The organism is Leeuwenhoekiella marinoflava DSM 3653, from assembly GCF_900129005.1.
GTDB lineage: Bacteria > Bacteroidota > Bacteroidia > Flavobacteriales > Flavobacteriaceae > Leeuwenhoekiella > Leeuwenhoekiella marinoflava.
This window is the reverse complement of the sequence record NZ_FQUN01000028.1, coordinates 1-50,215: the sequence shown is the minus strand read 5'-3', so window position 1 is coordinate 50,215 and position 50,215 is coordinate 1. Positions and strand designations below refer to the sequence as shown.

The 50,215-nt window shown below is 36.8% G+C and carries 32 protein-coding genes; 16 read left to right on the top strand and 16 right to left on the bottom strand.

Annotated elements, in window-relative coordinates:
- Nucleotides 1-316, bottom strand: a 316-nt coding sequence (locus tag BUB91_RS19695) for a DUF4372 domain-containing protein (RefSeq protein WP_139250548.1), incomplete at its 3' end; no start/stop codon positions are given.
- 173 nt (nucleotides 317-489) lie between these two features.
- On the opposite strand from BUB91_RS19695, the gene BUB91_RS19690 reads away from it, so the two are divergent.
- From BUB91_RS19690 to BUB91_RS19625, 14 genes are all read left to right on the top strand, one after another.
- Nucleotides 490-1,218 (top strand): GntR family transcriptional regulator, encoded by a 729-nt coding sequence (locus tag BUB91_RS19690; protein ID WP_073101008.1) that lies wholly within the window; start codon nucleotides 490-492, stop codon nucleotides 1,216-1,218.
- A gap of 114 nt (nucleotides 1,219-1,332) precedes the next feature.
- The gene (locus BUB91_RS19685; protein WP_073101006.1) at nucleotides 1,333-3,135 is read left to right on the top strand and encodes a class I mannose-6-phosphate isomerase; all 1,803 of its coding nucleotides are present in this window, start codon (nucleotides 1,333-1,335) and stop codon (nucleotides 3,133-3,135) included.
- An 80-nt stretch (nucleotides 3,136-3,215) separates the two neighbouring features.
- Entirely contained in the window at nucleotides 3,216-4,127 is a 912-nt protein-coding gene (locus BUB91_RS19680; protein WP_083558066.1) for an ROK family protein, read from the top strand.
- Nucleotides 4,127-5,287: an MFS transporter gene (locus BUB91_RS19675; protein WP_073101002.1), complete on the top strand. Its 1,161-nt coding sequence runs from the start codon at nucleotides 4,127-4,129 to the stop codon at nucleotides 5,285-5,287. The genes BUB91_RS19680 and BUB91_RS19675 overlap by 1 nt, the downstream gene beginning before the upstream one ends.
- Nucleotides 5,280-7,628 carry a GH92 family glycosyl hydrolase gene (locus tag BUB91_RS19670; RefSeq protein ID WP_073101000.1) on the top strand — a complete coding sequence of 783 codons (2,349 nt, stop codon included), beginning with the start codon at nucleotides 5,280-5,282 and terminating at the stop codon, nucleotides 7,626-7,628. The genes BUB91_RS19675 and BUB91_RS19670 overlap by 8 nt, the downstream gene beginning before the upstream one ends.
- 321 nt (nucleotides 7,629-7,949) lie before the next feature.
- Nucleotides 7,950-11,051: a SusC/RagA family TonB-linked outer membrane protein gene (locus BUB91_RS19665; protein WP_073100998.1), complete on the top strand. Its 3,102-nt coding sequence runs from the start codon at nucleotides 7,950-7,952 to the stop codon at nucleotides 11,049-11,051.
- A 13-nt stretch (nucleotides 11,052-11,064) separates the two neighbouring features.
- A complete protein-coding gene (locus BUB91_RS19660; RefSeq protein ID WP_206635283.1) occupies nucleotides 11,065-12,687 on the top strand; it encodes a RagB/SusD family nutrient uptake outer membrane protein in 1,623 nt (540 codons plus the stop codon).
- Nucleotides 12,688-12,724: 37 nt separating this feature from the next.
- The gene (locus BUB91_RS19655) at nucleotides 12,725-13,861 is read left to right on the top strand and encodes a SusE domain-containing protein (protein WP_073100993.1); all 1,137 of its coding nucleotides are present in this window, start codon (nucleotides 12,725-12,727) and stop codon (nucleotides 13,859-13,861) included.
- 12 nt (nucleotides 13,862-13,873) lie between these two features.
- A complete protein-coding gene (locus tag BUB91_RS19650) occupies nucleotides 13,874-15,046 on the top strand; it encodes a glycoside hydrolase family 76 protein (protein ID WP_073100991.1) in 1,173 nt (390 codons plus the stop codon).
- Nucleotides 15,047-15,262: 216 nt separating this feature from the next.
- Nucleotides 15,263-16,687, top strand: a complete 1,425-nt coding sequence (locus BUB91_RS19645; RefSeq protein WP_073100989.1) for a glycoside hydrolase family 125 protein — start codon at nucleotides 15,263-15,265, stop codon at nucleotides 16,685-16,687.
- A 24-nt stretch (nucleotides 16,688-16,711) separates the two neighbouring features.
- Complete coding sequence (locus BUB91_RS19640; RefSeq protein ID WP_073100987.1) at nucleotides 16,712-18,901, top strand: GH92 family glycosyl hydrolase; 2,190 nt, start codon at nucleotides 16,712-16,714, stop codon at nucleotides 18,899-18,901.
- Nucleotides 18,902-18,920: 19 nt separating this feature from the next.
- Nucleotides 18,921-20,861, top strand: coding sequence for a glycoside hydrolase family 97 protein (locus BUB91_RS19635; RefSeq protein ID WP_073100985.1), 1,941 nt, complete (start codon nucleotides 18,921-18,923; stop codon nucleotides 20,859-20,861).
- 69 nt (nucleotides 20,862-20,930) lie between these two features.
- The gene (locus BUB91_RS19630; RefSeq protein ID WP_073101019.1) at nucleotides 20,931-21,743 is read left to right on the top strand and encodes an alpha/beta hydrolase; all 813 of its coding nucleotides are present in this window, start codon (nucleotides 20,931-20,933) and stop codon (nucleotides 21,741-21,743) included.
- Nucleotides 21,744-21,893: 150 nt separating this feature from the next.
- The gene (locus BUB91_RS19625; RefSeq protein WP_241652669.1) at nucleotides 21,894-23,036 is read left to right on the top strand and encodes an ROK family protein; all 1,143 of its coding nucleotides are present in this window, start codon (nucleotides 21,894-21,896) and stop codon (nucleotides 23,034-23,036) included.
- Between the two features lie 95 nt (nucleotides 23,037-23,131).
- On the opposite strand, the gene BUB91_RS19620 is transcribed toward BUB91_RS19625, so the two are convergent.
- The 14 genes from BUB91_RS19620 to BUB91_RS19555 all read right to left on the bottom strand — a co-directional run bounded on the left by BUB91_RS19620 (nucleotide 23,132) and on the right by BUB91_RS19555 (nucleotide 48,498).
- On the bottom strand, nucleotides 23,132-23,824 hold the full coding sequence (locus BUB91_RS19620) for an SGNH/GDSL hydrolase family protein (RefSeq protein ID WP_073100983.1): 693 nt from the start codon (nucleotides 23,822-23,824) through the stop codon (nucleotides 23,132-23,134).
- A 3-nt stretch (nucleotides 23,825-23,827) separates the two neighbouring features.
- Complete coding sequence (locus tag BUB91_RS19615) at nucleotides 23,828-26,143, bottom strand: GH92 family glycosyl hydrolase (RefSeq protein WP_073100977.1); 2,316 nt, start codon at nucleotides 26,141-26,143, stop codon at nucleotides 23,828-23,830.
- A 25-nt stretch (nucleotides 26,144-26,168) separates the two neighbouring features.
- A complete protein-coding gene (locus BUB91_RS19610) occupies nucleotides 26,169-28,460 on the bottom strand; it encodes a GH92 family glycosyl hydrolase (protein WP_073100975.1) in 2,292 nt (763 codons plus the stop codon).
- A gap of 33 nt (nucleotides 28,461-28,493) precedes the next feature.
- Nucleotides 28,494-30,665: a beta-L-arabinofuranosidase domain-containing protein gene (locus BUB91_RS19605; protein ID WP_073100973.1), complete on the bottom strand. Its 2,172-nt coding sequence runs from the start codon at nucleotides 30,663-30,665 to the stop codon at nucleotides 28,494-28,496.
- 18 nt (nucleotides 30,666-30,683) lie between these two features.
- On the bottom strand, nucleotides 30,684-31,643 hold the full coding sequence (locus BUB91_RS19600) for a glycoside hydrolase family 43 protein (RefSeq protein ID WP_073101014.1): 960 nt from the start codon (nucleotides 31,641-31,643) through the stop codon (nucleotides 30,684-30,686).
- A 201-nt stretch (nucleotides 31,644-31,844) separates the two neighbouring features.
- Nucleotides 31,845-32,963 (bottom strand): alkaline phosphatase, encoded by a 1,119-nt coding sequence (locus BUB91_RS19595; protein WP_073100971.1) that lies wholly within the window; start codon nucleotides 32,961-32,963, stop codon nucleotides 31,845-31,847.
- Between the two features lie 150 nt (nucleotides 32,964-33,113).
- Entirely contained in the window at nucleotides 33,114-34,562 is a 1,449-nt protein-coding gene (locus BUB91_RS19590; protein ID WP_073100969.1) for a Gfo/Idh/MocA family protein, read from the bottom strand.
- 11 nt (nucleotides 34,563-34,573) lie between these two features.
- Nucleotides 34,574-36,847, bottom strand: a complete 2,274-nt coding sequence (locus BUB91_RS19585; RefSeq protein WP_073101012.1) for a GH92 family glycosyl hydrolase — start codon at nucleotides 36,845-36,847, stop codon at nucleotides 34,574-34,576.
- Nucleotides 36,848-37,005: 158 nt separating this feature from the next.
- A complete protein-coding gene (locus BUB91_RS19580) occupies nucleotides 37,006-38,085 on the bottom strand; it encodes a Gfo/Idh/MocA family protein (RefSeq protein ID WP_073100967.1) in 1,080 nt (359 codons plus the stop codon).
- Nucleotides 38,085-40,274: a hypothetical protein gene (locus tag BUB91_RS19575; protein ID WP_073100965.1), complete on the bottom strand. Its 2,190-nt coding sequence runs from the start codon at nucleotides 40,272-40,274 to the stop codon at nucleotides 38,085-38,087. Before BUB91_RS19575 ends, BUB91_RS19580 begins: the two co-directional genes overlap by 1 nt.
- A gap of 44 nt (nucleotides 40,275-40,318) precedes the next feature.
- On the bottom strand, nucleotides 40,319-43,903 hold the full coding sequence (locus BUB91_RS19570) for a glycoside hydrolase family 2 TIM barrel-domain containing protein (protein WP_241652670.1): 3,585 nt from the start codon (nucleotides 43,901-43,903) through the stop codon (nucleotides 40,319-40,321).
- 6 nt (nucleotides 43,904-43,909) lie between these two features.
- Nucleotides 43,910-46,408: a glutaminase family protein gene (locus BUB91_RS19565; RefSeq protein WP_073100962.1), complete on the bottom strand. Its 2,499-nt coding sequence runs from the start codon at nucleotides 46,406-46,408 to the stop codon at nucleotides 43,910-43,912.
- 145 nt (nucleotides 46,409-46,553) lie between these two features.
- Nucleotides 46,554-47,216, bottom strand: coding sequence for a basic secretory protein-like protein (locus BUB91_RS19560; protein ID WP_073100960.1), 663 nt, complete (start codon nucleotides 47,214-47,216; stop codon nucleotides 46,554-46,556).
- 250 nt (nucleotides 47,217-47,466) lie between these two features.
- Complete coding sequence (locus BUB91_RS19555) at nucleotides 47,467-48,498, bottom strand: LacI family DNA-binding transcriptional regulator (protein ID WP_073100958.1); 1,032 nt, start codon at nucleotides 48,496-48,498, stop codon at nucleotides 47,467-47,469.
- A gap of 374 nt (nucleotides 48,499-48,872) precedes the next feature.
- Between BUB91_RS19555 and BUB91_RS19550 the strand changes: the two genes are divergently transcribed.
- Nucleotides 48,873-49,517 (top strand): bile acid:sodium symporter, encoded by a 645-nt coding sequence (locus BUB91_RS19550; RefSeq protein WP_083558064.1) that lies wholly within the window; start codon nucleotides 48,873-48,875, stop codon nucleotides 49,515-49,517.
- Nucleotides 49,518-49,539: 22 nt separating this feature from the next.
- Here the strand turns inward: BUB91_RS19550 and BUB91_RS19545 are convergent, their stop codons facing one another.
- Nucleotides 49,540-49,938, bottom strand: coding sequence for a hypothetical protein (locus tag BUB91_RS19545; RefSeq protein WP_175551016.1), 399 nt, complete (start codon nucleotides 49,936-49,938; stop codon nucleotides 49,540-49,542).
- A 32-nt stretch (nucleotides 49,939-49,970) separates the two neighbouring features.
- On the opposite strand from BUB91_RS19545, the gene BUB91_RS21420 reads away from it, so the two are divergent.
- A complete protein-coding gene (locus BUB91_RS21420) occupies nucleotides 49,971-50,108 on the top strand; it encodes a transposase (protein ID WP_317041340.1) in 138 nt (45 codons plus the stop codon).
- Nucleotides 50,109-50,215: the final 107 nt, after the last annotated feature.

Sequence of the window (50,215 nt, the reverse complement as noted above, 5' to 3'; positions counted from 1 at the left end):
GATAGATATCGCCAAAGACCGCTGCGCTCCTTCGCTTGTTCGCATCGGACAAGGTACTGCGCTTGGGGAAATCATTAAGGCCCAAATGGTTGATCTTGCCCTCGCAGGCCAGCATGATACTGGATACCTCCCGAAGCGAGCTGCAACCACTGAGAACCGTGAAGATCATAGTGACAAGGTGCTCATAGGTAGTAAACTTTTTTGTGTACCTGTCGCTGTTATGCTTTTTAGCTGTCCGGTAAATATCATTGGGTTCGATGAAATTTAAAACCTGTTTGATTATGGGGTGTCCGCTAAAGTTTCTACTTTTATTCATATCTTGAATGTGTGGTAACTTCAAGATATAAAATAAGCGGGATATCCATTTCTGGAAATCCCGCTTTTAAAATGTTTTATCGGACACTAATGATAAATTATAATGATCCTATTCAAATAATTTCCTTTTATTTATGTTTACACATTAAAACAAATAAGTTGTAATCAAAGCTTATGAAATTTACTATAGACCATAAAAGCCCTGTGCCACTTCATGCTCAGGTTGAAGAGTTGTTGAGAGAATTAATTGAGCAGGATGAATATCAGAAAGGCAAAGTTTTACCTAGCGAAGTTGAGATTAGTAACAGATTGGCTATTTCACGATCTACAGTGAGACAGGCTATCAAAAAGCTTGTTTTTGAAGGGCTATTGATAAGAAAGAAAAAGGCAGGAACAAAAGTAGCTCCAAAGCCCGTTAGCTCAAAGTCAAATAATTGGTTGAGTTTTTCACAGGAGATGAAACTTAGAGGAATACCTATCAAAAATTTTGAATTGCATTTGAGTTGGGTAAAACCTCTAGATGATGTAGCTCGTTTTTTTGAAATTTCTAATGATAAAAATGTTCTGAAAATGGAACGGGTGCGAGGTAAGCCTGATGAGCCTTTCGTTTATTTTGTGTCTTATTTTCATCCACGTATCGGCTTGACTGGTGAGGAAGATTTTAAATTGCCTTTATATGAAATGCTAGAACAGGAGCATTCAATCATAGCGTCTCTTTCTAAAGAAGAAATTAGCGCAACAGCATCAGATGAATTTATTTCAAAAAAGTTAGAAATAAAAAAGGGAACTCCAGTTTTATTCAGAAAACGCTTTGTATTTGATCAAGGAGAAAGATCTATTGAGTATAATTTGGGGTATTATAAATCAGATAGTTTTATTTATTCGGTAGAGAGTAGCAGATAATCTTAATGATATCACATTTTTCTTAAGATTGATGTTGGAAATGTTTGTAAAAAATAACATTTTCATTTATTAATTATTATGTTTGTACATAAGAACAATAAATAAATTTCTTTTATGCAGGAATTGGAAAAAAATTATCACCTAGAACCCTCAGTTCTAAAAAGAAAAACAGAACAGTTTTTAATCCCCGAGGTAAGAGAAACTCAGAATAAGTACTCAAATTTTGATTTGTATCCTTCTCATGATTTGGGCACAGAAAAAATATTTAGAGGGTTTGATAGTCTTGCAAATTACATAGCAACTAAAAAAACTGTTTGTTTAGATGGTTTTTCAGGTGTTAATTGGAGCCAGATACTAGAGCAGGTTGCCACTCATTTAAACACTAAAGGTTTAAAATTTAATCTCATTGATATTTCAGAAAGTTTAAAGCCAGAAAACGAAATTCAAGCAATGATTCAACCCTTTCTTGGGGAGGAAGAATCAGTTTGGGGAACTAAATGTGATCTTGAAATCAAAGACTTTTTTGATGAGCAAAAATTGAACTTATTAAAAACTGATGAGGAAGCTGATGTAAATGTTGTTTTTGGATGTGGTGCTTCTTTAGTGAATTTTGAACATACACTTTTCTATTTTGATTTGCCTAAGAATGAGCTTCAATACCGTATGCGCGCAGGGGAGGCTTATAATTTAGGAGTTTTTGGTAAAAGGGAAAATTTTAAAATGTACAAACAGTACTACTTTGTGGATTGGGTAGTATTGAATGCAGAAAAACGCAGATTATCAAAATATATAGATATACTAATTGATTCTCAAAACCAACTTGAGCCAAGCTGGGCATTTATGAAAGATGTCAGAGCTGCTCTTAAACAAATGAGTACTACATCTTTTAGAGTAAGACCCTGGTTTGAGCCAGGAGCCTGGGGAGGAGAATGGATTAAGGAACATATTGAAGGTTTAAATAAAGATGTCATTAATTATGCATGGGCTTTTTCTTTGATAGTCCCGGAAAATGGATTAATCCTTGAGAGTGATAATCACCTTCTGGAATTTTCTTTTGATTTTCTAATGCATCAGGAGGCAGAAAATATTCTCGGAAAACATCATAAAAAATTTGGTAATGAGTTTCCTATTCGCTTTAATTTTTTAGACACCTATAAAGGGGGAAATCTCTCTGTACAGTGCCATCCTAGTTTAAAATATATTCAAGAAAAATTTGGTGAAAATATAACGCAGGACGAGTGTTACTACATTTTAGATTGCGATGAAAATGCAAGTGTATATTTAGGTTTTCAGGAAGATATTGATGCTGAAAAGTTCAGATCTGAACTTGTGAAAAGTCAAGAAGAGAACGTTGAACTTACTATTACAGATTATGTACAACAGCACCCCTCTAAGAAGCACGACTTGTATTTAATACCTAACGGAACAGTGCATAGTGCAGGAGCTGGTAATATGGTTCTTGAGATTAGTGCTACGCCTTATATTTTTACATTTAAGATGTATGATTGGTTAAGGTTAGATCTTGATGGTAACCCAAGACCTATTAATATTGATCACGCTTTCAATAATTTAAGGTTTGATTTTAAGGGAGATAAAGTAGAAAAAGAACTTTTTTCTCATACACAGCAGATTGAAAAAGGTAAAGATTTTGAAATTATTTATTATCCCACACATCAAGAACACTTTTACGATGTGAGAAGATTTGATTTTGAAACAACAATGAATATTGAAACCTTAGGGTCATGTCATGTTATGATGTTGGTTGAGGGAGAGCAAATTGAACTGGAAACAGAAACTGGTAAAAGCCAAAAGCTAAGCTATGCAGAAACTTTTGTAGTACCGGCTGCAGCCAAAACATTTAAGCTTAAAAATTTAGGAAGTGGCAGAGCTAAAGTTATTAATGCATACTTAAAATAGAAAAATATCAAATGTGGTTCTAATTCTGTTGGAGCTATAACGATTGAAAAGTGTAACAAATTTACCAAAGTATAATTCACATGTTAAGTTTAGGGGTAGATATAGGGGGGAGTCATATTGCTTGCTGTGTTTTTGATCACACCAGTAAAGAATTACTGAAAGAGACTTTTTCATATAAAAAAGTAAATCCTCATGGTACAAAAGATGAGATTTTAAAAACGTGGTTACTCGCACTAAATGAATCGATAGCGCATTTAAATAGAAATATAGCTGGTGTTGGTTTAGCGATGCCCGGACCTTTTGATTATTACAGGGGTATTAGCAAAATAAAGGAAGTAGCTAAATTACAAGCATTATATAACGTGAGCTTACGATTAGAAATAGCTCAAGGTCTTAATATGCTTCCTTCGCAGATACGTTTTATAAATGATGCTTCAGCATTCTCTATTGCAGAAGCTTCTTTAGGTAAAGCTTCTGCATATAAAAGAATTGTTGCTATTACATTAGGTACCGGACTGGGAGCAAGTTTTGCTGTAAATGGAATGCCAGTTTTAAAAGATAAAAGAGTTCCGGATAGTGGTTATCTCTATAATCAATATTATAAGAATATTCTTGCAGATGAATTGTTCTCAACACGCGGTATAATTGAAGTTTACAGGGAAGTTACCGGAGAACAAATCACAAATGTTAAAGAATTGTATGATGAAGTAGCTATAGACAATCAGGCTAAACTTGTTTTTGAAAATTTTGGTAATCGATTAGGAGATTTTATAAAGCCTTATCTGGAAGAGTTTGGAGCAGAAGCTCTTGTATTGGGAGGAAACATATCTAAAGCTTTTGATGTTTTTGGAGAATCGTTAAAAACTCAGCTTCCTAATCTTGATGAATTATATGTTTCTGAATTTGGAGAAGAAGCTGCTATAATAGGAGGCGCGCTTTTGTTAGACGAGATGTTTTATAAAAAAATTGAAGATACTTTAAAGTTGATGTGATGAATGACAAAAAAGTAAATTTTAGAGTTATGCTTCCTGTTCTGTTGTGCTATATAGTAATGGGTTTTGTTGATATTGTAGGGGTTTCTACGGGGTTTGCAAAGCGAGATTTTGACCTTTCACCGGAGATGGCACAGTTATTACCTTCAATGGTGTTTATATGGTTTTTTATTCTTTCTATTCCTATTGGTGTGGTGCAGCACAATATTGGTAAAAGAAAGGTCTTACTGTTTGGAATACTATTTACATCGCTCGGCATGTTTTTACCTTTTCTACAATATTCTTACCCTGTATTGTTAGTTTGTTTTGTGTTTTTAGGCATAGGGAATACCATAATACAGGTCTCTTCAAATCCACTGTTGCAAGATGTGGTGCTCAAGGAAAAGTTTTCGAGCTACATGAGTTTATCTCAATTTATAAAAGCTATAAGTTCACTTTTTGGGCCTGTAATTGTTACCTTTTTTGTGGCTCAATATGATGATTGGAAGCTTGTTTTTTTAGTATACGGCTTTACCTCAGTGTTTGTGGGTTTATGGCTTATGCTTACATCTGTTGAAGAATCATCGTCAGCATTTAAAGCTACTTTTGGATCTACGTTAAGCCTGTTAAAAGAACCTTTTATAGCAGCAATGGTTTTAGCTATTTTTCTAATAGTAGGGCTTGATGTAGGTATAAATACAAATATTCAGAATTTACTAACCCAGAGATTTGATATTAGTCTGGAGGAAGCTTCATTAGGTATCAGTTTGTATTTTACAGCATTGATGATCACTCGATTTTTAGGAGCAATCCTTTTTTCTAAAATCGATAACCTTAAATTTTTATACTGGTCCTCTGCTTTAACTGCAGTATTGCTCATAGGACTAATTTTAGCACCCTCCAGTACAACAGCATATATACTTCTCTTCTTGTTAGGTATCACTTCAGGTAATCTATTTCCATTAATTTTTTCGCTTACGGTAAATAGAATACCGCAACGGGCTAATGAGATATCAGGTTTAATGATTATGGCAGTAGTGGGAGGAGCAGTAATACCGCCTCTTATGGGCTTAGTAAATAAATTCTTTAGTGTTCAACTTAGTTTTGTAGTACTTGTTATAGCCGCTGGTTATGTGTTTGCTACTTACTTCATAATAAAAAAAAATATTAATAATGTATAAGTTAGTCATAGTTGCTGTTGCCATTTTATTGGTTTCTTGTGAAACTTCAAACAAGGAAAAACAAGGGGTTGTTGATAAGGAATCCCCTTTAAACTGGGTAGATCCTAATATAGGAACAGCTCATAGTCGCTGGTTTTTTTATACTCCAGCTTCCATGCCATTTGGTATGGCAAAATTAGGACCTTCAACAAACGGAAGTTTGGGTAATGAACAAGGTTGGGAAGCTACAGGCTATGACTCCAGAGATAATACTATTGAGGGGTTTGCTAATCTTCACGAATTTCAGATAGGTGCTTTTATGTTCACCGGTACTACAGGAAATTTACAAACCGTTCCCGGCGAAATAGATAAACCAGAAACAGGATATCGCTCGCGATTTGACAGAGAAGAAGAAGTTGCTCGTCCAGGATATTATAAAGTTAACCTTAAAGATTATGAGGTTACTGCAGAATTAACGGCAACTAAACGTGTAGGCTTTCATAAATATACCTATCCAAAAAGTGATAGTTCGTATGTAATACTTGATATAGGTAATGAATTGGGAGAGAGTGGAGATGTTAAGGATGCTGCTGTTGAATATGATGCAGAAAACCAGACATTTAATGGCTGGGTTACAACTTACCCTAAATATGTACAGAAGTATCAGGAAGGTGCTGAGGTAAAAATGTTTGTATCTGGAGAGGTGAATAAAAAACCTGTTGAAGCCGGTACTTTTTTACACGAGAAGCAATTTAAAAATGAGCTTAAGAATAAGGGAGAGGGTGTAGGGCTTTATCTGCGCTTTGAAACCGAAGAAAATGAAGAGGTTGAAATTAAAGCCGGATTCTCTTTTACTTCAATAGAAAATGCACAAGAAAACCTGAAAGCTGAAGCAAAGGATATGACATTTGAGGATGCATTATCACAGGCTACATCAACTTGGGAGAATGAACTGTCAAAAATTAAGATTACTGATTCTTCTTCAACTAATAAAACCAAGTTTTATACGGGTCTTTTTCATGCATTATTAGGAAGAGGACTTGCAAGTGATGTAAACGGGCAGTTTCCTGAAAATGACGGAAGCATTGGTCAGATTCCTCTTGATGAGAATGGAAATCCAGAGTTCAACTTTTACAATACTGATGCAATTTGGGGAGCTTTTTGGAATCTAACACAATTGTGGACGTTGGTCTGGCCGGAATATTACAATGATTTGGTTCAAACCCATTTGGCAGTGTATAAAAACTCAGGCTGGTTAGGAGACGGTTTGGCAAACTCCCGTTTTGTTTCTGGAGTAGGAACAAACTTTGTTAGTCTAATCATTGCTTCAGCATATCAGGCAGGAATTAGAGATTATGATGTAGAGCTTGCTTTTAAAGCTGTTTATGAGAATGAGGTACGTTATAAAGATCGTATTGAAGGTGCTGGTAAAACCGATTTAAAGGGTTTTGTTGAGGATGGTTACATAACGTATGTTGAGGGGAGGGGTACTTCTCCTGAGGGTTCAGCTTTTTCTGTTTCCCATACGCTAGAATACTGCTATAGCTCTTATGCAGTAGCCCAATTTGCGAAGGCATTAGGTAAAGAAAAGGAGTATGAAGAATTGATGAAGCTTTCTGAAAACTGGAAAAATTTATATGATGAAGAGACTGATTTTATAAGACCTAAAGATGCTAATGGAAACTTTTTATCAAATTTTGATCCTTTTGCTCCATGGATAGGTTATCAGGAAGGGAATGCCTGGCAATATACTTTTTACGTACCCCATCAGCCTGAAGAGCTCGTAGAGAAAATGGGAGAAGAGAAATTTGTTAAAAGACTTGATTCCATATTTACGGTTTCAGAAAAGACAAAATTTGGAGGAGAGAATATAGATGCATTTGCCGGACTGAATTATTTATACAATCAGGGTAATCAGCCCAATTTGCATATCGCATACCTGTTTAATTATACAGACTCACCTTGGCTAACCCAAAAATGGATTCGAAAAATTTGTGATGGATTTTATGGTGTTGAACCTATACACGGGTATGGTTATGGGCAAGATGAAGACCAGGGGCAATTAGGCGCTTGGTATAATATGGCAGCAATAGGTCTGTTTGATGTTAAGGGGCTTGTTGAGATCAATCCTTCCTTTCAGCTAACCAGTCCGATATTTGATAAAATTGAAATTACTACAGGATGGGGAAGCACAGTTAATATTGAAGCTAAAAATAATCTAGAAGATAATTATTATATACAATCGGTTATGGTTGATGGGGAAGCCTATCATACAAATAGTATAAGTCTAGAAAAGCTGAAAGAAGGAACTGATATTGAGTATAGCTTGGGTTCAGAAGCTAATAAAGAATGGTTTAAATAAAACTATTAAAATTCCATAGTTATGTCCAGCATCATCCAGCTTTACAAACGATTAATTCTTAAAATTCATGATATGAGTTCTAGAATTGATTATGGGTAATAACCTCGATCTAAAAGAGAAAATTAATTTTTAACAATTCTAAGTAATCAAAAATATAACAAGATTATTGCGTAAGTAAAACGTTTTATTATATTTGTTGTAATGTTAGAACATTATAGTTTAAAACTACTTTATTATTAACATTTTATAAAAAACAACAGATATCGTTTTATCATATTTGCTACAACGATGTAATAAGATTTAATTAACAAATAATAATTCATGAAAAAACAACTATTCTACCAGATCTTTGGGCAAAAGAGAGTTGCTCGGCAGCTTTTGACCAAGAGCTTTAACTGGATTTTTCTTGTATTTCTATTTCTGAATACTGTTGCTCAAGCTCAGGAAATAACGGTTTCAGGGATGGTGAGTGATTCGAACGGTTTGCCTTTACCGGGTGTAACCGTAATTGAAAAAGGGGTCAATAACGGAGTCCAGACAGATTTTGATGGAAATTACTCGCTTACCGTAGCAAGTGCAGAGAGTGTGCTCGTCTTTTCATATGTAGGAATGAAAACGATTGAGGAAGTAGTGGGGGCTAGAAACTCAATCGATGTATCTCTAACAGACGATGTAGCTGCTTTAGATGAAGTGGTGGTAGTGGGTTATGGTACTCAAGTGCGTTCAAAAGTTGCAGGAGCTGTAGATCAGGTTAGTGCTCAGGATTTTGAAGGACGTTCTTCAGCTAATGTCACACAATCTTTACAGGGTAAATCTCCAGGGCTTGTTATACAGCAACGTAATTCTGAACCAGGAGCAGGACTCAATATTAACATTAGGGGTATTAGTACACTAGGAAATAATAGTCCGCTTATCGTAATTGATGGTATAGTGGGTGGAGATCTTAATTCACTGAATCCATCTGATATTGAAAGTGTATCAGTTTTAAAAGATGCCGGTAGTGCAGCAATATATGGTTCGCGTGCAAATAACGGGGTGGTTTTAATTACAACTAAAAAAGGTAAAAAAGGGCGTGCTATGACTATACAATATAATGGTCTTAGCGGAATTAACAATCCACATTTCTTTACAAAACCGGTAGAAGGTTATGAAAATGCAATCTTAAGAAATGAAGCTGCTTTTAATTCTGATGGCGTAAGCAGTGCTGTTTTTTCTCCGGAACGTATCAGACAGCTTCGTGAAGATGGTTCTGAAGAATGGTTTGCAGAAGAGATCGTGCAGGAAGCTTTACAACAGAATCATAGTTTAGCAATCTCTGGTGGAAATGAGAATACAACCTATAGAGTTTCTCTGGGCTATACTGATGAAAAAAACATTTTTGTTGGTCCTTCAAAAGGGTTGAAACGTTACAATTACAGAGTAAATCTGACCAGCGAGTTTGAGAAGTTTAGAATAGAAACCACATTATCTTATGCTAAACAGAAAATCAAAGATCATTCTTTTAATACCAGTACGTTAATGGTGGATGCATTTAGAACGCCATTATATTACACACAAAAAGATGAAGAGGGCAATTATTTAACCAATGATGTTTTAGGACAGTTCAATCCTTTAGGTGTTTTAGAGCAAGGAGGATTTAGACATTATGATAACGATGATTTGTTTGGATCACTGTCCTTACAATATGCGATCACAGATAAATTTAAAATACGAGGGGTTTTTGGAGGAAGACTTTACAACAATTCTCTATACGCAAGAACTACTCGAGTAGATTTTATTCCTGGAGGAGTATATGGTGAAAACAGAAATACGCGTGATGAAATGCGTAAGAGTTTAGATTTAAGCACACAGTTTTTAGCAGAATACAATAATACGTTTGCAGACAAACATGATGTAAATGTTTTATTAGGTGTGTCTAATGAAAATCACAGCGATCGCGGGATTGGTATTTTTAGAATTAATACAGATCCTGATTTAGGAACTCCTACTAGCGAAACAACCATAGAAGAAGGTTCGTATAATTCTAACCAGAGTTCTTCAAAGAACAGTTTAAATTCAGCTTTTGGTAGAGCTTCTTACACATTTGATGACCGATATACAGCAGAGTTTAGTTTTAGATATGATGGGTCTTCAAAATTCAGAAAAGACCTAAGATGGGGTTTCTTTCCTTCTGCATCACTTATTTATAATGTGACTAATGAAGATTTCATGCAAGATTATAAAGATAAGTGGGGAGGGGTTCGATTCAGAGGTTCTTACGGTGTTTTAGGAAATCAGAATGTAGGAAATTTTCAATATCAGACGACTTATTTCACCTTCCAGAATGCTTACGCATATAATAACGCTGCAGTAAGCGGTACCGGTTTTAATTTTGCCAATCCTGATTTACAATGGGAACGCGCAGCAACATTAAACCTGGGTGTAGATCTTGACTTCTTTAATAAATCCTTGTTTGTCACTTTTGATTGGTTTAATAAAATCACATCAGATATACTTGTTGCTCCGGCAGTTCCGGGTGTATACGGTACAGGTCTTCCTGATTTCAACGCAGGGAAAGTAAGAAGCTATGGGTGGGAATTATCTGCTACCTATCGCCATACCGGAAAGCTGTTTAGTCATACCCTTACAGCAAATATTGGAGATACTCAAAATGAAGTGCTCGAGTTTCAAGGAAATGAAATTCTTACCGGAGTAGAGGAGTTACAAGTTATACTGAGAGAAGGTGTCCCTTTTAGATCTTATGTAGGGCTCAAGCGTGAAGGTATTTTTCAAAGTTTTAATGAGATTGAGAACAGTGCTGTACCGGTAGGCTTATCTCCGGTTCCGGGCGATAATAAATATGTTGACCTTAATGAAGATGGTGTTATTGATGATGATGATAAGTTCATTTTTGGTAATCCATTTCCGCGATACACTTTTGGATTGACTTATAATGTTGAGGTTAAAGGATTCGATCTGAGCGTCTTTGTTCAGGGAGTAGGTAAGCGTACAATGATGGTTCGTGGAGAACAGGTAGAACCTTTTCATTTTAATTATGGAGCGACTATGTACACACACCAACTTGATTATTGGACGCCTCAAAACACAGACGCTTATTATCCTAGGTTAGCTAATAATGGTACACAGTCTAATACCAACAATTTTAGAAGAGGATCAGATATGTACCTCTATGACGGAGCTTATGCACGTTTAAAGAACTTACAGTTGGGATACACTATCCCAAAAACAAGTACAGAGGCAATGGGTTTAAATAAAGTGCGGTTTTACGTTTCAGGTAGCAATTTGCTTACTCTGGCAAAAACAGACTGGTTAGATCCTGAACTTTCTGAGTTTGATTCGAACTTGAATAACGGAGGGGCTAATAGCGCAAGAGCATACCCAACGTTGATTTACTATGGATTAGGACTGGATATTACTTTTTAAAAAAGCAATGAAAATGAAGACAAATAACTACAGAATAATTTTTGGTCTTTGCTTGGCTTTAGTTTTTACAAATTGTGAAAAGCTAGACCTTGTACCAGAAAATACATTTACAGATGAGACCTACTGGACATCAACCCAGAAGGCACAGACATTTTTGAATACAGCGTATTCTCAGATGATGAGTAGCAGTCACTTTTTTTATAATGAAGGCTTATCAGATAATGCCTATAACGGAAGAGGTGATAACGCAGGAGCTGCATCAATAGCTTCGGGTACCTATGATTCTTCTTTAGGAAGAATGCAGTCTGAATGGGACCAGCGCTACGGAGGAATAAAGACCACCAATCTTATTTTGGCAAATATTGATCGGGTACCTGATATGGATGAAGCTATTAAAGCCAGAATGATTGCTGAAGCTCGGTTTTTAAGAGCCTGGCAGCATTTTTACTTGATGACTTGGTTTGGCGATATTCCTTTATTGGAAAGTGATCCCTCTATTGAGGAGGCGCAAACTATAACCAGAACACCTAGAGCTGAAGTTCTTCAATTTGTTATTGCAGAGCTTACAGATATTTTAGATGACCTTCCGGTAAAATCTGATTATACCGAAGGAGAGAGGGGTAAAATTAGTCGCGGGGCTGTGGCTGGCTTTTTAGCAAGAATTCATTTGTACGAAGGTAACTGGTCTCAGGCTGCATCGTATTGTGAAATGATTATGAATGGAAGCGTTGGTGATTATGGATTATTCAATTCGTATTCGGGATTATTTTCAGCTCAAAATCAATTCAGTTCAGAAGATATTTTAAGTCTACAATACGCACCAATAAATAGAACCTGGGGTGAACTTTTTGATATGATACCTATTTCAGTTGGGGGTCGGGTAAATGCTCTTGCTCCAACTCAGGAGCTGGTAGATAGTTATAAAATGATTAACGGTCAGGATATTCAAGAAACCGGTTCTGGTTTTGATGAAAATAATCCTTATGAAAATCGCGATCCGCGATTAACAGCAACAGTAGTCTATGACAATTATGAATGGCAGGATCTTGATGGTACTTCTACAATTTATATAGAACCAGGTTCAGACCCCAGTGATGATAATACAGATGAGTATGCTCCAGGAGGATCAACGACTTCTACTGGATATTATGTGCGTAAATATTTTGATCCAAACTACGAGGCGGGTATCGCTATCAGCACAAATTTAATGCTCATACGTTATGCAGATGTGTTGCTTATGTATGCTGAAGCAAAACTTGAAATGGGAGAATTTTCTGAAACGATTTGGGATGATACGATAGGTTTATTAAGGTCGCGTGCAGGCTTTACAGACCCAGCTGCATTAACCTATCCATCAGGGTTAAGTGAGCAACAGATGCGTACAGAGATCAGAAATGAAAGACGCGTAGAATTGGCAATGGAAGGTTTACGCATTTTTGATATCCGCAGATGGAAAACAGCAGAAGATGTTTTAAACGGTTATGCTCATGGTGCGCAGTTTGGACCAGATGATATAGATGATGGATATCTTCGGGTTAATTTAAGAACTTTTGATCCCTCAAGACATTATTTGTGGCCAATTCCAAGAGATGAGCGCCTTATAAACCCTAATCTAACACAGAACCCGGGTTGGTAATTAAAAAGGAAATACAGAAAAATAAAACAATATACATATGAAAAGTGCAATCGGTAAAATTTTAGTAGTATTTGCCCTGTTTTTGGGGCTTGTGAGCTGTGAAGACGATGATTCTTTAAACATAGCAGAAGTATCAGAGGTAGAGGCATTATACAGTCCAGAAAATAATGTTTTTTATAACCTGGGCGCGCAAAGCGCTGCAATTTTTGAATGGCAGGCATCAAAATCAGCAGATAATGGTGTGGTGCTGTATGATGTAGTATTTGATGAAGAGGGAGGGGATTTTTCAGAACCTTTATTTGTTACTCCTTCAGACGGACAAGGGTTTTCAAATAAATTAAACCTTTCATTTACCCGCTTAAATGAAATTGCTACTATGGCAGGTATTGCTTCTGAAAGTACTGGTAAATTACAATGGACGGTATGGAGCTCAAAAGGATTAAATGTGAAACAATCTTCAGAAATACGTACCATAGAAGTAGAAAGACCTGCCGGTTTTCCTACTCCAGATGAATTATTCTTAACAGGAGCTGCTTCGGAAGGAGGAGAGGACCTTGCTGCAGCAATGCCTTTTGTGAAAACTGGGGCTACTACTTATGAGATCTATACAAAGCTAAAACCCGGAACTTATAAAATGGTTACCCGCAATTCTGGGGAACCTGAATCATTTTATATAGATAGTGAAAGTAAATTAAAAAAGGATGGTGAAACTACTTTTAGTGGCACTGAAGCAGTATACAGAATTCGTCTTGATTTTAGTGACGGTACAACTAGCATGGCAACTATTGATAAAGTAGAACTTTGGTTTCCTCCAAACGGAGACTACCTGTTTTCATTGGATTATGCGGGTAATGGAACGTGGGAGGCTTTAGATAAATATATAGAGTTTAAAGAGGAGACTTGGGGTAGAGATGAACGTTATAAATTTAAGTTTACTGTAACAACAGAAAGTGGTACTCTGGAAGAATGGTATGGTAGCGTAAATGTAGATAACTCTCAAGCACCTACACTAGATACCGCTGATTCTTTTTATTATATGGTTCCACAATCACCGGGCGAAGACTATAATTATACCTTCAAATTTCGACAAGAAGTAGATATGGCTAATGTAGACCTAAAAATCTATTTCAATGCAGATGTACCTGAATATACACACGAAATTACTGTGCTTTAAAAAAAAATAATTATGAGATTTCAATTTAATATAACTTTTGTGCTTCTTCTTACATTGTTAGGAGGAGCACTCATATCCTGTAGTGATGACGATCCCATACCTTTGAGGGACCCCTCACTAACTGCGGGTGAGGAGGTGCCGATAGACTGGGCTGCAACGGCAGATTCTATTCAGGATGCTTCTTATAATATTTACTTAGGAAGTGAAGGGACTTACGTTACCGATAACCAGGGTAATACTACCTTTCAATATTGGCCTAATGCTCACGTACTGCATGTGTTAGTAGATGCTTATGTAAGGACACAAGATGGATCATACTTGCCAAAAATGAAGTCTTTATTACGAGGCATTAAGTCCAAAAATGGAGACACATACAGTAATGTATTTAATGACGATATGCTGTGGTTGGGTAACAGTACGATGCGTGCATACAACGCTACTGGTGATGAAGAATATTTAGATGTTGCAAAATTTCTATGGGATGATGTTCTGTTAAGTTATAGCGAAGTTCTTGGGGGAGGAATAGCATGGAAAAAGGATACGCCATTTTCTAAAAATGCAGTTTCAAACGGACCAACAATCATTCTTGGAATGCGTTTATACGATGCCACAGGAGATGAGACGTATCTCAATTGGGCAAAAGATCTTTATGAGTGGGAAAAGGCTAATCTCGTAGATCCAACAAATGGGGAAGTTTGGGATAACATACAGCTTATAGATGGTAATCCGGTAATACAAAAAGACTGGGTTTTTACTTACAATATGGGAACATGGATTGGAGCCGGACTCAGATTGTATAATGAAACCGGAGAGCAAGGTTACCTTAATGATGCTTTACAATCCGCAAGAACTACATTAACGAGTCCAAAACTTACTACCCAAGGAGTTTTAAGGGATGAAGGCCAGGGAGATGGAGGTCTTTTTAAAGGAATACTGGTTCGCTATTTTACAGAAATGATTCTGGAAGATGACATTAGTGAAGATGACTACAATGACTTCTTAGATTTCTTGATTTTTAATGGTGAAACTTTTTATAATAATGGATTGAGTCATCCCGGAATGTTATCTAGTCCAGATTGGAGAAATGCTCCACCAGACCGTGTTGATCTTAAAACACAACTGAGCGGGATTATGCTGGTAGAAGCCATGGCAAAGCTAGAGGCTGAGGGATTACTAACAGAATAGAAAATATTTGGTAATAAAATGTTGAGGTCATATTTTTTAAATATGACCTCAAAAAATCAATTATATAATCGTTTTAAAAATGTGTTTAAGTAAAATAGAATTCATAAAACTTGCCTCACTAAAACGTTTTACTTATTTTCACCAGTACGATTATATATCATTTTCGCTGCACCAGAATAAAAACAATTAAAATTTATCGCAGCTAAATTTACTACTATGCAAAGAAGAAAGTTTATTCAGAATACAGCGATGGCAGGAGGATTAACCATGGTTAATCCTACAGGTATTTTTGCCAATACAGCTTTTAAAAAATTCCCAACAGTACGTGTGCCTCAAGGGCAACGCAATTTTGAAAGTAAAGCCATTGAAAAAGCAATTAAAGAATTTTCAAAGAATGTTGATAATGATGAGCTGACCTGGTTGTTTAACAACTGTTTTCCTAACACGCTAGACACTACAGTGACTTATTCAAAACATAACGGAGCACCAGACACCTATGTGATTACCGGTGATATTGATGCCATGTGGCTGCGCGACAGCTCGGCTCAAGTTTGGCCTTATATGCAATTTGCAGATGAAGATAAAGATCTAAAACACCTCATTGCAGGTGTGATTAATCGCCAGACACGTCAAATATTAAAAGACCCGTATGCCAATGCTTTTTATAACGATCCTAATAAAAAAGGAGAGTGGACGTCTGATAATACTAAAATGCTCCCAGGAGTTCACGAACGTAAATATGAGATAGATTCTTTATGTTATCCTATACGACTGGCCTACAATTACTGGAAAACTACGGGAGATACCGCTCCTTTTGACACACAATGGCTTGCAGCTATCAAGAATATTTTAAAAACTTTTAAAGAGCAGCAAGAAAAAGACGGCACTAACCCCTATAGTTTTACTCGTAATACTACAAACGGCACAGATACACGCTTTTTAAAAGGACAAGGATACCCTGTGAAACCAGTAGGTCTTATTTGCAGCGCTTTTAGGCCAAGTGATGATTCTACAGTTTATTCTTTTTTAATTCCGTCTAACTTTTTTGCTGTAGTAAGTTTGAATCAGGCTGCAGAGATGATCGAAGAATTGAAAGATGACAAAAATCTAGTAAGTGAACTTAAAGCTTTAGCTACCGAAGTTGAGCAGGCGATTGCAAAATATGGAATCACAGAACACGAGAAATACGGTAAAATCTATGCTTTTGAAACAGACGGTTTTGGTAATCACCTGATGATGGATGATGCTAATGTACCGAGTCTACTTTCGCTTCCGTATCTTGATGCGGTTGATTTAAATGATCCTATTTATCAAAACACACGAGATTTTGTTTGGTCTTTAGATAATCCATTTTTCTTTAAAGGAACTGCGGCAGAAGGTATTGGCGGACCTCACGTGGGGATAGATATGATTTGGCCTATGGCAATCACGATGCGCGGTCTCACAAGCACTTCGGATGCTGAGATTAAAGAATGTATTAAGATGCTTAAAAATACACACGGAGGCACTGGTTTTATGCATGAGACTTTTCACAAAGATGATCCAAAAGACTTTACACGTTCTTGGTTTGCTTGGGCGAATACACTTTTTGGTGAGTTTTTATGGAAAACCTATCAAGAGAGACCAGAATTACTGGGCTAAGACACACTTTAAATCTTTGATGTTATGAAAAAAACATACAGTGCTTTCCGTTTGGCACGAATTATAAGTTGTTTTACATTGTTGATGTTAAGTGGAAAGTCGCTTGTTTTGGCACAACAATATGCTACAGAATTTGTTGAAAATCCTGTTGATTTTGTAAATCCATTTTTAGGAACAGCACCTTTAACAGATCCTGATTTTATAGGTTATACACCACCTGAAGGCTGGCGTGTTTGGGCTGGCTTAACATACCCTGGGGCAACGCTTCCTAACTCAATGGTACAATTGAGTCCTATTACAGAATACGGAAGTGGAGCAGGCTATGAGTATGAAGATTCAGAAATAATAGGGTTTACACACACTAATAAAGGTCACTGGAATTTATGTCATATTCCTGTATTACCTATTGCTGCGGAAGTAACAAAGCCTTTTAAGTCTAGTTTTGATAAAACTACAGAAAAAGCTTCCCCAGGTTATTACAGCGTGTATTTAAAAGATTATTCGGTTAAGGTTGAAGTGACAGCTACACTACGTGCTGGTTTTCATAAGTACACCTTTAAAGATAATGCAACACATACAATTCTATTTGATTTAGGTCGTGCCAATCACAATGTTGATGAATGGGAACTAAAACAAACAAGCCGCAATACGCTAGAAGGTTTTCAGCGTACGGGAGGTGACAAGGTTTATTTTTCGGTAGTGTTTAATGAGGATATCAGTGAGTTAATAACCGTAAATCCTAATGAATCTAAAGGCTATGCAACGCTATCATTACGTTCTCAAAATAAGCCGGTAACATTAAAAATTGGTTTGTCATTTGTTAGCACAGCAAACGCTAAAGAAAATCTTCAGCAAGAGATAGGTGACAAGAATTTTGATGAAATAAAGAGTTTGGGTGAAAAAATATGGCACACTGTTTTATCAAAAATTCAGATTTCTGGCGGAAGCCAAAAAGAAAAGCAGCTTTTTTATTCTTCGTTGTACCGCAGCATGCAATGGCCCGCGTTACGGAGTGATATAAATGGTGATTTTACTGATGCAGCCGGAACGGTTCAGAATAAAGGATTTGGATATTATACCAACCCGTCACTATGGGATACCTATCGGAATAAATTAGTTTTATTGAGTCTATTATCGCCCGAAGTTACAGGAGATATCATTCAGTCCTTGATTGATAAAGGCGAACATAGCGGTTTTATGCCTACTTTTTTTCACGGGGATCATGCAGCTCCTTTTGTCGCTCAGGCATATGAAAAAGGTATTACCAATTTTGATGTAAAAAAGGCCTACGAGTTGTTGTTGAATAATGCGTACAAAGAGGGCGGAACACGACCACACATAAAAGAATACATCGAAAAGGGTTTTATCTCAGACCCCGATGTTAAAAACCCGAATACTGAAACCAAAGCTAAAGCCGGAGTTTCAAAAACACTGGAGTATGCGCTTGATGATTATAGTTTAGCAGTTTTAGCGAAAGCCTTAAATGATAATAAAAATGCTGCTGTCTTGCTAAAGCGTTCCGAGAATTATAAGAATGTTTTTGACCCTAAAACTCATTTTATGCGTGGCAAGCTGGCAGACGGATCGTTTATAAATCCGTTTGATTCAGAATATCCTTATTACGAGTATATGTATCGCGAGGCTAATGCGTGGCAGCTTTCGTTTTACGTACCGCACGATATGCCAGGGCTTGTTAATTTATACGAAAGCAAAGATGCTTTTGAGGCAAAGCTTGATTCTCTTTTTACAATTCCGTGGAATCCTATGCATATCGCCAGAAATGTAAGCGGATTCTTAGGACAATATTGCCACGGAAACCAGCCTGATCACGAGGCACCTTTTGCATATTATTTCATTGATAAACCTGAAAAGTCACAACAGATTATTGATACGCTTCTTGAAGATTATTATGGTATTGGTGATGAAGAATTAGCCCTAAGTGGTATGGACGATGCTGGTGAAATGAGCGCATGGTATATTTTTGCAGCATCGGGCTTATATCCGCTGTCACCTGCAGATAATGAATATCTTATTTCACTTCCCATTTTTGATCGTGTAAAGTTTAATCTGGGAAGAAATTCTTTAGAACTATCAAAAGAGGGGACTTCAAGAAAATTAAAGCAAATTGAATTTAACGGGTTGCCGGTAGATGGTTATTTCTTAAGTCAGGAACAACTCATACAAGGTGGGACATTAACCTTGAAAACGAAATAAGTCTAACATATTTGATAAGATGAAAAAGACGATAATACTGCTAATTAGTATATTATTTCTAAATGTAGTTTCTGCTCAGAAATATAAAGTGTTTTCTCCTAAAGGTGATTTAGAACTATCCATTTCTATTGGAGATGAGATTTCATATACCGTTAAAAAAAGTGGTACTACTGTCTTAGAAAATAATACACTGGCTTTAAAGACTTCAGACCGTGCTCTTGGTGAAAAACCTAAAGTCAAAAGGAGTAAAACAATAAACGCTAATGAAGAAAGACAACCTAGAGTTCCTTTAAAATTTAGTACTCTTAAATATCAGTATAAGGGAATGCGCATAGATTTTAGAGGAGATTATTCGGTGGAATTTAGGGTTTTTAATGAAGGAGTTGCTTATCGATTCATCACAGATCTTAAGGGAGATATTGAGGTAAAAGCTGAAGATTTCACGGTGAATCTAGCCGAAGAATTTACAGCACATTTGCAGCAAACGCCTTCGTTTAAAACCTCATATGAATATCCATATTCACATATTAAAACATCAGAATTTACAGCAGGTTCTAATAGGTCTACGCTTCCGGTATTGCTTGAAAGCGATGCTGTTAAAGTCTTGATTTCAGAATCAGATTTGACAGATTATCCTGCTATGTTTTTAAATACCGAAAAGCCAAACACGCTTTCAGGAGATTTTCCTTTATATCCGTTAGAGTTTGGTGATGATGGAGATCGAAGTGTTAAGATTCTAAAAAAAGCAGATTATATTGCAAAAACTTCGGGTAAGCGATCCTTTCCGTGGCGATACTTTTTAATAACTACAGAGGATAGCGATATCTTGACCAATACGCTAACTACTAAATTGGCACAACCTAATGCTTTAGGAGATTTAGAGTGGTTAAAACCGGGGCAAGTGAGTTGGGAGTGGTGGAACGGTGCTTCTCCGTATCACGTAGATTTTAAAGCAGGTTTTAATGAAGAGACTTATGAATACTTTATTGATTTTGCTTCAAAATTTGAGATTCCATATATTATTATGGATGAAGGTTGGGCAAAGTCAACTACAGATCCCTACACACCTAATCCTAATATTGATCTTTTTGCCTTGATTGATTATGCTAAAGAGCGTGACGTAAAGATTGTTTTATGGCTTACTTGGTTAACGGTCGATAAGAATTTTGAACTCTTTGAAAAATTTAATGAATGGGGAATCGCTGGTGTGAAAATTGATTTTATGGATCGCAGTGATCAATGGATGGTGAACTATTACGAGCGCGTTGCTAAGGAAGCTGCAAAGCATGAACTTTTCGTGGATTTTCACGGCTCTTTTAAACCGGCCGGATTAGAACTTAAATACCCTAATATTATTTCCTACGAAGGAGTTTTAGGACTTGAGCAGATGGAGCGTGCTACACCAGAAAACAGTTTGTATTTACCATTTATACGCAACGCGGTTGGTCCCATGGATTTCACTCCTGGAGCGATGATTAATATGCAGCCGGAGATTTACTACAGCAGAAGGCCTAATTCTGCAGGGATGGGAACCAGAGCTTATCAGATGGCACTTTTTGTGGTTTTTGAAAGTGGATTGCAAATGCTTGCCGATAATCCTACCAACTATTACCGAGAAGAGGAGTGCACGAATTTTATTACAGATGTGCCTACAACTTGGGATGAGACTGTTGTTCTCGACGCAAAAATAGGGGAGTATGTTCTAGTTGCAAAGCGAAAAGGAGACACGTGGTACACTGGTGGAATTACAAATGGAAAGGAAAGTGAACGAGAATTTACAGTATCTCTTGATTTTTTAAATGAGGGTGAAACATATACGATGAATTCTTTTGAAGATGGTATAAATGCCGGAAGACAAGCAATGGATTATAAATTGAACCAAGCATCTGTTGATGCTAGAGATACGATTACAATTAAATTGGTAAGAAATGGAGGCTGGGCAGCATCCTTTAAGAGATAATCAGTATTGTAAAGTTTAGGATTAATCAATGTTATGGTTAATTTAAAGTTGACAAAAAGGAAAGAAAAAATGATAAAAAGAACACTGGTTTACATCCTATTTTTGCTTGTAACATCAATAAGTTTTAGTCAAGAACTAAGCTATAAAACTGTTAAAAATATTAGCTATTATCCTGATGAAACAGTTGGATTAACAGAATATCAAAGAGCACAATGTCGCTTAGATATTTATTACCCTGAAGGAAAAAAAGATGTTCCGGTTATTGTGTGGTTTCATGGTGGTGGTTTAACTGGTGGCGGTAAAGAAATTCCGCAGGCATTAAAGAATGAAGGCTATTGTATAGTGGGAGTAGGTTATAGGCTTTCTCCTAAAGTTAAAGCTGCTACGTGTATAGATGATGCTACTGCTGCAGTTGCTTGGGCTTTTAAAAATATAACAGACTACAACGGCGATCCAGACTCTATTTTTGTCAGCGGTCATTCAGCTGGTGGATACCTCGCTTTGATGGCGGTTATGGATAAAGGCCGATTAGCGAAATACGATATAGACGCCAATGATGTAGCCGGTCTTGTTCCGTTTAGTGGACATACGATAACACATTTTACGATTCGTTCTGAACGTGGTATTCCCGGAGAGCAACCTATAATAGACAAATTTGCACCTCTATATTTTGTGCGTAATGATGCGCCGCCTACATTATTAATTACAGGAGATCGCGAACTGGAGATGCTGGGCAGGTTTGAAGAAAATGCTTATTTCTATAGAATGATGAAGGTAGCTGGTCAAGAACATATTACTCAATACGAGATGCAGGGTTATGGTCATAATATGACGCATCCTGCTTTCCCACTGTTAATCAAATTTATACAAGAGCACAAGTGATTTCTTAGATATCGGACTTGCGAAAAATAAGAAAGGTCAATTTATTATTAAATATTATAGGATTAAACTTAGTAAAACCTTTTACTTGCCTTATTTTTGCAGGTTCAACGGAAGGGTATTATCAAAAGTTTTTAGAGTACCATACGAGATATGAAGAATATTTACGAAGATAAACGGATTGTAATGACGCTTGATGCGGGAGGAACAAATTTTGTTTTTTCAGCATTGCAATCTGGAGAAGAAATTATAAAGCCAATTACATTAGCTTCCAACTCAGATAATTTAGAAGTTTGTTTACATACAATAATTGAAGGTTTTAAAGAGGTTAAAAAGTCACTTGACTTCAAAGAACCAGAGGCAATAAGCTTTGCTTTCCCCGGTCCGGCAGATTACAAAAACGGTATTATAGGAGACTTGGTTAACCTGCCAGCTTTTAGAGGTGGTGTGGCTTTAGGTCCTATGCTAGAGGATATCTTTGGGATTCCTACACTTATAAATAATGACGGAGACCTTTTTGCTTACGGAGAAGCGGTTGGAGGGATGTTACCTACTATAAATAAGTCATTGGCAGAAGCTGGTCTGGGACGTACTTATAAAAATCTTATAGGTGTTACTTTGGGTACCGGTTATGGCGGAGGGATTGTTGTTAATAATCAGATTTGTTTGGGGGATAATTCCGCCGCAGGCGAAATCTGGCTTACGCGTAACTTTATTAAACCTAAAACGGTTGTTGAAGAAAGTGTGAGTATTAGAGCAATACAGCGGGTTTATACGGAGCATTCTGGTGATTATACAGTTTTTTCTCCAAGAGATATTTATCAAATTGCTTGTGGTGATGCTGATGGAAACAAAGAAGCTGCAATCGCGGCTTTTGAAGAAATGGCTGTTGCTGTTGCTGAATCTTTGGCTAACGTGATTGCCTTGATAGACGCTCCGGTTGTTATTGGTGGTGGTATTGCAGGAGCATCTCGTTTTATCATTCCTAAAATTATTGAGCATTTATCGGGGTCTATTTATGATTTGGAAGATAATGCAATGCCACGAGCTATTTCAGGTGTTTACAATACTGACGATCCTCAAGATTTAGCAGACTTTTTATCAGATTCTGAAACTGAGGTTAGCATACCGTTTAGCTCTAAAAAAGCCTTATATAATAAAGAAAAACGCATTGCAATTGGCGTGAGTAAATTAGGTACAAGCACAGCTGTTTGCTTTGGTGCTTATGCGCTGGCTCTAGATTTTCTAGACAAGACCAATTTATATGAAGAGATTGAACACACTGAATCGAACTAAAAAACCTGCTCGATAGAGCAGGTTTTTTAGTTAATATTTTTTGAAAATTACTCGATAATCGAGATTCAAAACCTCCAGGGCTTGCCCCAAGTGATTTACTTTCTAAGTGCTTTGCCGATTGCTTCAAGAGCTAAAGGCTCCATAACCTTATAACCGGCTTCGGTAGGATGAACACCATCATAAGAAAATTTTTCCGGCAAACCGTTTTCTTCATTGGCCATTTCTGAAAAATAATCAAGATATACAATGCCTTTTCCTTCACAATAATACTTAAGCATTGTATTGATTTTTAGGATAGGAGCAACAGATTCTATTTCTGGTTTCCACGGATAATTAGCTGCCGGAAGAATAGAAGAAATAATTACTTTGATTCCATTTGCTTCAGCAAGTTCTGCCATTGAAACGATGTTATCAAAAATCTGCTCTTCGGTCATTAGGCCTGTATTTCCGGCGATATCATTAGTTCCGGCAAGAATTACCACTGCAGCCGGACTTAAGTCTATTACATCTTGTCTAAAACGCAATAACATCTGCGGTGTTGTTTGCCCACTAATTCCGCGACCTATAAAATTATTTTCAGTAAAAAAATCAGCATCGCTGTTAACCCAACCTTCGGTAATAGAGTTTCCCATAAAGACCACGCGGTCCTCTTTAGCGTGTGTTGCATCTACCTGCGCATTTGCTGCTGCATAGCGCTTTAAATTAGGCCAATCTTGTGCCTTTAACTTAAAAATATTACCCCACACCATAAAAACAATACATACCGAAAGTTGAAAAAACTTGCTCATAAATTAGTTGTAAAGATTCTTGTTTGGCTTTCTGCTCATATAAAAAGTAAGCCTGCCACCATTCATAACCTGATCGTGTGTTATAAAAGGCTTGGTAAGTTCTTTACCGTTAAGTTCTACCTTGCGCACATAAACATTCTTAGAAGACTGATTTTTTGCTTCAATCTCAAAAGTATTCCCGTTATCAAGGTTTAACATTGCTTCTTTAACAGCAGGGCTTCCTAATGCATAATCTACAGATCCCGGGGCAACAGGATAAAAACCTAAACTGCTGAATAAATACCATGCACTCATTTGACCAAAATCATCATTACCACTCAATCCGTCTGAGCCGGTCATATATTTCTGATCTAAAATCATTCTGATTTTATCCTGAGCTTTGTATGCATCATCTGTCCAGTTATAAAGATAGGCAACGTGGTGAGACGGTTCGTTACCATGCACATAGTTTCCTATTATACCTTCGCGAGAAATATCTTCTGTATTTTCAAAGTATTTATCAGGTAATTCCATCGTAAATAAAGAATCTAAATGAGTGCTAAATTTTTCTTTACCTCCCATTAATTCAATCATTCCAGAAGGATCATGAGGTACATACAAACTATAATTCCAGCTGTTTCCTTCAATAAACCCTTGTCCGTGTGTATTTAATTCATCAAATTCTTTTTTGAAAGTCCCGTCACTCAATTTAGGACGCATAAAACCTATAGACTTATCGTAAACATTTTTCCAATACGTAGAACGCTCAATAAATTCGTCATAGATATCGTTGCGACCCAATTTTTTAGCTGCTTGTGCAATCGCCCAGTCGTCATACGCATATTCTAAAGTTTTAGATACTGAAGCGCCATCTTTATCTTCTGGCACATAACCACGATCTATATATTCTCCTATACCATCAAAATAGCGGGTTCTTGCTGTTTGTATACAAGCATCTAAAGCAGCATTTTGATCAAAATCAGCATTGCCTTTTACAATTGCATCAGCAATTACAGAAGCACTGTGATAACCTATCATACACCAGTTTTCATTAGCGTAATGCGACCAGATAGGAAGCATGTGATGTACACTTTGCTCCTGATGCACCATCATAGACTGCACCATATCCTGATTACGTTGTGGTTGCAATACATTAAATAAAGGGTGTAAAGCTCTGTAAGTATCCCAAAGTGAGAAACTGGTATAATTAGTAAACCCATCAGCTTCGTGAACATTGCGATCAAGACCCATATACTTACCATCAACATCCATATAAACAGTAGGGCCTAAAAAGGCATGATACATTGCAGTATAAAGGTTTACTTTATCAGATTCTTCTAAAGTTTCAACGGTAACTTTTTGTAATTCTTTATTCCAGGTTTCTTGCGCTTGTTGCTTAACAGCATCAAAATCCCAACCGGGAACTTCAGCTTCCATATTATTTAAAGCACCTGCTGTACTTACTGGTGATAAAGCCATTTTAACCTGAATAGCTTCATTCTCTTCGGTGTCAAAATCGAAGTAAAGGCGTAAGTCATTTCCAGCCATTTGCGGGAAATTATGATTCTGGTCAAAACGCCCCCAGAAACCGCGATAGACTTGTCCTTTTTGTTTTTCCTGACCGTAGCTTTTAAAGGCTTTGCTAAATGTCATCGCAAAATAAACCTTACGGGTACGAGCCCAACCGCTAGTTTGACGGTAACCGGTTATTGTAGAATCGTTTTCAACACGTACAATCGTCCAAACGTTTTTTTCATCATAATTGTAAATCCCGGCTTTGAGGTCAAGAATGATATGTGCTTCCTCACTTTCAGGAAACGTATATTGATGAACACCCACTCTGGTAGTCGCTGTCAACTCTGCTTTAACGCCGTAATCTTTTAAGTTTACAGAGTAATAACCAGCTTCAGCATTTTCCTCATCGTGAGAAAAGCGAGAGCGATAACCGCTGTCAGGATCTGTTTCGGTACCCGGATTAAGCTGTAATTTTCCAACAGTTGGCATCACTAAGAAATCACCTAGATCTGAATGGCCGGTACCGCTAAAATGTGTATGACTAAAACCTACAATGGTAGAATCTTCATATTGATAGCCTGCACAATATTTATAAACATCAGGATTGTATCTGCCGTTAACGCCATAAGGGATTGTATCTGTATCCGGACTCAACTGCACACTGCCAAAAGGAACAGTAGCACCAGGGTAGGTGTGTCCCATTTTTGCAGTGCCTATCATGGGGTCTACATATTTTACAAGGTCTTCTTGTGCCTGGGTATTAAAAACACCAGCCGCAAGTAAACTTGCGGCGGTGCATAAACTCTTTAATGTTATTCGTGTCATGTATTAAAAATCTCTAATTCTTTTATTATTCGTTTGAAAGTGAATACGGGTAAGCCGATTTTTTGGTTCCGCGTGATTTGTTAGGTTCATCACTCATTTCAAAATCTATAGTTGCCCCTTCAAGCAGTTCTTTATGGCTCAACCAGTTTTTATCATAGGTTTTGCCATCTATTTTCATAGATTCAATATAGCGATTTTCATCACTGTTTTCTGGAGCACTGATAACGACTTCTTTACCATTCTCAAGTTTTAAAGTTATTTCTTTGAAAAGCGGTGCGCCCATAACATACTCGTCTGTTGCCGGTGCAACCGGGTAGAAGCCCATCGCAGAGAATACGTACCAAGCAGAAGTTTGCCCGTTATCTTCATCACCACAATAACCATCTGGTGTAGCCATATACATGCGATCCATAGTTTCACGAGCCCAATACTGTGTTTTCCAAGGAGCACCTGCATAGTTATACAGATAGATCATATGCTGTATTGGCTGGTTGCCATGAGCATATTGACCCATATCTGCAATTTGCATTTCGCGTATTTCATGAATTACACCACCATAAACACTCTCGTCAAAAATAGGAGGCATAGAGAATACAGAGTCTAATTTCTTAACAAAATCTTTTTCTCCACCCATCAAGTCAACCAATCCTTGTACGTCGTGAAATACAGACCAGCTATAATGCCAGCTGTTACCCTCAGTAAATGGGTTACCCCATTTGAACGGATTGAAATCTTCTTGCCAGCTACCATCTTCGTTTTTACCACGCATTAGTCCGTAGCTTGGGTCAAAGAGGTTTTTATAGTTCATACTGCGTTCTTTGTATTTTTTGATCTCTTTTTTAGGCTTCCCTATCGCTTTTCCGAATTGATAAATCGCAAAGTCATCATAAGCATATTCAAGAGTTCTGGCAGCACTTTCGTTAATGCCCACGTCATAAGGAACGTAACCTAAATCATTATAATATGGAGCTCCAGCACGTCCTACAGCGGTAATAGGACCTTCATTGTTAGCACCATTAACTAAAGCATCCCAAAGTGTTTCTGTGTCATAACCTCTTAATCCTTTGATGTATGCATCTGCAACTACAGAAGCAGAGTTGTTACCTACCATAATATTAGCGTAACCAGGGCTAGACCATTCTGGTAACCAACCACCTTCTTTAAAGTCATTTGCAAGACCGGCCTGCATTTCTTTATTGATTGAAGGATATGCTAAGTTTAAGAATGGGTAAAGAGCACGGAAGGTGTCCCAAAATCCAGTTCCTGCAAACATATAACCCGGAAGAATTTTTCCGTTATACGGGCTCCAGTGTACGATTTCATCGTTTTCATTGATCTCGTATAATTTATTTGGAAAGAACAAGGTTCTGTATAAACAAGAGTAAAAAGTCCTAACTTGATCTATAGTACCACCACCTACATCAATTCGGCCTAATTTTTCATTCCATTGGTCGCGTGCATTTTGCTTGGTTTCTTCAAAGTCTTCATTGCCAATTTCTCGGGTAAGATTTAATTGTGCCTGCTCATAACTGATGAATGAAGAAGCTACTTTAGCATTTACAACAGCACCATCTTTGGTGTCAAAACCTACAATAGCACCGGCGTGGTTACCCTCCATTTCTGCCTGTCCTTTTGAAAGATTATCACCTTCCCAGGTATTTACATCGCTAAAGGGTGTATCAAACTCAATTACGAAGTAATTCTTAAAGTTGGTGTATTTACCACGTGCATATTTTGTGGTATATCCAATAATCTTATTTTCTTCAGGAATTACTTTAACGTAAGAACCTTTGTCAAAAGGATCAATAACTACATACGAGCTATCTGCCTTTGGAAAGGTCATTTTAAACTGTGCTGCACGCTCAGTAGGAGTAAGTTCTACAGTAACATCATGATCAGCTAGGTATACTTTATAGTAATACGGTGTTGATTCTTCCGCTTTATGCGAAAACCAACTTGCACGGTCATCTTGATTGAATTTCATTCCACCGGTTACAGGCATTAATGAAAACTGACCGTAATCATTCATCCAAGGTGAAGGTTGATGGGTTTGCTTGAAACCACGAATTTTATCTGCATCATATGTATATGCCCATCCATGTCCCATAGTACCAGTTTGTGGTGTCCATAGGTTCATTCCCCATGGCACAGCAACAGCAGGATAGGTATTTCCATTAGATAGGGCAGGGCTAGAATCTGTACCCATTAACGGGTTTACATAATCAACAGGATTTTGTACAGACTCTATGAGGTCGTCTTGTGCGTGTGCTGTGGTAAGCATAAGACCAGTACACAATCCTAAAATTATTTTTTTCATAAGTGTAAATTTACAATTAACAAGTTTAAAGGTTTATTTAGTGGGTTTCCACACGGTAGCGTTCTCGTTTTCTCCAATTACCGGAAATGAACTGATGCGTAAACGAGCTGCTCCCATTGGGATTAATTCTATTGATTCAGAAGGTTCTTCAGATTTTACAGGACTTGGTTGTAATTCTCCAGCAAGCCCATATTGATCTATAGTCCATTGTGTGATGCGTTTTCCTTTTGCTTTTATAACAATTGGAGCAGCATCAACTGTAAACGGATAATTATCTTTTGGCCACGGCTTTGTTTCTATAGTAAAAGAATCTTCAAGATTATTCTTGTCTAATATTAGTCCATAATTCCAAGGAGAAGTTGGGTGTATTTCAAAAGAAGGCCATTTTTTTACATCAGCGCCTTTTTGCCATTTTGAATCCCAAACCGCAGTTTTGGAGCTATTTTTTTTTGGATATTCTTCTTCAATCTTAAGCGAGAAAGTAAGCGGGCCATAATCAAGACTAACACTATTGTTATTGGCTTCCCACGTTCTTAAACCTAATTCCTTTGGAAGTGTTAGTGTTATTTTGTCACCATCATTCCATTCTCGATTAATACGTAAATAACTATTTGAAGTAGGATTAGCCTCAAGCTCTTTACCATTTAAAGCAACTGAAGCATCTTTTGCCCACGCGGGAATTCTGAAATACAACGGAAATTTAACCGATTCTGAGGTGTTTACTGTAAAATCTAAATTCTCAGTAAACGGATAATTAGAAGCATTAGTTACCGTCACTTGTTTACCGTCATTCACTTTTGCGGTAACAGATCCTGCTGCATATAATACTGCTGCTAGTCCGTTGTCTGGCGTAGCCATAAACAAGTTTTCAGTAAAATAAGCCCAGCCTTGCCCATGATTATGCTGGCAACAACGAGAACTGAAAGGATTCATCATTAAAAAAGGCCCGGAATTAGCAATTCCCGGACTGTGATTCTCATCATCATTTACAACCATATTTGGGCTAGTGATGTAGCGTAAAGACTTAAAATCTGGCATCAGAGCAGCAGTATAAGTGTTAAACGCAACTTCTTCGGCGTGATCTGCCCAGAAAATATCTCCCGTTATACGTAGTAGATGCTCATCAGAGTTCATTTGTTCTACCATTCCACAGGTTTCTACACCTTGACGCGGGTCGCTATATCCGGGGCGTGCGTTTTCGTCAGCACCAAACATTCCGCCAGGAACTTGCCCAAAATAATCTCTGATGATTTTAAAATTATCGTAAGTAGCCTGTAAATCTTCTTCGTTTTTACTCAGTTGATAGTATTGGGCCGGCTCTCTAAAACCTTGTGCGACATTCACATTATGCCAATCAACCAGTTTGCTAAACCAATCTGGAAATTCCATTTCCTTACGTGTTTCCTTATGACCATGAATTTCGTCTAAGGTGTTATCACGCTTCGTCCAGTCTGCATTAGTACGGTGAATTTTTTCAGCTAAATCTAATAAAAACTTATCACCAGTTCGATTGTATAACCAGATTACACTATACAGGTTATCACCACCTCTTAGGGTTTGCCAGTAATGAACTCCCGATAACATCTTGTCGTCAGGCACGTTATTTTGATATTTAAAATATTTTGTCATCAAATCAATCACACGTTCATCTTGTGTAACTTCATAATACGATTGCAGACAATACAACATAATCATATTTGACCAAAAATCTTGCGAGCCATCACGATCTGAAAACATTTTAGGGCCAAAATTGCCATCTTCACGCTGACTTTTTAAGGCTGCCTCAAACCAGATTTGTGATTCTTTGATCATAGAAGAATCTTGAAGAATATAGCCGGTATTTGCATAGCCTTTTAACCAATAAGGCACTTCTTCCCATCCCCAAGCACCAGTACCGTCATCAGATAGCCATGCGTTGTCCTCTTTTTGTAACCAAGCGCTTATTTCACCTAGATTACCCATAAGTCCGCCTGCTTGTCTTTGTAAACTTTCTTTAAGCCAGCTTTCTGGTTTTATAGCACCTAATGGAAGTTTGATCAGTGGACTTGGAGTGAGTGGAGCACGGTTACTCACATAATTAGTATTTGTGCTTTCAACCGAAGGAACATCAACTGTTGAAATGTCTATTTCATTTCTTTGTGAAGTATTACAGGAAATCACAAAAAGACAACTGGCAACGATAGCTAAATAATTTAGATTTTTCATTGAACGTGCTTTTTGAGATTATTTTAAAGGATCTGCAGAAACGCCTTCATTTGTAATTTTCACGGGTTTAATATGTCCGTTTTCATCAAAGTACATTTTGTCTATACATGTCTCCCGAGAGTTTTGATCAGTTTCATCAAGGGGTCTGCGGTGATAAACCATATAATAGTCATCAGAATTTTTATCGTGTATCACACTATGATGACCGGCACCAGTAGCAATATCAGGATCTTGTTGTAAAATTTTGTCTACCCGCTCAAAAGGACCAAAAGGAGAATCTGCAATAGCATAGGCAACACTATAATCTGGACCCGTCCAGCCACCTTCTGACCACATAAAATAATATTTACCATCTTTAATAAACATAAATGGTCCCTCTACATAACTTTCTGGTGTAACTTCTTTGAAAGTGCTTCCGTCTTCAAAAGGAATAAAACCGGTAAAATCATCATTTAATTTGGCGACGTTACAATGTCTCCATCCTCCATAATATAAGTAGTACGAACCGTCTTTGTCTTTAAAAACAAATTGATCTATAGGTTGTGCTCCATTATGAAATTTACCAATAAGCGGTTTTCCTAAATGATCTTTAAAAGGTCCTTCTGGCGAGTCACTAACTGCAACACCAATTCCGCCTAATTCATCATCACTTTGAATATCATTTGCACCGAAAAACAAATAATACTTATTGTCTTTTTCTATAATAGAAGGGGCCCACATTGCGCGCTTAGCCCATTTAATAGCAGAAGTATCTAGTACATGTTCATGCTTTGTCCAGTCTGTTAAATTTGAAGATGAGAAAGCGTCTAGATAGACTTGCTTATCATAAGGAGCAGAATAGGTAGGGTAAATGTAGTAAGTATCATCAAAAATAATTCCTTCTGGGTCTGCATACCAACCCGGAAAAACCGGATTATTATTTTGTGCGCAGCTGCTTGCTAATGTAAGTACAGTTATGAGGGTACAAAGTTTTTTCATAGAATTTAATTGAGGCTTTAAATATAAGCATATGTTAACGTAAAACGTTTTAGTGGCGGAAGATATTTTTGCTTTTAATGACATTTTAATTCTTTTTTGATGAATTATTAGTTTTTGTGCTTTTTTATAAAAAAAATCGCAACCTTAAAAATATAAATCCTGTTTGGGTGTTGCTATAAAAAAGTATGGGAAAAACTTATTCTACTTTCTCCAGCCAGTTACTTCTAGGATTTTATCAAAAATTGCAGTGTTTTCATAGATTCCATCAAATTGCTCTGCGCCGGGACCAAAGGCAAAAACAGGGATAAGTGTTGCAGAATGCCCGCCGGTTGAAAAAGTAGGGCCTATTTCACTATAGTCACTGTATTCGCTACCATCTTCTCTTTTCTTCTTTTTAGCTGCTAAAGTAAACCCTCCTGTCTCGTGATCTGAAGTGACAATAACAAGCGTATTTCCATCTTTTTCTGCGTAATCTAATGCAGCCCCTATCGCCTTGTCAAAGTCAAGAAGTTCTGCAATTAAATAGGGTGCGTCATTGTTGTGACCGCCCCAGTCTATTTGAGAACCTTCGGCCATCATAAAAAATGGAGAATTATCTTTACTCAAATACTGAATGCCTAAATCTATGGCCTTTACCAGAAAATCTCCACGGTCATCTTGCATTTTAGGCATTGCTCCCTCAGCTAATAGATACCCCACTTTTTTGTGAGAGCTTATTTTTTCAAAATCATCTAGAGCCGTTGTATTGATGGTATATTTATCTTCTTTAAAGCGGTTAAGCAGATTTTGATTGTCTTTTCTTTTATTAAAATACTGAAGACCTCCACCGGCAAAAAAGTCAACTTCAGAATTAACAAGATATTCTGCGATTTCTTCTTCAGAAGATCTGCTTGCGGTATGGGCATAAAAACTTGCGGGCGTAGCATGAGTGATTGAAGAAGTTGCTATCATTCCGGTTTTGATGTTTTTTTGAGAAACTATTTCTACTAAATTCTCTGCATCTGCTTTATCGTCATCTACACCTATAGCACCGTTATAGGTTTTAATTCCGCAGGCAAAAGCGGTAGCTCCCGCAGCAGAATCTGTAACATCTTCTTGAGAAGACGAAGTTTTTATAAGCCCGATGGTGTTAAACCGTGTATAATTGGGTTTTTGATCCTGATAATAAAAGGCTGAGGAGATTTGAGATAAACCTGTGCCGTCGCTAATTAATAGAATTACATTTTTTGGTGTTGAGGCTATTTTTTGTGCTTTCTGAGTTGATTTACAAGATGCCATAATAAAGACGAGGCACGTTAAAGCAATTCTGATAATTTTCATAAGTATTCGTGTTGGAGAGATTTAATATAAAAATATGAGTAATAGGTAATAACGTTTTAAAAGCGTTTAGTTATCTATTACTCATATAAAAAATTATTTAAATAAAGAGATGTAGATTAGAGCTGCATCCTTTATGAAAAATGTAGGCTACTATAATTTCCAGCCTTCCCGGTAATTACGTTTTACAAATTGATTAGCTTCTTCAAAATTTGTAACTCGCATTTTTTCAGCATCCCAAAGCATTTCTATATAACGACCAGGGTATTCAACTCTGCCGCCTTCTAGTTCTTTACGTACATCAAAACCTCTAATAGCAAGATTTGCTATCAATAAAGTTTCAGTCAATGGTCCTGCAACACTAAATGGAGAACTTACTTCTTTTTTGCCATAACCTGCAAGTGCAGCTTCTACCCATTGCGCATAATGCCCATTAGATTCGCCAGGTACGCGCTCGTATTTCTCTGAAACTTTAACCTGATCAGTTTTTGAAGTAGGTAAAAGTCGTGGGTTTTCAGAATACGTACCACACATCATTTTACCTTTGGTACCTATTATTAAAACTCCGTTTCCACCATCACCAAATACTTCATTAGGTCCCAATTCTTCTGGGCGTGCCGGTTGAATACCACCATCCATCCAGTGTAGTTTGATATCACCGTTAGTTTTATCAGTTTTAGGGAATGTCATTGTAACGTGGCTAGAAGGAGGACAGCTATCCGGGAAATATCCGCGTTTAAATTCATCTACATAAACACTTCCTACACTACACTGTACGTCTTTAGGATACTTCAGGTTAAGTACGCGTACAGGAACTTCAACAAGATGACAACCCATATCTCCTAACGCACCTGTACCATAATCCCACCAGCCACGCCAGTTAAAAGGAACCAAACCACCTACATAATCCTTATAAGGTGCTGTGCCTAACCATAGATCCCAGTCTAGCTCACTAGGTACGGTATCTGGAGTTTGAGGCCAAGGGATTCCCTGAGGCCAAACCGGTCTGTCTGTCCAGCAATAAACTTCTGTAACGTCCCCTATTAAGCCTGCATCAAACCACTCACTCATCAAACGGGTACCATTGTTTGAAGCACCCTGATTACCCATTTGTGTAACTACTTTATACTTTTCTGCTCCTTCAGTAAGTTGGCGCGCTTCATAAATATCATGAGTTAATGGTTTCTGAACGTAAACGTGTTTACCCATTTTCATAGCAGCCATTGCCTGTACCGCATGGTTATGATCTGGAGAAGAAACTGAAACTGCATCTATTTTATCGCCCTCTTTTTCTAGCATCTCGCGATAATCTTTATAATATTTTGCGCCAGGAAAGCGAGCACGAGAGTTTGCCGCTCTACGATCATCTACATCACACAAAAAAGCGATCTCAGCTTTGCCAGAATCTGCAAAACTTTTAATATCACTTTCTCCTTTTCCACCTACACCAATACCGGCAACTACTAATTTATCACTAGGTGCAGTAAAGCCTACACCACCTAATACGTGTCTAGGCACAATAGAAATACCTAGTGAAGCAATAGATGCTTTTTTAATAAAATCTCTTCTGTGACCAGAATGTGAATCTTTGTTTTCTTTCATGTTTCTGAGTTTTAATTTTCTGTAAGTGAAAAAGGTTTATCTGTTTCTTTTAATCCTCTTGTTTTGTTTGGTGTGTCAGTCATTTCTAAATTGAAAGAACCTCCAGCTATAATTTGACTATAGGTTAAATAGTTTTTAGTAAAGTTATCAGAATTAAGATTTGCGTTATTAATAAATATGTTTTTTTCTGAATTGTTTTTTGCCGAAATCACAAATTCTTTTCCATTTTCTAAAGTAATCGTTGTTTTTTCAAAAAGTGGACTTCCTAATATATATTCATCTGTACCGGGGCAAACGCTATAAAAGCCCATAGCACTCAGTACATACCATGATGAGGTTTGTCCCTGATCTTCATCTCCTGGATACCCATTCTCTGTATAGCTATATAACTTACTCATAACTTCACGGACGTGATGTTGTGCTTTCCAGGGTTGGCCAGAATAGTTGTAGAGATAAATCATATGTTGAATAGGTTGATTTCCATGAGCATATTGTCCCATATCTGCCATTTCCATCTCAGTCATTTCATGAATCTTACCGCCGTAGGTGCCTACGTGAACAGTATTTGGAACGCTAAAAACAGAATCCATCTTTGTATTAAAACGCTCTTCGCCGCCCATAAGATTAATTAGTCCTTTAGGATCCTGAAAAACAGACCATAAATAATGCCAAGCATTACCTTCTGTAAAAGGTCCGCCCCATTCATAAGAGTCAAAATCAGGAACCCAGCTACCGTCTTTCTTGCGGCCTCTCATAAAACCTACTTTTTCATCATAAACATTTTTGTAATTGTACATCTGGCGACCAAATATATTTTGATAAAAAGTATTACCTGTCATTTTAGCCAAGTTATAAGCACAAAAATCATCATAAGCATACTCTAAAGTTTTTGCTGTAGCCTCGCCATATTTTGGGTATGGAACATAACCCAGCGTGTAATATTCTTTATAGCCGTGACGTCCATTTGCCGGCCCCCAAGGCCCTTTTTCTGTAGCCTCATGATAATAAGCTTTTAGTGCTTTTTCTGGGTCAAACGTGTGAATGCCTTTTGCCCAGGCATCGGCTAAAAGCGATATTGCATGATTGCCTATCATACTGCCGGCTTCACTAGGGAAAGACCAAGAAGGTAACCAGCCGCATTGATCATAAGCATCTAAAAGAGCAGAAACATAACGCCCATGCATCTCAGGGTAGAGTAGTGCATTAAGTGGAAATTGTGCGCGAAAGGTGTCCCAAAAACCGGTATCTGTATACATATAACCATCATGCACTTTACCGTCGTAAGGACTAAAGTAATAAGGCTCGCCTGCTTCATTAATCTCGTAGAATTTTCTGGAGAATAAACTTGCTCTAAAAAAACATGAGTAGAAGGTTTTAAAATCAGTTTCAGAACCGCCTTCGACTTTAATTTTACTGAGGTGTGTATTCCAGATTTTCAATGCTGAAGATTTTGTGTCTTCTAGCTTTTTATCATTACCTAATTCATTTTTTAAAGTGACTTCAGCTTGTTTGATACTTATATATGAGGAAGCAATCTTGGCTTGTACATTTGTGCCATCTTTAAATTGAATATAAGCTCCTTTGCCTTTACCTTTAGCAATGTTATTATTTTCTTGCTTTTTTCCGTTTGTATTATCCCAGGTTCCGAAAGCTTTAAATGACTTATCAAACTGAATGATAAAGTAGTTTTTAAAATGATCAAAGCGATCCATACCACGGCCATTATGAACATAACCGGTTATGCGTTTGTTTTTCTCATCAATTTCTATATTGCTGAGACCTGTATATCCATCTAGCACTAAAAAAGCTTTTTCCTTTTTAGGGTATGAGAATCGCATATGAACTCCCCGTTCTGTAGGTGCCATTTCCGTGTTGACTCCATTCTCTAAAGCAACTTGATAGTAATGAGGTTTTGCTGTTTCATTATCGTGAGAAAATCCAGATTGTCGTTCGTTTTCATTTAGTTTTAAAGTGCCTGTTGAAGGCATCAATGAGAAAACGGCATAATCATTACTCCAGGAGCTGCATTGATGCGCTTGTTGAAACCCTCTAATTGTTTTTTTGAAATATTGGTATTTCCAGCCATCCCCATTGTTACCGGTTTGGGGTGTCCAGGTATTCATACCAAAAGGAAGTGCAGTAGTTGGGTAGGTGTTTCCTCGGGTAAGTTCGTGTTTAGAATTTGTGCCTTGTAAAGTGTTGACATAATCTGCAAGATCCTCCTGTGCCTGAAGAGAAAATCCGAAAATTAACAGGAGAAGGGTTGAATAAAAACGTGTTGTCATAAGAGAGCTAATGGCTTTTAATTTTAAATTTTCAAGGTTTTCCACGATATCGATTGATGAAATTCAGGTTTAAATATAGTAAAACGTTTTACTTAACGCTAGATTTTCTTCACATTATTTTAAGACTATAAAATCATTTTTTAATTCAAAACCTTAATTTATAGCTTAATGGTTTTCCCAGTCTTTGCAGATTTTTTTGCTGCTTCAAGAATTTCTACTACGATTAAATTATTTTCGAGCGAAGAAAGGTCATTTATTGGTTTGATTTTTCCTGATAAATAGTCGGTTAAATAATCTATATGATTGGTATAATAGTTTTCTTTTAAACTTATTTTTTCAGGTTTAAAGTGTGATGAAGATTTCAAAAGCGTATTTCCATCAACTGCATCATAGGATGTTTTTGTGGTAAATACTTCAAAATTTTTAATGCTATAAGGCCAGCTCCAGCTCGCTTCGATAATTCCGGTTGCGTTTTTATATTCCAGAATAATTGAAGCATCATCATCAACATCAGGGTATATAGACGGTTTAAGTTGTTGGGTTACCGCTTTTACAGAAACCGGCTTTTCTCCATTTTTAAAATATGTCATCAAATTAGCTCCGTAGCACCCAAAATCAAATAACGCACCTGCACCATTTTTGTCTTTATCAGTAAGCCATTCAAGAAATTCAGTACTGCATCCAATTTCTTTAGGTCCTTGATGTCCGTCACGGGCAACCATTCTTACAATTTTTTCTTTTGAGTCTTCTAATAGATCTTTTTGTTTGTGAATGCTATTATACCAAGTAGTCTCGTAATTAGTAAGCAGGGGAGTATTGAATTTTTTTGAGAGTACAGCCATTTTGTTTGCCTGTTTCATATTTATAGCTAATGGTTTTTCAACCATTAGAGGAACGTTTAGAGGCATGCATATCTGGGCTATATCTATATGTTCAGACACGGGGTTGTATGCAAGCACTACATCAGGCTTTTTTGATTTAAGAAGTGTTTCTAACGATTTATATACCAAATCTTGTGAAAATTCGTAAGTTTTGCGGTAACGCTTTACAAGCTCTTCATCATCTTCTGCAATACCCAAGAGTTCAATAGTGTTATTTTGGTACGCATTCATAATGATATGTGCGTGGTCGTGACTCAATCCTGCAACAACTACTTTAAGTTTTTTTTGAGCAAAAATTGTAGACGCTGTTAAAAGAAGTAATAGAGTTAGAATACTTATTTTCTTGAATAGAGTCATTACCATTTTATTGAAGTAGTTATAGGGGCTCCTATATTGTCAAATTTAAGTAAAAGTGTGCCAGATTCTTGATCCCATTCTTCAGTAAATGGATGTTCTGTACCGTTTAGATCAGTAAGTTCTACAATTGAAGGTTTTTTAGGTAATAAAATACGCATTGCATTTACAGTTTTAATCGGACTTCTGGAGCTGAATCTGTATGAGTTTTTAGTTATTTCCTCATTAGAAACCCTTGCGGCAGTAGCTAGAACCTGAGGTTTAGATTTTTCAACTCTGTTTAAATTTATAACCAAAGACTGTTCACCAGGAGCTACTTTTTTTGAACTAATAACTGGTAATTCAGGATCGAAAAGGTCTATGACCGGGTCATCAAAGGTGTATGGTTCATCGCTTACACTTTCTTCTAAAACACTTACAATGTCAAATTCATCACGTTTCAGGTAGAAATTATTTTTTTCAATCCATTGTTCGCCTTGTTCTGTATATGCTGATTTGATAACATTTAGAAATTGAGAATCTCCACCGGTATTTGTAATAAAATCTTTAGGGTCTTGTTTTAAAATATAGACACTACCTTTGCCGTGACTGTATTTTTGGTTTCCTGATTTAGGGTCTATTTCCATCAATTCAAATAAATGAGCTGAGGGGGTTTTGTAATTATAATCAGTATTCCACCATTCTTTTACAGTTTGAAAGGGATCTGAATCACTGCTGCAATACACTAAAGTTCCACCATTTTTAACCCATTCTTCAAGATGCTTGTGATCTTCTGCTGATGCAGGTTTGAGGTTAGAATAAGACATAATAAGCACTTTAGTATCTTCTAAAGAAGCTTTGTTTCCTAAGTTTTCAAGATGTACAGTACCTACCGGAATTCCTTTTTTTAGTAAGGGTAAGGCTAAGCCGTAAAAGTTTGAAAGTGCAGGGTCATCATAGCCTTTGTGCTGTGGAAAACGCTGAAACATCAATGAATTAGAAAGAATCACATCAATACCTTTACTGCCCGAAACAGCGTTTTTAGTGACCGGTATCTCATTTAATGCATTGATCATAATCTGCATTTGTGTAGAATATTCATTGGGTATTAAAATACGCTCATCACTTCCTGCAACCTGATATAGACTGGTATATATACGCTCTGGCCAGGGCATCACCTCAAAGTTAGCTACAGAAGGATACAGTAATTGAGCAATAAATGTTGCCTGATAATTTTGCTTGTAATCTTCCCAGGTTTTTCTACGGTCTTCAATTGGATCTGTTAAAAACAACAACTTTCTTCCAGTAGGTTTAGTCATAGAGACCATTGAGCCGTATTCTAGAAAGGCATTTTCAAAAGTTCTTTCTTTCTTAATTCCGTTATAGAATACCGGTTCTCTAGAGGTGCCCGTCCACACCTGGGCGATATAGCCATCAATCCCCGGTAATGAGGCAAGGCTTGCTTCAGGACTTACAATAGCCCACGACGAATAATTAATTAAAGAATGCGTAGGGATATATACTTTAACGTCAAGTCCTTTTGATTTACCGTATTCCTTTGCAAAGGTTGATACCTCGTCAAGCGCATCAAAATAGAGCTGGTATTTAAGTTTGTTAGCTAGCCAAGTAGCTTCAGGAGATTTATCCTGTGCCTGCCACGGACTTTTATAAAAATCCTTCCAAGCTTTTTTAAATGCAGAACTGTATCCTGACCGTGCCCAAAATTCCGGTTCTTCAAGATAAATTGAAGAAACTCCGTTATCAATAACTCTTTTAACGACCTGTTCTTTCATATAGGTTATAAAAGAAGCGGTAGGTACAATATATGGTACATTTCTACCATGCCAAATGGTGTCTCCATTCATTTGTACTTGTCCTTCGCCTAAATGATTTATGCCATCCCATTCTCCTAAAAAATAGTCTTGATACGATCCCCATGCGATTCCCGTCATAAAATGCACTTTATAACCTTCATTACTCCAGGAAGTAACGCGTTGTTCAAAAGAGCTTTTCCCGTTTGGGTCTGAAGGATTTCCATCAACTCCGTAAACGATTGCGGCATCGGCTCGAATGTCTATTTCAGGCATCCAGCCTCTGCTGGTTTGAAAAACAGTTTTCTCGTTACTTAATTGTGATTGACTCGTACAACTTTGTATCAATACCATAGTTGGTAAGACAAGAGTAAGTATTCGTTTTAGACAGAAGTGTATCATAAATTATATTAGATTTTATCAAATTATACACATGCAAAAGCCTTTTAATATAAAGGCTCTAGAATGAGTGAGTATTGATATTCTTTATCCGGTTTAATTTGGTATTTTTTAAGAGTTATAGGACCACAACTAGCGTTGCCTACTCCTTCCTGTATACGGTCAAGATTGAGAAAGGTTTGAGGTTGATATATTTGAGGAAGTTCAGCGTCATGTCTTGTTTTCCACAATTCTGAATCTTCATAATTTAAAGCACTAAAAGCCAATTCATCATTAGTGGTTATTTTAATACCTAAACCTTCGGAATTTACCAGACTTAACCACCTTACATTTTCCCGATTACCCATACTCTGAGGTTTTAAATATTCTTCGGAAGAAAAATCTTTTACAGAACTCTTATAACTGCCTACAAATGCGGCTGTTTTACGATCTGAATAATTTTCAAAAGGTCCTCTTCCGTACCATTTTAGCTCATCAAAATCAGGATTTAACTGCATTTTTAAACCTAAACGATGAATCACCTGATCTTTCGGCGGGCTTATAAAAGAGGCATCGATTTTCAATTTACCATTACTTAGAATGGTATACGTGAGGGTGTATGGAATTTCGGTTTTTGCTTCATTAGCTAAATGAGCCCGCATAGAACTGGCAATAGTGATGCTAGTGTCGTCTTTGCTCAGCGTATGCCTAAAAGATTCCTGCTCATAACTGGTAGGGTAGTAGGTGCGGTCTGCATACTGATCGTTATTGATACTGCGGTACCAGTTTAATTTAAGGCCTTCTTCATTGAAAATAAATTCTTCTTCAGCGTATTTCAGAGATCGAAGCACACCCGTTTTGGTATCAAATTTCATACTGAAATCCTGCCCGTTTACTTCTAAAATAGCATCCTGAACCTTAGTTTTTAATTTTTTAGATGCTTCGGAAATAGAAAAATCTACAGCTTTTCTTTTTGAAAGCTGAAACTGTTCTTTGGCAACGACGTGGCCTTTTTTTGCCCAGATGGTTTCATCTTTTAAACTGAAATAAAGGTTAATAAAATATTCCTTTTGAGTATTTAGCTGGGTTTGGTAGGGGATCGTTATACTGCCCGATTGATTAGGAGCTAAGCTAAGTTTAGTTAATTTACCCGATTCTCTAACTGAACCTTCTTCAATAAGCTCCCAGTTTATATCAAAATTATCAAGATTTGTAAAGTCGTATTTATTAGTCACCTTAATGATTCCTTTTTTGAGATCAACAGGTTTTAATTTGATGTATTGATATACCTTCTTAACTTCCTTCAATTTTGCAGTAACGCTTCGGTCTGGCTTAACAAGACCATTATCGCAAAAATCTGCGTCGTTAGGGGTGTCATCAAAATCTCCACCGTAGTAAAAGTCATTTTTTGATCCACCGGGTTTATTGATTCCCTGATCAACCCAATCCCAGATACAGCCTCCAATCATTCGGTTTGATTGATTTTCGATATACTCCCAATATTCAGCTAGATTACCTACAGCATTACCCATCGCATGCGCATACTCGCATAGGAAATAAGGTTTGTCTTGCCTGCTTTTATCCATTTGCTCCATATATTCTAAACTCGGATACATATTCGAATCGATATCTGCAGAGGCGTTTCGACCCTCGTAATGTACAGGTCTTGATGGATCTAATTTACGAGTGAGGTTTGCTATAGTATCAAAGTTTTTACCGTTACCTCCTTCATTACCCATTGACCAAAAGATCACCGATGCATGGTTTTTATCGCGTTCAATCATACGCGTTACCCGATCTTTATAGGCAGGAATCCATGAAGCTTTGTCACTAATAGAATGGTTACCATGGTTTTCTATATCTGCTTCATCCATCGTATAAAGACCATAATAGTCAAACAGCGCGTAGGTTCTAGGCTGATTTGGATAATGACTGGTGCGAATTGTATTAATGTTGTTTTGCTTCATCAAAACAATATCTTCAATGATCGTTTCAAGGGGTACAGTTCTACCAAATTGAGGATGCGTCTCGTGACGATTAACTCCTTTAAAGAAAACCTGTTCATTATTTATAAAAACCCTATTTTCTTTGATTTCTATTTTACGAATTCCCAGTTTTGAAGGGATGACCTCGAGTACCTTGCCTGTGTTATCTTTTAAGGTAAGCAATACACTGTATAGGTTTGGTTTTTCTGCAGACCATAATTGCGGGTTTTTAATACTTCCTTCTAAATTCAGATTTAGATTTTCTTTACCCGAGATCGAATTGATTTTTTGGGTTAGATTTAAAACTTCTTTTCCGTCAGGATCGAGAATTTGTGCAGTCCATGAGTGGTTTTCGGCTGTTTTAGAAAATGCATTTACGACATCTGTCTTGATGTTGATTATGGCATTATCCAGCTTCGGAGTGTTAAATGTGGTCGTGGTTTTAAAATCTCTTATATGAACTTTTGGTGTTGAAAATAAATAGACATCTTTGTGAATACCGCTTAGGCGGAACATATCCTGATCTTCAAGATAGCTGCCATCTGTCCATCTGAATACCTGAACCGAAACTTCATTTACTCCCGCATTGAGGTAAGGAGTTATATTAAATTCAGAAGCATTGTTAGCTCCCTGACTGTAACCGACTTTCTGACCGTTTATCCAAACAAAAAAGCCGCTGTAAACACCATCAAAGTGAATAAAAACTTCATTTCCTTCCCAAGATTTAGGTAGTGTGAAGGTTTTTTTATAAGAACCTACTGGATTGGGTTCTTTTTCATTGGTATAGCCTTCCCGTGATTTTATAAAGGGAGGTTGATTTTTAAAAGGATAGGTGATATTGGTATAAATTGGAGTGCCATAACCTTTCATTTCCCAGCAGGAGGGAACTTCAATATCAGCCCATTTTGAGAGGTCTGTATTTTTTTTATAGAAATCAGTAGGGCGTTCTGAAGGTTGCTTCACCCATTTAAATTTCCAGTTTCCATTTAAACTTTGAAAAAGTTGCGATTGAGACGCTAACCATGGTTTTTTAAAGGATTTATCCTTAAGTATACTTTCTTTATCTGTATACGGAATATAAGTAGCGTGTGGCGCTTCTTTATTTATGGCGAAAATGGTTTCATTTTCCCACTCGTTTTCCCCTCTCAATGGAGGTAGCTTTAATTGGGAAGGTTTAAATTCCCAAACATATTTAGTATTAGGAAGCTGCATGATTAAACTTCCTGAAGTGCTATTAGCTTGTTGAGAAAGGTACATTCCGCTTAAGGAATGTTTAATGTAAAAAGAATTTTTCTTAAAAGGAATCAATAACCATTGCTGATTTCTATTTTCATGATCTCCATCCCATTGCAGCACTTTATTTCCTTTTCCTTCAGTTTTGTTTCCATTGTCGAGACCTTTACCTGTAAACGGATTTATAAAAGTATAGGAGCCATTCTTGTTTTTTAAGATTTGCCATGCTTGATTTTTAGATTCTGCATTTCTTCTTAATAAAAAAAGAGGGGCGTTGTTACGAGCATCATTTTGATCGCTAATAACAAACCCCTCTTCATTTTGAATATTATAAACTAAATCTTCGCTTATATCCTGCGAGAATCCTTTTAGACTTAGCAAAATTAATGCTATATAAAGATATTTTTCAGTTAGCGAAGATTTAGTTATCATCATATTTTATTATTTAGATTGATCTTTCAACATTTTTATAAAATAACCACCTACTACAGAGCGGGCTTTAAAGCCTATTTTATCTCCATTTGTAGTTTCGTGCCAGTCAGTTAGTGGAACACGCTGTGGGGTCGTATTTGCAAAATCCCAAACCGGCTCCATCAATGCTTTAAAATCTGCATCATTATGAGCAAGTGTAGCTGTCCATAGAACCCAGTCTGATTTTGTGTAGGTTTTTCTGCTGTCTAGTGGCAGGCCGAAATCATTTTGCTTGGTTAGATAGTATGCTACCTCAGTTTCCTGAACATCTTTTGGGAATATATTAAGCTCTAAAATCTCATCCCATACCAAGTTGTATTTCTGGCTCCAGCTTCCTTCACTTTCAAAAGCTAAAGTATAGTGGTCGCCATCTGCAGCGATGTTTTTCCATTTTATAGCCATATCTTTTGCAGCTGTAGTATATTTCTCTGCAGTCTCAGTATTATCCAACATTTCAGCTAATTTGCCATAAGAAGCAATGGCCATAATCGCTTTTACAGATAAGTTAGCATTACGAGCTAAATGTCCTGCAAAATCATCTGTCGAGAGTTGGTTAGCAGGGTCAAAACCACTCTGCATTAAGTAATCTGCCCAAGTTGTAAGTGTAGCCCAGTGTTCTTTTGCATATTCAGCATTGCCTTCTGCTTGCGCGATAGCAGCAGTTAGTATAATCATATTACCCGCTTCTTCAACCGGCATATCTTCACCATACGTCTGACCTGTGGCAATAGGGTAGGTTCCTAAATCGTGAGCCGGAAACGGTTTTTTCCATTTACCACTCTCACTGTATTCAAAAATACCGTTAAGCATTCCTTTTAATAGGTCTGGATTATAAACTAGGAATAAGGGTGCTGACGGATAGGTAACATCTACTGTATTTATAGAACCGTTACTGTTATTTTCTTTTGAAAGAAAAAGAATCTCGCCTTTAGGTGATTCTACTAATATATGTGCTGCGATAGCTTGTCTGTAGGCAGCCACACAAAGATCTGCATATTTCTCACCACCAGAGTTTAGAGCATCTTTATATAATTGCTTGTCAAAGCGATGTACTTTACTGATTACGCTTTCATAATCTGTATAGGCTTGAGTCAATTCTTGATCCATTGTAGCACCATCTTTAGACCACCATGGTTTTAAGCTAGTTCCAAAATAGTTCACTGCCTCTTCCTGATCATAACCTATCATAAACAACTGCTCTGTACCTTCAGCATTTACTTCGCCCAAATCTGCAACAGTGTTTAAAACCAGGTTTTTACCGGTTTTTTTATCTTCTGAATTTAAATTTTCACCTCCAAGAAAGACATCCAGACCTTTAGCAGTCTCTGAAATGTATTGTGTGGTTTTTGCAGATGGAGAAGCTACATAAAGATGCCCCCAGTCTATGCGCAAATCATCACCTCTTTTCTCAAGAACTGGTTGTGATGTAGTTCCTGCTTTTAGTACGGTTAAATCTCCATTAGTATATTCTGAAACTTTAACTTCCTGAACCTGCTGGTTTACCGCAATTGTAGAAGATGCTCCTAAATAAACTTTAGCAGTATGACTCTCATCACCTGAAACCTTTACATTAATATAAGATATAGGTCTGCTGTAGATATCAAGATCTTCAATAAGAAGGGGAGAAGTAAATGTAATTTCTATTTGAGTCCCATCTGCATCAAAAGTGTATTCCGTTTGGTTTGCTCTAAAAGCAACATTCAGCTGCTTAGCCTTTTGAATTTCTACTTTATTTTCAGATTTAGCTTCGGTAACCAGACCTGCATCTAGAAATTGTCCGCCGGCAGTATTGCGAATGTGAATAGCTAAAACATTTCCGGTAGCTTTAAGTGTATTTAAAGCTTCTTGAGAAACCGGAAGATATTTATAACTGTTTTGCCATCCTTTAATATCTGCAACTTGCACACCATTAATCCAAGCCATAACATTATCATCATGACTTAACTTTAAATAGAGTGATTCTAGGTCTGTATTTTCTAGGTCAAAAGTACGACGGTAATATAAGTCATCACTAGTCCATGATGTTTTAGCCATACTATTATTATCGCCAAATGGTGCTTCATCGGTTTTCCAGGCTGTAGCATCATAATCTTCATTGGTCCAATTGTCATCAGGTTTGGTTTCAGAAAAAGAAACCGAATAAGTTTCTTCATCTGAAGCAGGAAGAACAGCATCCCAGACTTTGCTTTCCATCCCTAAAAACTGATAAAACTTATCGTCAAGTTGAAGTACTCCAGTTAGCGAGTGGTCTTTTTCGGTCCAGTGTTTAGTAGGGCTTCCGTTCAACTCGTCACCCATAGACCAGATACTCAGGTAAGGGTCATGTGTTATCAACGGGTATGCAGGCGCGCGCAGAGAAACACTGCTAGCTGTTACATCGTTTTCGTTCTGAGTAGTAGCTTCTTGTTTTTTGCACGAGAATACAAATAAGCATAAAAGACTCAGCGTTAGTAAACTGTTTTTTTTCATGGTTTAAAATTTAGTTGTTTCTGGTTTTTCTCCACATTGTGGAATTTAATTTCTGAATGGCCTTCACTATTCTTAAATTATTCGTGCATTTTATTTATTAGAATATCCTAAACCCTTGGAACAAGGGTTTAGGATATTTAATGTATTAGGAATTAACAATGGGTTTTGCAGAATATTCTTCCCAAAGTTGTTCTACTGTTTTGCCAGTATATTGTTCCCAAGTCTGAGCGGTATATTTTTTACTACGTAAATCACTATCCAATTTTTCAATCAGTTTTTTATCATAGTTTTGAGTTGCCCAAAGTAAAAAACGAGCTGTGACTCTATAACTGTTCTTATAGCTTTGATTAGCATTAAACGGTGTCAATGACCACCCTGCACCTTCGTTATCTAGCGCATACTTATACCGAACATAATCAGCTATACCTTCTGTTAACCAGCTAGGGCCAGCACCACCAGGGTATGACTGTACAAGATGCATCAACTCATGCGTTACTAGATCAAGATCTTCAGGCTTTTTGTGAAGCCATGCAGAACTTATTGTGATAGCTCCCTGATGTGCGTATGCAACACCATCGTATGCCGTATCAATTTTAATGGTTACATGCTTCTGAGAATTTTTATTGAAATCCTTTACCAGTTTTGGATATACTTTTTTAAAGATTTTCTCAATTCCTTTTTGAATTGAAGGATCTAAGGTATCATCTTGACTCGTATAGGTTAATGTATACTTTTGTGCTTGTAAATTGCCGGAAATTGCGATAACGATTAAAGCGACTATGTAATATTTAGAAACTGTTTTTTTCATTTTTTTAAAATTTAGTTGACTTTATTTTAGGGATTTATAAACCTCGGAGGATAGTAAAACGTTTTACTATGTTGAGTGGACTTTTCATTAATTGAGTCGTTACGTTACTCTAGTAACTCAAGCTTTCAAAAGTAATTCTTAAAGGAAATGATGAGGGTACAATCTATCTCAAAGACTATACAATTCATCTCATTAATAGTAAAATCGCGATTTGACCAACTTTGAAGAAGGAGAAATTGATTGGTTAAAATTAAGTATTTCTTCTAGAAGAATCTCTAGGAATGAGTGTAGCTTCAAGAACAGTTTGCATCAAGGGAGTTTCTTTGTCCTTTGATTTCTTTAATAGTTTAAACATAATGCGCATCAATTCTTCCCCCATTTCTTGCAAAGGTTGAGCTACGGCAGATATAGAGGGTGTGTTGATTTTAAAAAAATCATTATCATCAAAGGTGAGAATACCCAAATTGTAAATCAGTTGTGGATTGATATCTTTAATTATTTCAAGTGCTGTTTGGGTAAGATAGTTTGTTGAGAAGAAAACAGCATCTATATTTTCTTTCTGAGTTAGTAGGTTTTTAACGCTGTCTTTGCCTTTTTGTTTTCTTATATCGTCAAACGACAGTTCAAGAATCTGACTAGAAAGTCCGGCTTCATCTACCGCATCCTGATACCCTCTGGCACGCTCTATCATTTGTATTTGTTGCGTATCTATAGAAATGAACGCAATATTTTTGAATCCATTATCTATTAAATGTTGTGTACCTTTCTTAGAAGCCCCGTAGTTATCTATAATTACATGGTGCATTGGCGAATCTTTAAAGTAGCGATCTCCTAAAACTACAGGGACATCACTTCTTATGAGGTTCTCAATGTCTTTTTGTATTCCGGCAGAAGGGATTACGATAAAACCATCTACCTGACGTTCGTGAAAAAGAGTAATCAGTTCACGAGAGCGTTTGTCATTATTTTCGGTACTACAGAAAAGAACTTTATACCCCTTTTGATAAGCTATTTCCTCAATAATTCTTGCAATTTTAGCAAAAAAGGGGTTGCCGATGTCTTCTACCATAAATACCAGAATTTTACTTTTTCCGGTACGCAGACTTTGCGCTATTTGATTAGGCCGGTAATTGATCTCTTCTGCATATTCTTCAATCTTTTTAATTACTTCTTTTGAGATCTTACGTTCTTCGCCTTTTCCATTTAAAACAAATGAGATTGTTGTGATAGAAACATTAAGTGCTTTGGCGATATCTTTTATTGAAGGTCTTTTTTGCTTCATTAGGTGATTTATTATTCTTTAGAATGAATAGCATATCAATCTTATAAACGATTGACTTTTGCTAAAAGTCTGTTATCCACTAAGTGGAATTATTAATAGAAATACATCTATAAAAGTTAGCGTGATAACTAGTTTAAAATATTAGTTCTGTGGGTTGATTTTAATTAGTTATAAAAATATTCAATACAATAAGATTATTACTGATTTTTTAGACCAAAAACACTTTTGGGACAACTAGTTGCACCATTTAGCCGTAAAATCTAACTAATTTTGTTTTCTATAATTTAAAAACAAGCCAATAATCGTTCTTTCTAGAATTGATTTCTGATTTAAATTTGCAAACTTATTAGGCAACTTATGCTTAAAACTCTTTTATGCGCATTAAGTTAGACAAATTTGTACTCGCAATTATTATACTAATTATAGTTGCCTATTTTTTTCCCGAATGGGGTTTAGATACGAGCCCGGTTCCTCTTGATTTAATCGGTACTATTGGTATATCCCTAATATTCTTTTTTTACGGTTTAAAATTGAGTCCACAGAAGCTTAAAGCAGGCTTGAGCAATTATAAATTACACATTCTAGTACAGGCTTCAACTTTTCTTCTTTTTCCATTATTGATTTTGCTGTTTAGACCCTTAATTCAAAATGAGGAGCAAGAGATCCTCTGGCTGGCTTTCTTTTTTCTGGCAGTATTGCCTTCAACGGTGAGTTCGTCTGTGGTGATGGTTTCCATAGCAAAAGGTAATATACCGGCAGCTATTTTTAATGCAAGCATTTCGGGGATTATAGGGATCGCGATTACGCCTTTGTGGATGGGACATTTTGTGAATGAAATCAGAAGTGATTTTGACTTCAGCACTATCTATTCAAAATTACTTCTTCAGATTTTACTTCCCGTAATTGTGGGAGTGCTCTTGCAAAAATATTGGGGTGATTTTATGAGGAAGCACAACAGTAAACTTACGCTTTTTGATAAGAGTATTATTCAAACTGCAAATCATTGGATTTGTAGATAGATAATTAATACAATTAAACTATTTAAAGTTTAAATTTTAATGACGCCAGCATCTGGGAAGGACGTAAACGACAACTACTTATTATATTATAATATTGATTATTATTGACGTTGATATATTGATCGGTATCTAGAATATTTCGCCAACTAATGTTCAAATCCATTTTTGGTTTTTCAAAAGTAAATTGATAACCCAGGTTCATAAAATAATTATTATCATTATCAGATAACGAATTACCATAATATTCACCACTTATACTTAAATATTGATTATCCTTTGGATAAAAATAAAAATCGATGGTATGTTGCTGCGTTTCAATTTGTTGAAAATCGCTTTCTCCAAATCCAGAAGTATAGGTTGCATAAATACCAGAATATTCCGTAATTAACCAGCTGGATAAGGCTTTTAATACCATAGCCAACACCATAACACTTAACTACAGATCCATTCTTAATTACTTTATCAATCAATAGAAGTACAAACGCTTCAGCAGAATCCTTTAATGCCAAAGTAAAGGCTTTTAGATCACAATTTAGAGGAGTGAGGAATACCGAATACTTCTTATATCGCTTGATTAAATTATATTCTTAAAATCGTAAAAACCCAGATTTTGGACTTGATCCGTGAAAAATGTTGAATTCTTCTTATATAGATTAACCACAATTTTTGCTTAAACACAACAATTAGACTTGATCCCA

Excerpts from the sequence above, each read along its gene's own strand:
- BUB91_RS19690 (WP_073101008.1), top strand. The coding sequence starts at position 490 with ATGAAATTTACTATAGACCATAAAAGCCCTGTGCCACTTCATGCTCAG.
- BUB91_RS19685 (WP_073101006.1), top strand. The coding sequence starts at position 1,333 with ATGCAGGAATTGGAAAAAAATTATCACCTAGAACCCTCAGTTCTAAAA.
- BUB91_RS19680 (WP_083558066.1), top strand. The coding sequence starts at position 3,216 with ATGTTAAGTTTAGGGGTAGATATAGGGGGGAGTCATATTGCTTGCTGT.
- BUB91_RS19675 (WP_073101002.1), top strand. The coding sequence starts at position 4,127 with ATGAATGACAAAAAAGTAAATTTTAGAGTTATGCTTCCTGTTCTGTTG.
- BUB91_RS19670 (WP_073101000.1), top strand. The coding sequence starts at position 5,280 with ATGTATAAGTTAGTCATAGTTGCTGTTGCCATTTTATTGGTTTCTTGT.
- BUB91_RS19665 (WP_073100998.1), top strand. The coding sequence starts at position 7,950 with ATGAAAAAACAACTATTCTACCAGATCTTTGGGCAAAAGAGAGTTGCT.
- BUB91_RS19660 (WP_206635283.1), top strand. The coding sequence starts at position 11,065 with ATGAAGACAAATAACTACAGAATAATTTTTGGTCTTTGCTTGGCTTTA.
- BUB91_RS19655 (WP_073100993.1), top strand. The coding sequence starts at position 12,725 with ATGAAAAGTGCAATCGGTAAAATTTTAGTAGTATTTGCCCTGTTTTTG.
- BUB91_RS19650 (WP_073100991.1), top strand. The coding sequence starts at position 13,874 with ATGAGATTTCAATTTAATATAACTTTTGTGCTTCTTCTTACATTGTTA.
- BUB91_RS19645 (WP_073100989.1), top strand. The coding sequence starts at position 15,263 with ATGCAAAGAAGAAAGTTTATTCAGAATACAGCGATGGCAGGAGGATTA.
- BUB91_RS19640 (WP_073100987.1), top strand. The coding sequence starts at position 16,712 with ATGAAAAAAACATACAGTGCTTTCCGTTTGGCACGAATTATAAGTTGT.
- BUB91_RS19635 (WP_073100985.1), top strand. The coding sequence starts at position 18,921 with ATGAAAAAGACGATAATACTGCTAATTAGTATATTATTTCTAAATGTA.
- BUB91_RS19630 (WP_073101019.1), top strand. The coding sequence starts at position 20,931 with ATGATAAAAAGAACACTGGTTTACATCCTATTTTTGCTTGTAACATCA.
- BUB91_RS19625 (WP_241652669.1), top strand. The coding sequence starts at position 21,894 with ATGAAGAATATTTACGAAGATAAACGGATTGTAATGACGCTTGATGCG.
- BUB91_RS19620 (WP_073100983.1), bottom strand. The coding sequence starts at position 23,824 with ATGAGCAAGTTTTTTCAACTTTCGGTATGTATTGTTTTTATGGTGTGG.
- BUB91_RS19615 (WP_073100977.1), bottom strand. The coding sequence starts at position 26,143 with ATGACACGAATAACATTAAAGAGTTTATGCACCGCCGCAAGTTTACTT.
- BUB91_RS19610 (WP_073100975.1), bottom strand. The coding sequence starts at position 28,460 with ATGAAAAAAATAATTTTAGGATTGTGTACTGGTCTTATGCTTACCACA.
- BUB91_RS19605 (WP_073100973.1), bottom strand. The coding sequence starts at position 30,665 with ATGAAAAATCTAAATTATTTAGCTATCGTTGCCAGTTGTCTTTTTGTG.
- BUB91_RS19600 (WP_073101014.1), bottom strand. The coding sequence starts at position 31,643 with ATGAAAAAACTTTGTACCCTCATAACTGTACTTACATTAGCAAGCAGC.
- BUB91_RS19595 (WP_073100971.1), bottom strand. The coding sequence starts at position 32,963 with ATGAAAATTATCAGAATTGCTTTAACGTGCCTCGTCTTTATTATGGCA.
- BUB91_RS19590 (WP_073100969.1), bottom strand. The coding sequence starts at position 34,562 with ATGAAAGAAAACAAAGATTCACATTCTGGTCACAGAAGAGATTTTATT.
- BUB91_RS19585 (WP_073101012.1), bottom strand. The coding sequence starts at position 36,847 with ATGACAACACGTTTTTATTCAACCCTTCTCCTGTTAATTTTCGGATTT.
- BUB91_RS19580 (WP_073100967.1), bottom strand. The coding sequence starts at position 38,085 with ATGACTCTATTCAAGAAAATAAGTATTCTAACTCTATTACTTCTTTTA.
- BUB91_RS19575 (WP_073100965.1), bottom strand. The coding sequence starts at position 40,274 with ATGATACACTTCTGTCTAAAACGAATACTTACTCTTGTCTTACCAACT.
- BUB91_RS19570 (WP_241652670.1), bottom strand. The coding sequence starts at position 43,903 with ATGATGATAACTAAATCTTCGCTAACTGAAAAATATCTTTATATAGCA.
- BUB91_RS19565 (WP_073100962.1), bottom strand. The coding sequence starts at position 46,408 with ATGAAAAAAAACAGTTTACTAACGCTGAGTCTTTTATGCTTATTTGTA.
- BUB91_RS19560 (WP_073100960.1), bottom strand. The coding sequence starts at position 47,216 with ATGAAAAAAACAGTTTCTAAATATTACATAGTCGCTTTAATCGTTATC.
- BUB91_RS19555 (WP_073100958.1), bottom strand. The coding sequence starts at position 48,498 with ATGAAGCAAAAAAGACCTTCAATAAAAGATATCGCCAAAGCACTTAAT.
- BUB91_RS19550 (WP_083558064.1), top strand. The coding sequence starts at position 48,873 with ATGCGCATTAAGTTAGACAAATTTGTACTCGCAATTATTATACTAATT.